This is a genomic window from Mycolicibacterium iranicum, from assembly GCF_002101705.1.
Taxonomy (GTDB): domain Bacteria; phylum Actinomycetota; class Actinomycetes; order Mycobacteriales; family Mycobacteriaceae; genus Mycobacterium; species Mycobacterium iranicum.
This window is the reverse complement of sequence record NZ_LQPC01000039.1, coordinates 57,119-102,753: the sequence shown is the minus strand read 5'-3', so window position 1 is coordinate 102,753 and position 45,635 is coordinate 57,119. Positions and strand designations below refer to the sequence as shown.

The window sequence follows — 45,635 nt, the reverse complement described above, 5'->3', positions numbered from 1 at the left end:
CACCCCCGCAGGCCCGCGCCACCTCCGCCCCCGCAGCGCAGGCCCGCACCACCTCCGCCGTCCCAGCGCAGGCCCGTTGCACCCCCGCCCCCACCACAGCCAGCTCCGATCGCGAAGAAGAAGCCGCGCCGAGTGCGCCGCTGGTTCCGGATCGCACTCGTCTTCCTCCTGCTGCTGTTCGTCGGGGGTGTCGCACTCGGCGCGTGGGTCGACTCGTCGCTGACCCGCATTCCGGCGCTGACCGACTACTCCGACCGCCCGGCCCAAGGACGCGGAACGACGTGGCTGCTCGTCGGCTCCGACGGCCGCGAGGGTCTGACCCCCGAACAGCAGGCCGAGCTCACCACGGGCGGCGATCTGGGCGCCAGCCGCACCGACACGATCCTGCTGGTGCACCTGCCCGCCCTGGGTTCCGGCACCGCGGCCACCATGGTGTCGATCCCCCGCGACTCCTATGTCTCCATCCCGGAGTACGGAAACGACAAGATCAACGCCGCGTTCTCGGCCGGTGGTCCGGCACTGCTGGCCAGGACGGTCGAACTGGCCACCGGCATGCGTGTCGACCATTACGCCGAGGTCGGTTTCGGCGGCTTCGCCGGCCTCGTCGACGCTGTCGGAGGAGTGACGATGTGCCCGACCGAGCCGATCAACGATCCGCTCGCCGGGATCGATCTGCCCGCAGGCTGCCAGGAACTCGACGGCCGCAACGCACTGGGATTCGTGCGCTCCCGGGCCACGCCGCGCGCCGACCTCGACCGCATGGTCAACCAGCGCCAGTTCATGTCCGCGCTCGTGGAGCGTGCCTCCAGCCCGTCGGTGCTGCTCAACCCGCTGCGGTGGTACCCGATGGCCAGCGCCGCCAAGGACACCGTGACGGTCAACGAGGGCGATCACCTGTGGGACCTGGCCAGGCTGGGTTGGGCGTTGCGCGGCGACCTCACCACCCTCACCGTGCCGATCGGCGACTTCGCCGAGAACGGCTCAGGGTCGATCGTCGAGTGGGACAGCGACACCGCAGGACGACTGTTCACGGCGCTGAACTCCGACTCGCCGATCCCCCAGGACGTCCTCGACGCCGCCAACCGGTAGGTTCAGCAAACGTTGTAGCGCGCATCACACGCGGCTTGTCAAGTAAGGTTAAGCTCGCCTGCCTTAGGTTCACCTTCGATGATAATGGCCTCTGAGCTGCGATATCTTGGCCGCATGACTACGCATGACGCCATCGATACCAAGTTCCACAACCTGCTCAGCGACCAGGTGCGCAGCGAACTCGGAGCGTCGCAGCAGTATCTCGCCATCGCGGTGTATTTCGACAGCGCCGACCTTCCTCAGCTGGCCTCGTTCTTCTACCGCCAGTCGGTCGAGGAGCGCAATCACGCGATGATGCTCGTGCGTTACCTCATCGATCGCGACGTCACCACGGAGATCCCTGCCGTGGATCCGGTGCGGAACAGCTTCGACACGCCCCGCGACGCCATTGCTCTCGCCCTGGATCTCGAGCGCTCGGTGACCGATCAGATCAGCCGCCTTGCGGCCACCGCCCGGGATGAGGGCGACTACCTGGGCGAGCAGTTCATGCAGTGGTTCCTCAAAGAGCAGGTCGAAGAGGTGGCCCAGATGACCACACTGGTGCGGATCGCCGAGCGTGCGGGGGCCGACCTGTTCCACCTCGAAGACTTCGTGGCGCGCGAGATCTCTGCATCGTCGGCTGACCTGTCGGCTCCCAAGGCGGCGGGCGGCGCCCTTTAACCAGGGAGCTCCTGCTAGTCGCGTCCCGCACCGGTCAGGCCGTTCTGCAGCCAGGCCTTGGTGCGGCCCGGATGGTTCGTCGCGATCCAGGCCACACCAAGATCTCTGCAGTACTGCACGTCCTCGTAGTGGTCGACCGTCCAGCAATACAGTGCACGCCCCTGCGCAGCCGCCCGATCCACCAACTCGGGGTGTTCGCGCAGCGTCGCGATCGACGGTCCGACCGCAGTCGCACCGACAGTGGTCGCGGCACTGCCGCCCAGGTACCGCGACGTCTCTCCGAGCAGCACCGTAGGCAGCATCGGAGCGGCCCTACGGATCCGCCAGACGGCGGCCGCCGAAAACGACATCACGACCGCCCGCGACATGTCCGCCGACGCCGGCGAGGCGATGCCGTACCGGTGCAGCAGCGCCAGAACTTTGCTTTCCACCAGGGCGCCGTACCGGACGGGGTGCTTGGTCTCGATGAACATCTTCACCGGTTTGTTCCAGTCCAGGACGAGCGCGACCAGATCATCGAGGGTGAGCAGTCCGGTCTCGCCGTGGCTGCCGTCGTCGCGCCAACTCGGATGCCAGGAGCCGTAATCGAGTTCGCGCAGCTGCGCCAGTGTCATCTCGCTGACCAGGCCCGTTCCGGTCGATGTGCGATCGAGCTTGCGGTCGTGCACGCACACGAGGTGACCGTCCCTGGTCAGCCTGACGTCGCATTCGACGGCGTCGGCACCCTCTTCGAGGGCGCGTTCGTAGGCCGCTCGAGTGTGCTCGGGCAGGTCAGCTGACGCACCTCGGTGGGCGACCACGAAAGGATGGCCGCCGAACGTCTCGCCGGAGCTCATAGGGCTATGCTGCCGGGTTCTCCCCGTTTGGCTCAACTGCACGCGCGGGTTCGTCGGAATTGCCGTCGACAGCCGCGACCATCACCCAGCGCCGCGAAGGCCGTTCGACAGGCTGGCGTTCGAATCCCTGGAACACCTGCGAAGCGAGCAGCACCGCTGCGGCCCCGAAGAGGTAGGCCACTATCGTCGCGACGGTGTTGTTGGCGATTCCCTGCGGATCGACGGTGAAGCTCGTGGCGATCGAGAACACCGACAGCGCGGTGCTTGCCACCCAGACCACCCACCACACCATGATTGGCCGGTGCAGCCAACGCTGCCGCCCCTCGGTGTCGGCGAGCTCGATGACATAGACCGGCGCCAGCAGCAGGTTCAACAGCGGGGTCAGTGCGCCGACCCGCAATTCCCACGCCGATCTCGGATCGGTTCCGCCCTGATGGGCGAAGGCCGCCGCGCGACGGGCGATGAGCCAGTTGGTCAGCACCAGCGCGCTAGCCACCACCATGAACACCGCGACCACGCTGACCGCCACGCCACCCCAGGTCGCGATGGCGGCCACCCACGGGTTGAGCAGGACGGTGCGGTTGATGATCAGCAGGATGTAGCGCACCACGTGCACGAACGCTGCGGCGCCGAGCGCGGCTACGGTCAGCGTCAGAATCGTCCGAACCGCCTTCGGCGACGGCCCTTGGCGTGGTGCGCTCTGCTCCGCGGGGCCCTCGAAATGTTCGACCAGACCCCATCGCGGGACGCTCAGGTAGTGCGGCGTCGGGCCGAGGTCCCGCGGCCCGCGTCGTGGATTAGGCGGGGCACCCGGGCGGACGGCGACCCAGCGGTAGCCCGAGGGAATCGGTGGACCCTGACGGCCGCCCTGCTGCGGGGGTGGCATCTGCCGCTGATCCCAACCCTGCCCGGGCGCGTGGCCAGACGGCGCGAGCAGCGTGCCACGGCAGCGAGGGCACCACACCCGCTGCCGGTCGCGCACGTTCCACCGCGTCCCGCACTGGGAACACACTTGGATCATCGGACCAGCCTCACGAGAACAGGGTAGGTCAGACCGTCCCCGGGCCTCCGTCTTCGGTCACGACGGGACGCCCCGCTCCCGCCCAGGCCAGCATTCCGCCGCTCACGTTCACCGGCTCGTATCCGTTGCGGGCCAGATATTGCGCGACGCGCTGCGACCGCCCACCTGCGTGACACACGACAAACAACTGCGCCTCGGTGTCAATCTCCGCCATCCGCGCCGGCACGTCACCCATCGGTATGTGCTGAGCGCCCGGTGCGTGGCCCCGCTGCCACTCATCGTCTTCACGGACATCGAGCAAGACGGTGGTTCCGTCGCCGGCCTCGCCAAAGTTCGTCGGAACCTCGCCGATCGCCGCCTGCGGCACGTCGGTGTCATCCATGACCACATGCTGACACGCTCCGGCGACGACACACCAGCAGCAATATCGACGACTTCCCACCGCTATCCACAGTTTCCACAGGTTCATCCACAGGCGGCGCCGCGACCGTCGACCGCTACGGTCCAGTCAGTAGCGGTGAACACCCGTCAACGTTGTGGATAACCGCGCTCGACGACGCCGCGGCGATCAACAAGCCCGCATCCGCTCAGAGCGAAATCTCTCGCTGTTCTAAGCTTTTCGATCCCCGCAGCTCAGGTTTGCGCCCGATTTCTCAGCGGCGGCCAAGACGCGTTATGATCGCCGTCACATGGGTCTTGTGTGACTGATGTCACTCGACTCAGCGGAGCATTTGCCATTCGGGGGAGGTATCAGAGCGTGCAGGTGAGGAGCATCTGATGGCATCGTCGTCTATGGGGTCGGGATCCGCGTTTCCGCCGTCCGAATGGCAGTCTTCGGGGCGCGTCTACACCCGCAGTCAGCTGATGGCATTCCTTCGGGCCGGTCTCATCGCTCTGGTTCTGCTGGGCATCCTCGCCCTCATCGTCCTCTACTGACGGTCCACACGACTCGGTACGACCCCGCCGCAGGCACCCAGCCGAATTCCCGCGAATCGGTCACCCCTGGTGCGCCGGCGTTGTCGGACAATGCCTCAAATGTTGTGCCCGAAGAGGTTTTACGCACGCCGCCCACTCGCTTGATCAGGTACCGCGTCGAAAGCAGTGGGTCCGGAAAGATCCGCAGCTGGCCTTGTTTCGGCGTGCCTCCCCGCACCGCAAGCAGCCCGTCTCCGGGCGTCAGCGCCGGGCGCATCGAATCCTCGACGACGACGAAACGGCGCACCAATCCGCCGCCGAGCCACCGGGACGGCCCATGGTTACGCCGCATGGCCTAAGGGTAAGTTAGGGCACATGCTGCATCGACTGTTCGACTCCGTCTTTTCCGAAGCCACTCCCGCCCACGCTCACTGCGATCTGTACTGCGGCGTCTACGATCCCGCGCAAGCCAAGATCGAGGCGCTGTCCTGCCTCAAGACGCTGCAGAAGTATCACGATTCCGACGACGAGCATTTCAAGACCCGCGCGATCATCATCAAGGAGCGTCAGGCCGAAGAGGTCAAGCACCACCTGATGGTCCTGTGGGCCGATTTCTTCACCAAGGATCACTTCGAGCAGTTCCCGAACCTGCATCAGCTGTTCTGGGACGGCATCCACGGGGCGGGCGATGTGAAGAAGTCGCTCGACGTGGCCGTCGCCGAGAAGCTCCTCAAGACGATTGACGAGATCTCCGACATCTTCTGGCAGACCGACAAGGGCAAGCAGATGGGCGTCTACCCGCCAGCCTGACGACCCCGTCGTCGGTACGAACTCATTCCCGGCTCGGTCCTCGCGACCGAGCCGGGTTTCGTTTTCCTGCCCGCCGGCAACGGTGCCGCTTGCCTCACCTGCCCGCAACGGTGCCCTTTTTGTTACCTGCCGGCAACGGTGTCCTGTTGCGCGCCAACGGGTTCCTGTCGCATTCTGAGACATGGATTTCGGGTCCGGTCGGGCGATCGAGATCGCCCCGTTTCATTCGCATGGGTCATTGAAGGGTTTCGTGGTGTCCGGCAGGTGGCCGGATTCCACGAAAGAGTGGGCGCAACTGCTCATGGTCGCCGTCCGTGTCGCATCCCTGCCGGGTCTGCTGTCGACCACGACCATTTTCGGCGCCCGGGAAGAACTGCCGGATGAGCCGGCGCCCGGAACGGTCGGCCTTGTGGTGGCCGAAGGGACGGTCGTGGGTGACGCCGCGGTGCCGCCCGGACATTTCGCCGAGCACCAGCCCCCCGCGCTGATGATGCTGCATCCGCCGTCGGAGACGATGCCGTCGCTTCCTGAGTGCACTGGCGCCGCGTCCGGCTGCGTTCTTCTTCCGGGCCTGCCACACCTGGGTCTTGAGCACCGCGCGGCCTGGGTGGAAGCCGAATCAGACGGCACCGTGACGTCCATGGTGAGCCGGGTGGGCGTCGATCCGATCAGTCATCCCGACACCGCCATCCTGGCCATGCTCCTGGCCGCCTGAGCGCGACACATCCCGTCCTGCCACTGGCTACTGACAGTTTCATCGGCTGTCCTCTTCGGCCCGCTTGCTCGAGTTTGCGGTCCTACATGGCGCGGAGCGCGGCTGCCAACGTTCTGGGCACCGGCTGACAAGCTGCTGCCAGCAAACCCGAGGGGACTTGCGGAAGCAAAGACTTCAGCGTTGCCCGAGATGAGGAGAGGTACTCCTGCGGCTGCGGCCTCCAAAGAGGCGTGATTACCGTTACTACGGTGCCGTTATTATTTGCTTAACCGCACCGTACTATGGCGGTGTTAGGTGCGGAAACACATCGCTTCCAGGTCGGCGGCAGAGCACTGCAACGTGGTCCCAGTTGACTTTTACGCGGTTTGCACTTGGTTGTGGCCACAACTGTCGCTACGATGATCAGCAAATACGCCGCCCTATGAACCCGCTCGCCTGTATGTGGAGGTCAATCCGATGAGCAACACGTTTGCCGCTCGCCTCAATCGACTGTTCGACACCGTCTACCCGCCCGGACGTGGGCCGCATACCTCCGCGGAGGTGATTGCAGCGCTCAAGGCAGAGGGTGTCACCATGTCGGCGCCCTATCTGTCTCAGCTGCGCTCCGGCAACCGTACCAATCCGTCTGTGGCAACGATGGCCGCGCTTGCCAACTTCTTCCGCATCAAGCCCGCTTACTTCACCGACGACGAGTACTACGAGAAGCTCGACAAGGAGCTGACGCTGCTCGCCGGTATGCGGGATGAGGGCGTTCGCCGCATTGCGGCGCGGACGGTCGGGTTGTCGGCGGAGGCCAAGCAGGACATCGTCCAGAAGGTCGATGAACTGCGTCGCCGCGAAAACCTCGACGATTAGCCCGGTGCTGGTGCCGGCGAATGAACCGGCAACGTAGCTGCCGACGTCGCGCTCAGGGACGGGTGTCAAACCCCGCTGAGCTGTCGGTATTGGCGCGAGATCTCGAGAATCCATTCCCGGTCCGAGTACGTGGGTGGCTGGCGCAGCCAAGCCAGCCCCGGGAACTTCTCCCGTCCGTCCCCTGCCGAGCGCTCGTGGCCCTCGTAGATCCACGCGGCGATCGCAGCGGCCTGCTCGGTCGGTGACACGTCAGGCGACTCGAGCTCGGCGCGCTCGACCAGTTCGTCGAGATCACTGAAATCGGCTCCGGCGGTGTCGACGGGGCGTAAGGCCCCGTCGGCGGCGGTGGCTTCGAGAAACAGCGCGTCGGAGATCAACGACATCCGTTCGGCGACGCGGAACACCAGCGGACCGCGCGGCCGCACACCGATCCCGACGTCGGGGTGGCGGCGCCCCAACTCCTCCAGCAGCGGCTCGATGGTGCGCAATTCCTTACGCGCGCCGAACCAGTCCTCCAGGCTCGGCAGCAGCGATCCCGCGGCGACGATCAGCATCGCGCAGCCCAAGAGGGTCGCGGCCGCCCCGACACCGACCAGGCCCGTCGTTCCGGCAGCCCTCAGCAGGATGAACGCGAGCGCCAGCACGATCAACACGATGCCGACGGTGAAGACGAACAGCGCCCGGCCACGACGAGTCCGGTTCGAGTGCCGCAGGCCGGCCCAGGCGACGAGGCTCAATGCCATGAGTACGTAAAGCAGCGGGATCAGCCATGGAAGGGTATTGCCGCCGGAGGTGAGGTTGCGCCGCAGATACTCTTCGGGCGACATCTCCGGCTGCTGGCCGGCCATCAGAAAAATCGCCATGCTGATGCCCGCGATCACCGCCGCGACGCCGTATTGGGCAAGGGCGATCCTGCGCACAGTGGCAGGGGCCCGGATCGACGAGACGGTCGTGATCATCACGCAGCTGCCTGCCGCACAGGCGATCAGCGCCACCTGACTCAGCCCCATCGAGATGTTGGGCCAGCGCAGCAAGGTGTCGATGAGCAGGGTCAGCGGTTCCCAATTGAGGGCTGCGACGACGCCGAGACTGCCCAGCGCGAGGATCATGGCGGTGCTCACCAGCGACTGCTTGTTGACCAAAGCCCAGCCGATACGCAGGCCGGTGGCCAATCCGAGAAGACCGGCGATCACCCAGATGATCAACCAAATGCCTCTCCGAGACGGACCTGCACGATCGACGAGCGATCCGACGGCAGACGCCCCAGACGGTAGATCAGCAGCGCCGCGAAGTCCTCGGCTTCCTGCTCGGCGTCCTCACCGCTGGGACCCATACATCCGGTGCGCTGGTTGAGCATGTAACCGATCAGCTCCGAGCTGGCGAGCTCGGTGCTATCGATGGCCGCCTGGACGACGGGAATTCCGTCGTGACCGAGCACAAGGTGGCCCAGTTCATGGGCGAGCGTGCGGTCCCAGGCAGGTAGGCCCTGCTGGATCAGGAAGACGTCGCGATCGGCGTACTGCCGCCACTGCCCACACACACCCGGCGGCAGTTCTGCAGTCGTGAGTTCGATGGCTCGGCCGCGGCTCTCGCCGACGGCTTCGACCAGGCGGGGCAGCGAGACCTCACCCCGTCGCGGGGCCAGATCGAGCACCTCGCTGACCGCGCGTGTGACGTTGCGGCTCGCTGGCATGGTTCCCCCTCTCGATATCAACAACTATGCGCTGCTCCCCCGCTGTGGGCGAGCGGTTCCGCTACTTCATGAATCGCGCTATTCCACTGCTGCGTACCCCATGTCCCGCTTTGGCCTGGCGATATCCCAACAGCCCGCCCGCTCCTGTCAGGACAAGGATTCCGGCAAGCCCGGGCAGAGCCAGAGCGGCGATCTGTGCGAGTCCCGCCGAGCGCAGGTATTCGCCGTAGCCGACGCGGGCGCCCGGCACCGGCGCGCCGGTGCCGCTGCCGACGGACGCGGGCAACGGCTCACGTGCCTGCGGCGGTGGCGTGGCGACCTGACGCGGTGCAGCAGGTGCCCCGGCGGGGGTGCCCACCGCAGGCCCGCCGCCGACGGCAGGTGCGGCGCCCGGCCCGGCTGCCGAGACGGCCACAGGTCCGGCACCGACCGGCGCGGGGACGAACACCGGCACACTGACCGGCGCGGTGCGGACGTCCGTCGACGCGACCTCGATTCCCGGGAGGATGTCCAGCACGTCCGGGCTCGCCGGGCCTCCAATCGCTGGTGCGCCCGGAAGGTTCGGGGGGACACCCACCGGCGGTCGATCGCTGTCGTCATCCTCCGATGCCGGCGGCTCCACGGGAGCATCCGGCCATGGCCAGAGCCAGCAGTCTTCGTCGCCCTTCTCGCAACAGGGCGGCCAGGGTTGATCCTCCGGGTCGTCGACCGGGTCCTCGGCCTTACCGGGTGGATCGCCGTCGCCGGGCGTCGAGGTGGGATCGTCACCGCCGGGCGGGGTCCCGTCCGGTCGGCCGGGGTCGGAAGCATTGTCGACCCTCCGCGGCGGGAGGTCTCGCTTGCCGGTGTGCCTGTTTTCGCTGGGTGCGCTGTCCTCGCGGGTGGTCGATTCTGGGTCGGCGTAGGCCGTCGCGGAGCCGAGCCCCCCGACCAGCAGTCCGGAGGCCACCAGGCAGGACGCTGTGGCGATGCGCGAACGCGAACCCACGTCGTCACCACCCTTCGACGACCCCGCCGCCGTCTCACCCCGATGTCGGTGACGATTCTCGCACAATCCTCGTTCGCGGTTTGCTGACAAGCCCAAACGGACAGCTCTGCAGGGAGCGGGACCGCCCCGGTGAGCGGCTAACGATAGGGTTGGAGACCGTCACCGCCGGTTACCTGGCGGGCTGTGCTCAATGAGACGAACCGGGAGGCCACAGGGATGGGTCTGTTCAAACGACGCAAATCCCGTGCGACCCGCAGGGCCGAGGCCCGCGCCATCAAGGCCAAGGCCAAGCTCGAAGCCAAACTGTCGGCCAAGAACGAGGTCCGCCGGTTCAAGGCGGAGCAGAAAGCCCAGACGCGTGCCCTCAAGTCGCAGTTGCGCGCGCAGCGCGAGAGTGACCGCGCGGCGCTCAAGGTTGCTGAAACGCAGCTCAAAGCCGTCCGCGAGGGCAAGTTGTTCTCCCCCACGAAGGTTCGCAGGGTGCTCACCGTAACTCGTTTGCTGGCCCCGGTGGCTGTGCCGCTGGTGTACCGGGCGTCGATCGCAGCGCGCGGGTTGATCGACGAGCGCCGCGCCGACCGGCTCGGGGTGCCGCTGACCCAGCTCGGCCAGTTCTCGGGGCATGGCGCGGAGCTGTCCGCGCGCATCTCGGGCGCCGAGCAGTCGTTGCGCCTGTTGACCGACAAGCGGCCCAAGGACGCCGAGACCAAACAGTTCGTCAACGCGATGAACGAGCGTCTCAACGACCTCGCCGCCGCGGTCGCCGCGGCCGAGAACATGCCGTCGACGCGCCGCAAACCCGCGCACGCAGCCATCAGCGAGCAACTCGACGGCATCGACGCCGACCTGATGGCACGTCTCGGCGTGGTCTGACCCCTTTGTCGAAAGCCCCTGCGCGACTGCGCGGTACGGCGGTGGGCCTGCTGACGGCAGCGCTCACACTGGCCGCGCACAGCCTCGGCGGCGGCCATCTCCCGTTCGGGGCCACCGTGCTCCAGCTTGTCGTCATCGCAGGCATCGTCGGCGGTCTGGCCGCATCAGTGTCAGGTGACGTCCGCGGGCTGGCAGCGCTTCTTGCTCTCGGCCAGACGGCGGGGCACGCGGTCCTGGCCGCGCACGGAGATCACCCGGGCACCGGTGCGCCCACGTGGGTGATGATCGCGGCGCACAGCGCTGCGACCGTCCTCGCCGCGTCGCTGATCAGCGTCGGCGACCATCTGTGCCGGACGTTGTCCCGGGCTGTTCGGGGCTCGGCGCCGTGCCCGCCGGCGCCGGTGTCCGCGGCTCAGACCGTAGCCCTCTGGGCGGCAGATCAACCGTTGCGCGCCGCGCTGCTGCTGGCGTCGTCGATATCGCATCGAGGTCCTCCGGTCACCACCAGCCGCTGACCGAAACCTCCGATCGACCGAGAAAGCAACAATCGAATGACCGCAATTCAGCGTGCGCTGCACGCATTCTTCGTGGCGGCGGTGACTCTCGTCCTGACCTGCGGCGCACTCGGCGCCGCAGGCGCGGCCTGGGCCCATGCCGCCCTCATCGCCAGTGATCCCGCAGATGCTGCGACCCTGCAGCAGCAGCCGGCCAGGGTCAGCGCGACCTTCAACGAACCCATGCAACCGCAGTTCGCGGCCATGACCGTCGTCGGCCCCGACGGCGCGCAGTGGGGTGACGGCGAACCTGCCGTCGATGGCACCGACATCAGCGTGGCGGTAAAACCCGGTTCCCCCGCCGGTGAGTACACCGTGAACTACCGCGCCACCTCCGCCGACGGCCACGTCGTGACCGGTTCGTGGACATACGAGGTGCTTCAGGCGGGCCCGCAGCCGGTGACGACGGCTGCGACGCCCGCGCCTGAGACCACGACGGCGGCTGCGCCCGCCGACACCACCCCGTCGGATGGGCTGCCTGTGTGGCCGTTCGTCGCCGGCGTCACCGTGATCGTGGCGGGCGGCGCCATCTGGGCGGTTCGGCGCAGGACGTGACGCAGGGCCGAGCGGTCGCGGGTGCTGCGCTCGTCACCGCTGCCGCATGCGTCCTGGCGTGGGCCTTGGCGTATCCGACAAGTTCGCTGGGGCCGGCGCTGGTGCGAGGCGTGGCCGACGTCGCCGCTGTCGCGACGGTGGGGCTGGCGGTCGTGCCGATGCTCGACGGGCCCCGGTACCGCGACGAACTCGCCCGCCGCGCCACCGCACCGTTGGTGTCGGCGTCGGTGGTCTGGCTGGTGGCCGAGCTGATCCGCCTGGTGTTGGCGGGTGCGGAGGCTGCGGGGACCGCGGTCACCGACCTCGGCGTGGTCACTGCGTGGGAGTTCGCCGTGCACACCGCAGTGGGACGCGCGGGTCTGCTGACGATCGCCGCCGCCGCCGTGTGTGCAGCAGCGGCTCTGGCCCGTCGCTCCGGACCGGTGTCGGTGATCGTGGCGGGAAGCGCAGGGATCGGCGTCATGGGACATCCGCTGACCGGGCACCTGTCCGAGAGTTCCTTCGGTGGCGTCGCCATCGCCGTACACGCCCTGGCCGCGGCGCTGTGGTGCGGCGTATTGGCCGCGTTGGTGCTGACCGTCGATCATCGGGGCCAGTGGGCGCGAGTGCTACCCAGGTTCTCCCAGCTCTCGCTCGGATGTGTGGCCGCCCTGCTCGCCGGGGGCGCAGTGGGCGGTGTCGTAGTGGTGGGCTCGCCCGCCGAACTGCTCACCACGGGGTACGGGCGGGTGTTGACCGCAAAGATCGTGCTCACGGCGGTTCTCATCGTGCTGGCCTGGCGGAACCGAGAGATCTGGTTGCCTTCGGCGCGTGCGCACCGCACCACCGCGGCGGTGTCCCGGACCCGCGCCTACACCGAGCTGACCCTCATGGCCGCTGCGCTGGCCGCCGCGGCCACCCTTTCGGTGACGGGCTGACACCACAAGGTCGGCCGGCGTCCACCTGGCATGATGGGGCCCATGGCAGACGAGCCGGATCGGCCTGACGAAAGTCCCGACAGCGCAACCCCGCCGACGCCGCCGCCGGCCCCGCCGGTAAAGAAGGCCGCGGCGAAGAAGGTTGCCCCCGCCAAGAAAGCGGCGCCCGCAAAGAAAACCCCGGCCAAAAAGGCTCCCGCCAAGAAAGCGCCTGCGAAGAAGGCCGCCGCGAGCAAGGCCGCCCCCGCCAAGAAAGCGGCGCCCGCCAAAGCGACCCCGCGGCCTGCCACCGACGCCGACCTCGCGTCGGCTGCGAAAGAGGCTGCAGCACACGCTAAGACGACTGTGGCTACCGCGAGCAACGCCGTGTCATCGCCGGCGCCGGTATCGATCGCCTCACCTGAGGCATCCCGACTGCCGCTCGTGGCAGCCGTCGTCACCGGGCTCCTGGCGATCGTCGTCGTCCTGCTCGTCGCTCGACGCAACAGTGGCGACTGACGTGACGATCTCACCTCGCCCCACCGCAGACCTGGTCGACGAGATAGGTCCCGACGTTCGTAGCTGCGACCTGCAGCTGCGGCAGTTCGGCGGCCGGTCCGAATTCGCCGGACCCATCACCACCGTGCGGTGCTTCCAGGACAACGCGCTGCTGAAGTCGGTGCTTTCCGAACCGGGCAACGGCGGAGTCCTGGTTATCGACGGCGACGGTTCGGTGCACACCGCCCTCGTCGGCGATGTGATCGCCGAACTGGGCCGCACGAACGGCTGGTCCGGCCTGATCGTCAACGGCGCGGTTCGGGACGCGTCCACGCTGCGCACCCTGGACATCGGCATCAAGGCGCTTGGCACAAATCCGCGGAAAAGCACCAAGACCGGCGAGGGTGTGCGGGACGAGGCCGTGGAATTCGGCGGTGTCGTCTTCACCCCGGGCGACATCGCCTACAGCGACGACGACGGAATCGTCGTCGTCGCCGCAGACTGAGCTGTACGGAGGCTAAACCGCCACCGGCGTACGCGCCTTGGTGAACTCAAGCGCCTCGTCGTCGATCTTGCCGTTGCGGATGACCCGCAGATCGACGAGGTAGTTCTGCTTCAACCGCCACGGCGCCTTGGAGCCTGACTTCGGCAGCCGGTCCAGTGCCCGCTTGATGTATCCAGACGTCAGGTCGACGAACGGGAGCCGCTCGACGTCGCCGCCGGGTTCGCGGGGCACCACGGTGTCGTAGCCGCGTTCGGCCATGTAGCTGAGCAGCCGGCTCACGTACTCAGATGTCAAGTCCGCCTTCAACGTCCACGACGCGTTGGTGTACCCGAAGGTGAAGGCCATGTTCGGCACGTTGGACAGCATCATGCCCTTGTACGCGACGGAATCGGCGAGGTCCTGCGGGACGCCGTTGCGAAGCACCTTCGCTCCGCCGAAGAACTGGACGTTCAAACCCGTTGCAGTGACGATGATGTCGGCATCCAATGTCTCACCCGAGGTGAGCAGAATGCCATCGGCGGTGAAGCGCTCGATGGTGTCGGTGACGACGTCGGCTTTGCCCTTACGGATCGCCTTGAAGATGTCGCCGTTGGGTGCCAGACACACGCGCTGGTCCCAGGGCTTGTAATCCGGCGCGAAGTGCCGGTCGTAGTCGAAGCCTTCGGGCAGTCGCCGTTCAGCCATGGTGCGCAATGCTTTTCGGAATACGTTCGGCAGAGCGCGGGCGAGCTGGTACTGCGCGGTGGCCGCCAGGATCGCCTTCCAGCGCACCGCGGTGTATGCCGTCTTCTCAGGCAGGAGGCGGTAGGCGCGTGCCGCGAACGGATCCTTGTCCGGCAGCGATCCGATGTAGGTGGGGGTGCGTTGAAGCATCGTCACATGACCTGCGCCGCTGTCGATAAGCGCAGGGATGAGCGTGATCGCGGTGGCCCCACTGCCGATCACGACGATCTTCTTGCCCTGGTAATCCAGGTCTTCGGGCCAGTGCTGGGGGTGCACGATGGTGCCGGCGAAGTCGGCGGCACCGGGGAATTCTGGTGAGAATCCCTCGTCGTAGTTGTAGTAGCCGCTGCAGGCCCATAGGAAGCCGGCGTTGAGCTGGATTTCTTCGCCGCCGCGGTCGATCGTGAGCTCCCACCGCCGGTCTTCGTCCGACCAGTTGGCCGCGACGACCTTCTGCCCGTAGCGGATGTGCTTGTCGATCCCGTTCTCGGTGACGGCCTCGTTCAGGTAATTCCAGATGGAAGGTCCATCGGCGATCATCTGGTCGGTCGCCCACGGCTTGAAGTGGAATCCGAGGGTGTACATGTCGGAATCCGAGCGGATGCCCGGGTATTTGAAGAGATCCCAGGTGCCGCCCAGCTTGTCGCGGCGCTCCAGGATCGCGTACTTCATACCTGGGCGCTGCTGCTGGAGATGCCAGGCTGCACTGATGCCGGAGATGCCGGCTCCGACGATGACAACGTCGACAAATTCGGTCATGGCGTAAAGCTATCAACAGCGTGTTGAATGAGTCAACACCCTGTTGAAAGTTTCGACACCGTGTAAAGTCAGCAGCGTGACATCCGTGAGCCCAGCCCGCCCGACAGGTGGACGTCGGTCGGCCCGACCGTCCGGGGACGACCGTGAGCTGGCCATCCTTGAGACGGCCGAGCGGCTGCTCGAGGAACGGCCGCTGGCCGAGATCTCCGTCGACGACCTCGCCAAAGGCGCTGGAATTTCCCGCCCCACGTTCTACTTCTACTTCTCCTCCAAGGATGCCGTCCTGCACAGCCTGCTCGGCAGGGTCATCGCCGACGCGGACGCCGCGCTGCTGGACCTGATCGCCCATCCGCCCGAGGATCGGCGCAAGATCTGGCGGCGCGGGATCAATGTGTTCGTCGAGACGTTCGGCGCCCACCGCGCCGTCTGTGCGGCCGCAACGGCGGCCAAGGCCACCAATACCGAATCGCGCGATCTGTGGGCCACGTCGATGCAGCGGTGGATCGACCACATCACCGATGTCATCGAGGCCGAACGCGCTCGCGGAGCGGCACCTGCGACGATTCCCGCCCGCGAGCTCGCCACGACGCTGAACCTGATGAACGAGGCGGTCATGGTCTCCTCTTTCATCGGGCATGAGCCCGCCCTTCCCGACGACCGGGTTCTGGACAACCTGGTGCATGTCTGGGTCACCAGCATCTACGGCGAGGCCGCCTGATCTGTCGGTGACCGATGCGAACATATGTTCGTGTCCGGCGCGACAATCCTCCACGCTGATCTCGACTCGTTCTACGCCTCGGTCGAGCAGCGCGATGATCCGTCCCTTCGGGGCAAGCCGGTTCTGGTTGGCGGCGGTGTCGTGCTGGCCGCGAGCTACGAGGCCAAGGCATACGGCGTGCGCACGGCGATGGGCGGTCGCCAGGCCCGCGCCCTTTGCCCCCAGGCGATCGTGGTCCCACCCCGCATGACCGCGTACTCGGAGGCCAGCGATGCGGTGTTCGAGGTGTTTCGCGATACGACGCCGATAGTCGAGCCGCTGTCCGTCGACGAGGCCTTCTTGGACGTGTCGGGTCTGAGGCGGGTCTCGGGGACACCGATCCAGATCGCCGCGCGACTCCGCGACCGGGTGCGCGAGGAGGTGGGGCTGCCGATCACAGTGGGGATTGCACGGACGAAGTTCCTTGCCAAGGTCGCCAGCCAGGAGGCCAAGCCTGACGGGCTCCTGCTGGTGCCTCCCGACCGCGAGGTGGCGTTCCTGCATCCCCTGCCCGTGCGCCGACTGTGGGGCGTCGGCGCCAAGACCGCCGACAAGCTGCGTGTGCACGGCATCGAGACGGTCGCCGACGTCGCAGAGCTGAGCGAGGCGACGCTCGGTTCGCTGGTGGGCGGGGCGATGGGTCGGCAGCTTTTTGCGTTGTCGCACAACGTGGATCGGCGTCGGGTGGTGACGGGCCACCGGCGGCGTTCGGTCGGCGCCCAGCGCGCCTTGGGCCGCTCGGGCAATGCGATGACCGCCGACGAGATCGATGCGGTCGTCGTCAATCTGATCGACCGCATCACCCGACGGATGCGCACGGCTGACCGGACCGGCCGAACTGTGGTGCTGCGGTTGAGGTTCGATGACTTCTGCCGCGTGACCCGGTCTCACACGATGCCTAGGGCCACGGCATCGACCGACGTGATACTCGATGCAGCGCGGCGGTTGGTCGCCGCGGCTCAGCCTTTGATCGCCGCGCGTGGCGTGACGCTGATCGGCTTCGCGGTATGCAACATCGACCGCGAGGGCGCTCAGCAATTGGAGCTGCCCTTCGTCGGCCCGGATGCCAAAGACTCCCTGACGATCGACGTCGCGATCGACAAGGTGCGGGGACGTTACGGCAACGCCGCCCTGACGCGGGGCGTGCTGGTTGGACGCGATCCGGGATTGGAGATGCCGATGCTTCCCGATTGATGCGGTTGACCTCAACGTCAGTTGAGGTTCTACCGTGGGCTCATGTCTCGAATTACACTGGGCCGCTACGGTTTCTCGATCGACGTCCGGGACGACGAAAATCATCTCGCCACCGCGTTGACCGTGGAGGGGTTGGGGTTCGGCACCCTGTGGATCAATGGCGGGCAGCTCGACAGTCTGGACCGGCTGACGGAGCTTCTCGGTGCCACCAATACCGCCACGGTCGGGTCGTCGATCATCGCGCCCGACAGGTTCACCGCCACGGACGTTGCGCAGGTCTTCACGCAGGCCGAGAAGGTAGCGGCGGGGCGGTTGGTCGTCGGCCTGGGATCCTCACACCGCTCCGGGGCGCTTACCCATCTCAATGGCTACCTCGAAGATCTCAGCGGTGTGCCGCAGGAGCGAAGGTTGTTGGCGGCGTTGGGCCCTCGTGCTATGACGCTGGCGCGTGCACGGTTCGCCGGGGCGATGCCGATGTTGTTCACCGAAGCGCAGACGGCGTCCGCGCGGCAGGCGCTCGGTCCGGATCGGCTGCTGTCGGTGGGCCTGTACGTCGTGCTCGACGAGCAACCGGACGGGGCGAGAACCGCTGCACGACGGCCCCTGAAGTTTCTGACGACGCTGACCGGTTACCGCAAATCATTGATTCGACAAGGCTTTACGGAGCACGATATCGATTCGCAGAGCAACCACCTCGTCGATTCGCTAGTTGCCTGGGGCTGCCCAGCGGAGGTCGTCGAACGGGCCCGGCGCCTCCACGAAGCGGGCGCCGACCATGTGCACCTGACGGTTCTCGGCGAGGGCAGCCAGCCGACAGGCGCGAACGCAGCGCGACTGCTCGCGGCGGAATTCGGCTAACCCGTTCGCGTCCAGTCGAGCAACGTGTCGGCGGACCAGGTGTTGACGATGCGTTCGGGTTCGAGTCCCGCGTCGAGGGCCCGCTGGGCGCCATAGCCGAGGAATTCCAGCTGTCCCGGGGCGTGGGCGTCGGTGTCGATGGAGAACACGCAGCCGATCTCCATGGCGAGTTCGAGCAGACGGGTGGGCGGGTCGCGGCGCTCGGGACGCGAGTTCATCTCGACCGCGGTGCCGGCATCGCGGCAGAGCCCGAACACCCTCTCGGCGTCGAACTTTGATTCTGGGCGCACTCCCCTGCCGCCGGTCACGAGCCGGCCGGTGCAGTGGCCGAGGACATCTGTGTGCGGGTTGGCAACCGCGGTGAGCATGCGGCGGGTCATTGCAGGCGCGTCCATGGCCAGTTTGGAGTGGACACTGGCAACGACGATGTCCAGACGTTCGAGCAGATCGTCGTCCTGGTCGAGAGAGCCGTCTTCGAGGATGTCGACCTCGATACCGGTCAGAATTCGCATGGGAGCAACCTTTTCGCGAATCTCGTCGATGACGTCGAGTTGTTTGCGCAGTCGTTCCGGGGAGAGACCGTTGGCAACCCGTAGACGCGGCGAGTGGTCCGTCAGCGCGCAGTACTCGTGCCCGAGGTCGCGGGCGGCCATCATCATCTCGTCGATCGGCGCGGATCCGTCGGACCAGTTGGAGTGCACGTGCAGATCGCCGCGCAGCGCGGCGCGGATATCTCCGCCACCGAGGTCCTGCGCAGACTCGCGCAGCTCGACGAGCGCGTCAGGCTCGCGGCCGGCCCACGCCTGCGCGATGACCTTCGCTGTCTTGGGTCCGACCTTGGGCAACATCTGCCAACTGTTGGCAGCGCCGTGCTTCTCGCGCTGGGCGTCGGTCAGAGCTTCGACGACGTCGGCGGCGTTCCGGTAGGCCATCACGCGGCGGGGATCTTCGCGCGCGCGGTCCTTGTAGTAGGCGATCTGACGCAGCGCGATGACCGGGTCCATCCCACCAGTGTGCCCCGATTCCACGCCAACATTTGGTGCAGGGACCCCCTCCGCGGCGTTGATAGGGTCGCCCACGGGAGGGTTCTGTCGTGAGTGTGTGGGAAGACGTCACCGACGTCGGCGGCGGTCTCGCTGGACTGCTGACGGACGTGCCGAGCCTTATCGGGAATGTCGCCGAAGGTGACGTCCACGGCATCATCACCGACGGTCGGAACGTCATCGGCAACGTGGCCGACATGCTGGGCGGTATGGAGGGTCTCGGCGTCACCCTCGGTGAAGTTCCGAAGCGATACCTCGGCAACATCGCCAAGATCGCGGACTCCAAGATCCTCGCAGCGGCGCAGTTGGCCATCGACGGTCAGAAGCAGCTCACCGGGGACGGTCAACCGGAGGACGGCAGTCTCTATCGGGAATCAGCGACACGACTCGAGGGGGCGTTGAACGAGACAATCGACGCCAATCGAAGCGATGACCGCTGGAACGGCGCAGCTGCCCGCGCCTATGAGACAACCAACGACGAACACCGCAAACGGATCTCGGCCACGTCGGTAGCTGACGCGGATATTGCGTCCATCCTTGCGACCGAGGCTGGGCAGGTCGCGAAGGCACGAAACACGCTGGACGACACGTCGCAAGCGCTGTACGACTTCGGTTTGGCCACCGCGTGGATGAACTTTGTTCCCCCTCTTATCCCCGCCAAGACAACCGCCGATGCGACGGCCGCGGCCGCTGCGATGGCCACCACTTTGAGCACCATGGCAGTACTTGCCCACGATGTGATGGAAAATGCCGTCCGCATCCGGGCCTTGAACGGGCGTTACGACTACGCCGCGGGGGACAGTTCCGGTGGAGACCCCGGGTGCGGCGACGGCATCGTTTCACAAGAGACTGACCTGGCTGAACGACCCACCAGAATCTCCGATCCAGGCGAGTACACGGTGCCCGATTTCGATCCCGAGTACGGTCCGCCAGCGACCCCCTACGACGTACCCAGCCAGGCGCCCGGGGCGCTCCACACCGTCCCACCGCAACCCACGCCAAACCCGTCCAAGCCTGCTCCCCGGGGATCTGTGACGTCACCACCACCGGTCCCCAAATCCATTCCTCACCCAGCATCGCCAGCCCCCGCAGCGGCAGGCGCCGGGTCGCGGGCCAACGAACGAGCGCCGATAGCCACGGACAAACAACGATCACAGACAGCGAGTACTCGTGACCAGAATTGAAGACCTCAACCTCAAAGTTGTGACCGAGCACATCGAGCGACTGGCTGGGCACCACGAAGCCGCCGCCGATAAGGTTCTGGGCGCAAATCGATCCGTTCAGGGCGTCGCCGCAAGAGTCGAGAGCACGCACGGATTGATTTGTTACGCAACGAGTTCCGCGTTGGCGGTTGCCGAGTCGAGTAGGTCGTCTGCAGGCCAAGCATTGCACCGTGTGGCTGCAGACTTGGCAGAAAAGCTACGGAACACTTCCGCCAATTACCAGAACGCCGATTACATGAACCATCAGAAGCTCAGCGCCGAATGTCGGACATAGGCGAGACCCCGGACAGTGTCGCCAGCGATCTCGACGCACTTGACGTCTCTTCGTACGACATGGACCCGGATCCCATCGACGTCTTTGATGACTTGGGGCTTCGGCCGGCGAACAGCGACGACGGAACAATCGAGACGCTGCTGTTCACCGCCACGAACCCCGGCGGCACCGTCTCGGTGACGGCACTGATGGGCGGTCAGGTTCTTCGTGTCAGTTTGTCCCCGACCGTTACATCGTTGACCGAATCTGCCCTCGCTGATGAGATTCTCTTGCTGGCATCCATATCTCGACTCCAGGCATTGGCTGGCCAGCATGCGATCATCGCTGCGCTGATGGGTCGGCTTGGTCGCGACCCGGCCGCTACCCTCAGCTTCCTTGAACGCGATTTAGGGCTTCCCTCTCCCCAGTCCGTGACTGAGGTGCGTGCCGAAGTTTTCGCGAACCGTTACTACAGCGATTCCGCATGACGTACGAACACCACAAACGAATTCAGCGGCGCGTGGCACTGTGGATACTGACTTTCGGAGTGCTATGCGTCGTCATCCTTCTCGTCTTCTTCGGGGTTTCATCGTGCATACAATCCGCTCAGTTCTCCGATGACCGTCGCCCTCCCGAATACCCTCGTGCCGATCATTGGGACCCGCCGAAGCAGACTGCGCTGCAGTCGTCCATGCGCGTCAAGCCCGTACCAGGCTGGGTAGCCTCGAACGAGGATCTGGGATTGGCACCCGGTACCCGAATCGCCACCGACCCAATGCCAATACATTCCCAGCCACTGATCGGCAACATCGGTGATCGCGCGTTCTTTCTCGTATCCAATGGCGAAGATCTTGGAGTTGTCTGGTCGCTTGTTGGCTTGAACGTCGATACGGGGCAGCGACTGTTTCCTCCCGTCCAGCTGAAGAGGGGTGGCAAACCATATTGCTATCTCAACGGACCCGACGCTTTGCTCTGCATCACCACCGATATCGACAACCGCACGGCCTGGGTCATCGATTCGCGCTCTGGGGTGGTCACCTACCTCGGCCCCACCGAACTGGCTATGAGGCCCAACGATCTCAACGTTCAGCAGGTCGGCATCTACGCCGTCGCGGAATCAGTTGACGAGGGCGTCTACGGGATCGGTTCGCGCGCTGAACCTACGTGGTTTGTTCCGGGCGCGGGTAACACCTCGCCGGTATACGTGAACGGGCTCGACATCGATCAACCGCCGTTGGCGTTTCAAACAGTGCCGGGAATCAACGCCCTGGGTAAAACCCTCTTCTCAGTCACCGACGGTCGTGTGATCGAGCCTGAGACTCCTGATGGATCCGAGATAATGAACATTCAGTTGTTTCCGGGCGGTTTTGCCGCTGAAGTTCGACCCCGTGATCAGCCCTTTGGGCCCGTGATGTTGTTCGACGACAACGGAAAAAGGATGACGGATGTCGACCTTGGTCCGTTCGGGCTCCCTATCGAGCCCGCCGTCTTCGAGGCTCCTGTTTTCAACGATCAGGGATGGTGGCTCTTCACTCCAGATGGTGAACTCGTCGTAAAGACCGCCGAACCACCTGTTCGAATGGTGGGATCTCGACTCATCGTCGACGCCAATGAGTTTTCGACCCGCAGTTGGGACCAGTACGACATCCACACCGGGGCGAGGGGCAAGCGATGCGCCAACCTCGACATGGCAGGTGGCTACATAGGGCACGAAAAAACAAGCATCGTGGTCACATCCGACGGAAACCCAACAATCGGACTCGACACCGAAGCAACAGATTTGAACACCTGCGAACGACTGTGGACCATCAGCTCTCTGCCTGGATCGTCACGTTACGTCTGGCGCATCAACACCACCCTCGTCCAATTGTCCGATGACGGAACGGAATTGATGTCGCTCGTGGCGCCTAGCTAGTCCAGGCCGGATCTCGGCCCGTGAGTGCGACGACGCGGTCCATCAGCGGCGCATCGTCGGGCATCGGCACAGCGGCGCCGAACAATCCGTCGATCGGCTCTCCACCGGAGAACGAGGCCACATGATCTCGCACGGCAGCCAGGGTCTCGTCCGGCACGTCGTAGTTCAAACCCGCCGACGCCGCGACGTCCCAGCCGTGTATGACGACCTCGGTGAGCGCGATCATTCCTCCGACGTCGGCGGGAAAATCCACCCCGCCGGCCCGCGACATGCCCTCCCATGCTGCCGGATCTCGCCATGCCTGCGCGAGGCGCGCGAGATACAGGGGGTAGGACGTCCGCCAGTCGGCCTCCGGTCGGTCGCCCATCTCCGGCGGCGTGTCGGTGAGTTCGCCGAAATCCTTGCGGGCCGCCGCGTCGAACGCCAGCGACAGACCGCCGATGTGCGCGATCACCGCGCCCAGGTTCATCGCGTCACACGGAGTGGCCGCAGCCAACTGATCGTCGCGCACCTGTCCCAGCAGTTCGGCCGTGCCTTCGCACGCCGCCGTCATATCGATCATGCCCGTGTAGACCAGTGCGCCGCGCCGAACTCATCGCGCGCTTTCAGGAATCGGGACTAGCCTCGGTATACGTGCGATTCGCCTTCAAAACTTCCCCGCAGAACACCACGTGGTCCGACATGCTCGCCATCTGGAAGACGGCCGACCAGATCGACGTCTTCGAATCGGGCTGGACCTTCGACCACTTCTATCCGATTTTCTCTGATTCGAAGGGCCCCTGCCTCGAAGGCTGGATCACCCTGACCGCGCTTGCTCAGGCCACCACGCGCCTGCGGGTCGGCGTGCTCGTCACGGGTATCCACTATCGCCATCCCGCAGTGCTCGCCAACATGGCCTCAGCACTGGACATTGTCTCCAACGGTCGGCTCGAGTTGGGTATCGGCGCCGGCTGGAACGAGGAGGAGTCCGGCGCCTACGGCATCGAGTTGGGCAGCATCAAGGAGCGGTTCGATCGGTTCGAGGAGGCGTGCCAGGTTCTCAAGGGCCTGCTCAGCGAGGAGACCACGACGTTCGACGGCGAGTTCTATCAGCTCAAGGACGCCCGCAACGAGCCCAAGGGGCCCCAGCAGCCGCACCCTCCGATCTGCATCGGCGGCAGCGGTGAGAAGCGAACGCTGCGCATCACCGCGCAGTACGCCGATCATTGGAACTTCGTGGGTGGCACCCCCGAAGAGTTCGCCCGCAAGCGTGACGTCCTGGCCGCGCATTGCGCAGACATCGGCCGCGATCCGAAGGAGATCATGCTCTCCGCCCATGTCCGGCTGGGAGAGGACCGGGACTACGACAAGGTCATTGCGGAGGCCGCCGGGCTGGGCGCCGAAGGCCTCGACTTGGCGATCATCTATCTGCCGCCGCCGTACGACCCCGCGGTGCTGGAACCGTTGGCCGACAAGATCAGGGCCTCAGGACTGCTCGCCAGCAAAGTCCACTAACGATCACGAAACGATAACGATCAAGCAAACATACGATCACACGCCGGCGGAACGGCGCCCTCGACCGCGTCGGAGTTCGCTAGACGCCGTAGCGAAGGAGTTCGTCGGCGGTGATCAGCCGCTCTGCCTTCGCGGGAAACTCACGGCTCTTGACCGGGTGACGGAACAACGTCCAGGCGATTCGACCCACCCGTGACCGGGTAATCGGGTTGAGATACATGGCGATTACTCCTGCGGTGTGCAATAGCTGAACCGGGGAGCTACGTTACCCCAGCTTCCTCACCAAGTCATTAGATACCGGCCTCCCGGCAAACTCGCGGAGGCACGCCGATTAAAGATCGGATGTTTTTATTGTGACTGGAGTGACCAATGTGACTCGACGAGATCTTCTCGTGATATCAAGATCACTCCATGTCCAACCGCCATTGTGGGATCAGCACAACGCGCCACCGCGGGTGAATTTTTGGTCACAATGCCCGCGACGAGCACTCGTCGCGAGCTACCGCTGCGGCACCGCGGTGGGCTTGATGGGTGCCGGCAATGCCGAATGGCCCATCAGATATTTGTCCACCGCCGCCGCCGCTGCACGACCCTCGGCAATCGCCCACACGATCAGCGACTGACCGCGGCCCATGTCGCCGGCCACGTACACACCGGGCACCGACGTCGCGAACGCGGAGTCACGCCCGACGTTGCCGCGTTCGTTGAACTCCACCCCGAGATCGGTCAACAGCCCCTCGCGCTCCGGCCCGGTGAAGCCCATCGCGAGGAGCACCAGGTCGGCTTCCATCTCGAAGTCCGAACCGTCGACCTTCTCGAACTTGCCCGCCTTCATCACGACCTCGTGGGCCTTCAGCCCTGTGACGCGACCGTTCTCACCGACGAACTGCTCGGTGTTGACCGAGTAGACGCGCTCGCCGCCCTCCTCATGCGCCGAGGAGACGCGGAACATCAGCGGGTAGGTCGGCCACGGAGTGGAGTCGGCACGCGTCTCCGGCGGCCGCGGCATGATCTCGAACTGGTGCACGCTGACCGCGCCCTGGCGGTGCGACGTGCCCAGGCAGTCGGCACCGGTGTCGCCGCCGCCGATGATGATGACCTTTTTGTCCCTGGCGGTAATCGGCGGTTGGCCGTTCTCGTCGATTACGGGGTCGCCAAGCTGCACCCGGTTGGCCCACGGGAGAAACTCCATCGCCTGGTGGATGCCGTCGAGCTCCCGGCCCGGGATGGGGAGATCGCGGCGCGCAGTCGCCCCGCCGGCCAGCACCACGGCGTCGAACTCCGAGCGCAGCTGCGCGGCCGTGATGTCCACACCGACGTTGACATCGGTGCGGAACTCGGTGCCCTCAGCGCGCATCTGGTCGAGGCGCCGGTCGATGTGGCGCTTCTCCATCTTGAACTCCGGGATGCCGTAGCGCAGCAGACCGCCGATGCGGTCGTCGCGCTCGAACACCGTCACCTTGTGGCCGGCACGCGTGAGTTGTTGCGCCGCAGCCAGTCCGGCGGGTCCGGAACCGACGACGGCGACGGACTTGCCGGTCAGTTTCGTCGGGGGCAGCGGGACGACCCAGCCCTCGGCGAAGGCGTTGTCGATGATCTCGACCTCGACCTGCTTGATGGTCACCGGATCCTGGTTGATACCGAGTACGCACGAGCCTTCGCACGGGGCCGGGCACAGCCTGCCGGTGAACTCCGGGAAGTTGTTGGTCGCGTGCAGCCGCTCGATGGCCTCACGCCAGCGGTCGGTGCGCACCAGGTCGTTCCACTCGGGGATCAGATTGCCCAGTGGACAACCGTTGTGGCAGAACGGGATACCGCAGTCCATACAGCGGCTGGCCTGCGCCTTGAGGGTGTCGTGGGGGAAGTCTTCGTAGACCTCCCGCCAGTCTTTCAAGCGAAGGTCGACCGGACGACGCTGGGGCGTCTCACGATGCGTGTTCTTGAGAAATCCGCGGGGGTCAGCCATTTGCGGCCGCCATGATCGCCTCGGCAACGCCGTCCTCGTCGGCACCGCGCTCTTGCGCTTCGGCGATCGCCTGCAGCACACGCTTGTAGTCGCGCGGCATGACCTTCTTGAAGTTGGACATCTCGGTGCTCCAGTCAGCCAGGATGTGTTGCCCCACCGGCGAATCGGTGGCGTCAACGTGCGCCTGGATCATGTCGTGGACGAACACGGCGTCTTCGGACTCGACTCCGTCGAGGTTCTCGAGCTCGACCATTTCCGGGTTGAGGTTGTCGGCGAGGGCGTTGTTCGGGTCGTAGACGTACCCGATGCCACCGGACATGCCCGCGGCGAAGTTCCGTCCGGTCGGGCCGAGGATGACGACCCGTCCGCCGGTCATGTATTCGCAGCCGTGGTCGCCCACGCCTTCCACCACCGCGTGCGCGCCCGAGTTACGAACGGCGAACCGCTCTCCGACCTGGCCTCGCAGGAACATCTGTCCGCTGGTGGCGCCGAACAGCACCACGTTGCCCGCGATGATGTTGTCCTCGGCGGCGTAGTCTTCAGGCGCGTCGTCCGGCGGTCGCACCACGATTCGTCCGCCGGACAGGCCCTTACCCACGTAGTCGTTGGCGTCACCGTAGACCCTCAGCGTGATGCCCTTGGGGACGAACGCACCGAAGCTGTTGCCCGCCGAGCCGTCGAACGTGATGTCGATCGTCCCGTCCGGGAGTCCTTGACCACCATAGGCTTTGGTGACCTCGTGGCCGAGCATGGTGCCGACGGTGCGGTTGACATTCGCGATCGACGTCTTGAAGCGCACCGGGGTGCTGTGATCGATCGCCTCGCGGCATTGGGTGATCAGCTGCTGGTCGAGGGCCTTGTCCAGACCGTGGTCCTGGCGCGAACTGCAGTACAGGTCCTGATTCATGAACGCCGACTCGGGCTCGTGCAGCACCGGCGTCAGGTCCAGCTTGTGGGCCTTCCAATGCTCGGCTGCCCGGGTGGTGTCCAGCGCGGAAACCTGTCCGACCATTTCGTTGACGGTGCGGAAACCCAACTGCGCCATCAATTCCCGAACCTCCTCGGCGACGAAGAGGAAGAAGTTCTCCACGAACTCAGGCTTGCCGTTGAAGCGCTGGCGTAGCAGCGGGTTCTGCGTGGCCACGCCCACGGGACAGGTGTCGAGGTGGCAGACGCGCATCATGATGCAGCCGGCGACCACCAGCGGCGCGGTGGCGAAGCCGAACTCCTCGGCGCCCAGCAGCGCGGCGATCACGACGTCGCGACCGGTCTTGAGCTGGCCGTCCACCTGCACGACGATGCGGTCGCGAAGGCCGTTGAGCAGCAACGTCTGCTGGGTCTCGGCCAGGCCCAGCTCCCACGGTGCGCCTGCGTGCTTCATCGACGTCAGCGGGGTGGCCCCGGTACCGCCGTCGTGCCCGGAGATCAGTACCACATCGGCGTGCGCCTTCGAGACACCGGCGGCCACTGTGCCGACACCGTTCTCTGACACCAGCTTCACGTGCACGCGAGCCTGTGGGTTGGCGTTCTTCAGGTCGTGGATCAGCTGCGCGAGATCCTCGATCGAATAGATGTCGTGGTGCGGCGGCGGCGAGATCAGGCCGACGCCGGGGGTCGAGTGACGCACTTCGGCCACCCACGGGTACACCTTGTGACCCGGAAGCTGGCCTCCCTCACCGGGTTTGGCGCCCTGAGCCATCTTGATCTGGATGTCGGTGCAGTTGGTGAGGTAGTGCGACGTCACACCGAAGCGGCCGGATGCCACCTGCTTGATGGCACTGCGGCGCCAGTCGCCGTTCTCGTCGCGGTCGAATCGCGCGACAGATTCACCGCCCTCCCCCGAATTCGACCGTCCGCCGAGTCGGTTCATCGCGATCGCGAGCGTCTCGTGGGCCTCGGCCGAGATCGAGCCGTAGCTCATCGCGCCCGTCGAGAAACGCTTCACGATCTCGCTGGCGGGTTCGACTTCCTCCAGCGGAACCGGCGGGCGCTCGCCGTCGCGGAACTTCAGCAGGCCGCGCAGCGACGCCATGCGCTCGCTCTGGTCGTCGACCAGCTGGGTGTACTCCTTGAAGATGTTGTACTGCCCGGTGCGGGTGGAGTGCTGCAGCTTGAACACGGTGTCGGGGTTGAACAGGTGGTATTCGCCCTCGCGGCGCCACTGGTATTCACCCCCGACCTCCAGCTCGCGGTGCGCCCACTCGTCGGGCCGGTCCAGGTAGGCCAGCGCGTGCCGGGTGGAGACGTCATCGGCGATGTCGTCGAGGTCGATGCCCCCGACCGGGCAGGTGAGCCCGGTGAAGTACTCGTCGAGCACCTTCTGGCTGATGCCGATGGCCTGGAACAGCTGCGCACCGGTGTAGGAGGCCAGCGTGGAGATGCCCATCTTGGACATCACCTTGAGCACACCCTTGCCGGCGGCCTTCACATAGTTGGCCTTGGCCTGGTCGCTACTGATCCCGGTGATGACGCCGCGGTCGACCATGTCCTCGATGGACTCGAACGCCATGTACGGGTTGATCGCGGCCGCGCCGAAACCGACGAGGGCCGCCATGTGGTGCACCTCGCGGGCATCGCCCGCCTCGACGACGAGGCCGACCTGCGTGCGCGTGCGGTCCCGAACGAGGTGGTGGTGCACCGCCGAGACAGACAGCAGCGACGGGATCGGTGCCATCGACTCGTCGGACTCCCGGTCGGAGAGCACGATGATGCGGGCGCCGTCGCGGATCGCGGACGACACTTTGGCGCGGACGTTGTCCAGCGCCTCCTTGAGACCCTGGCCTCCCCGGTTGACGGGGTACAGGCAGCGGATGACGGCGGCGCGCAGACCGTGCTTGTGACCCCGGATCTCGTGGTCGGGGTCGACGCACATCAGCTTGGACAGTTCGGCGTTGCGCAGGATCGGGTTGGACAGCACGATCTGGCGACACGAGTCGGCGTTCGGGTTGAGCAGGTCGCCCTCGGGCCCGACGGTGCCGGCGAGGCTGGTGACGACCTCTTCCCGGATCGCGTCCAGCGGCGGGTTGGTGACCTGTGCGAACAGCTGCTGGAAGTAGTCGTAGAGCATCCGCGGGCGCGCCGACAGGACGGCGATCGGGGTGTCGGTGCCCATGGAGCCCAGCGCCTCGGCGCCGGTACGCGCCATCGGGGCGACCAGCAGGTTGAGTTCCTCGTAGGTGTAGCCGAAGATCTGCTGGCGCAGCACCACGCGGTGATGCGGCATCCGCTTGTAGTCGCCCGGGGGCAGCTCGTCGAGCTGGAAGAGGCCCTTGTCGAGCCACTCCTGGTAGGGATGCTCGGCGGCGAGTTGGGCCTTGATCTCCTCGTCGGAGACGATCCGGCCCTGCGCGGTGTCGACGAGGAACATGCGGCCGGGCTGCAGGCGCAGCTTCTGGACGACGGTGCTGGGGTCGAGGTCGAGGACCCCGGCCTCCGACGCCATCACGACGAGGCCGTCGCTGGTGACCCAGATCCGCGAGGGACGCAGGCCGTTGCGGTCCAGGACCGCGCCGATCACCGTGCCGTCGGTGAAGCACACCGACGCCGGGCCGTCCCACGGCTCCATCAGCGATGAGTGGTACTGGTAGAACGCCCGGCGCGCGGGGTCCATCGACTCGAGACGTTCCCAGGCCTCCGGGATCATCATGAGCACGGCGTGCGGCAGGCTGCGCCCACCCAGATGCAGGAGCTCGAGCACCTCGTCGAAGCGCGCCGTATCCGAGGCTCCGGGGGTACAGACGGGCACGATCTTGTCGAGGTCTTTTCCTGCACCGAACACATCGGTCTTGATGAGCGCCTCGCGGGCCCGCATCCAGTTCTCGTTGCCGTTGACGGTGTTGATCTCACCGTTGTGCGCGACGCGCCGGAACGGGTGCGCCAGTGGCCAGGACGGGAAGGTGTTGGTCGAGAAGCGCGAGTGGACGATCCCCAGTGCGCTGGTGAGCCGGTCGTCCTGCAGGTCGAGATAGAAGGCCCGCAACTGCGGGGTTGTGAGCATGCCCTTGTAGACGAACGTCTGCCCGGACAGGCTGGGGAAGTACACCGTCTCGCGGCCCGGGCCGTCCTGACCGGGGCCTTTGGTGCCGAGTTCGTGCTCGGCGCGTTTGCGGACGACGTAGGCGCGTCGCTCGAGTTCCATGTCGGACGCGCCGGCGAGGAACACCTGACGGAACGTCGGCATCGCGTCGCGTGCCAGGGCGCCGAGCGACGAATCGTCGGTCGGAACGTCGCGCCAGCCGAGCACCTGCAGACCCTCGGCCTCGGCGATCTTGCCGACCGACTCGCACGCGATGGCGGCGTCCTTGGACGACTGCGGCAGGAATGCGATGCCCGTGGCGTAACTGCCAGGCTCGGGCAGGTCGAAGTCGACAACGGCCCGGAAGAACTCGTCGGGAACCTGCAGCAGGATGCCCGCACCGTCGCCGGTGTTGGGCTCCGCACCCTGGGCGCCGCGGTGCTCGAGGTTCAGCAGCGCCGTGATCGCCTTGTCGACGATGTCCCGGCTTCGACGGCCGTGGATATCGGCGACCATCGCGACACCGCACGAGTCGTGCTCGAACGCGGGGTTGTAAAGGCCCTGACGACTGGGCGCCATTCCCACCTACCTCTGAGAGCACACATCTCGACGCGAATTTTCGGATGGCAATCGTTGCCGAGAGTGTTAGCCGGTCTGGCGGTGGAGGGCCCTCCGTGCAGCACTGAACGACGGCCCTTTTTCCACGCGCCACAAGTGGACAAAACGATATGACAAAAGGCCCCTGACATGCCAACTTAGCCCGACCTAAGTTAGTTCGCTGATCAACCGGCAACTGCAAACGCCCATGCGCCGCATAACGGGTGAATAACGTTGCCGCTGACCCCTTTCCAGCTACACCCGGTATCCGAGCCGCAGATGAGGCATGCGTCACACCTTCCGGCGACTCGCAGAAAAAGTTTGCTACTGCTCCGGCACCTGGCCCCTGGGCTGCATTGACGACGTCGCTACGATTTGCGCAAAGACTTTCCGGATTCTTAGAGAACGCTCCTGCGACCCTGATCTTGAACGGTCGGACGTACCGTACCGGTGTCGCCTGTGTAAAGCTCTGTGGCGCAGTCGTTTTGCTTGTCCATGCCGGGTCCGCGTGCCGCACCCGCAGCGCCTTCATGGCAGGCTGCAGGGGTGCCGTACCCGTTGAATACGCCGCTGGGCCGCTTCGGAATCGAGACCGTCGAGGAAGGGCTCGACGGTTGCGTCGCGACCATCCCTTCCGCCGGACTGCTCAATCCACTGACCGGACACCCGACGGTGGCCCCCTGGCCATGCTCGTCGACCACATCGGTGGGCTGATCAACCATGCCCGCAGGGGGCCTCAAGAATGGACTGTATCCAGCGAACTGTCCCTGGAGGTGGCGCCCGGCGCTGCCGAGGCGGTCGCCTCGGCGGCGAGTGAACCGATTCGGGGCATTGCGCGTCCGCTCGGCCGCAAGGGTCAGGCTGCCCTGGGGCTGTGCGAGTTGAGTATCGGCGGCGAGGTCCTGGCCACCGCGACCGTGCGCTCGTTCTACATCGTCGTGCCCGACTCGCTGGCGCCGTGGCCGGAGGAGCCGGGGGGCTCATTGCCCGGCACGCGGCTTGACCAGTTGATGGCGGTGGAAGTCGGTGAAACAGGCGGTGCTGGTGCGGTTTTGGTTCAGCGCGACGATGCGGTGCTGAACAACCTGGTCGGCACCGTCCACGGTGGGGTGTCGTCCATGGGACTGGAGTTGGTGGGCTCGGCGGCCCTCAACACGGACACCGCGGTCGAGCCCTACAACACGGCGTCGCTACGGGTGAATTTCTTGCGACCGTTCCATGGCGGCGCGGACGCCCACTACCGGGCGAAGTCAATCCATGCCGGCCGCAGTAGCGGGGTCGCCGAAGCAGAAGCCGTCGGCGCCGACGGGCGCGTCGCGCTGCTCGCCCGCGTGACTGCCTACCGATAGAACCGCCGGAGAGCGCGCCGACCACCCGGTGAGGCACGACGCGTTCCCCGGCGGCAGTCCGTCAGGACTCCTTGGCCTTCTTGGCGGCGGCTTTTTCCGACGTCGCACCCTCGTTGACGAGCTCGCCGCCGGAGTTCTCCAGGTGGGCGCGGACGAACCACTGGAACTTCTCCAGCTCGCCGGCATGCCCGATCAGCATGTCCTGCGAAACCAGGTCCAGCTCCTCGAGGCGCTCGATGCTCTTACGGGTGTCTTCGATGACACCCGTGTACACCAGATCGAGCGCGGCCAGGTGGGCCTGCACGGTGTCGCGATTGACCGAGTAGTCATCCCAGGTGCGGTCGCTGATGATCGCACCAGGAGTGCCCATCGGAGACTTGCCGAGCGCGGCGATGCGCTCGGCGACCTCGTCGGCATATCCGCGCACAAGATCGACCTGGGGGTCGATCATCTCGTGCACGCCGATGAAGTTGGGACCCACAACATTCCAGTGCACATGCTTAAGCGTCAGATGGAGATCGTTGTACCTGCTGAGCGCCTTCTGCAGCAGCTCGGCAACTTCGGCTCCCTGCGTGTCGGAAAGGCCGGGAACTGTGAACGCAGTCATTGCTTGCTCCTTCGCACGGTCGACTGTCCCGCGACGTGTACCCGGGTGTGTCGGCAGGTAATCACCCGTGACGTCGAGGTCACAGATCGGCCAAATTAGGTATGGAAAGCCTTGGTCCGAAGCGCGGATTCACCATTCTCCCAGTGACTTCCAGCAACCTCACGGCTCGATACCGATGGGGCCGCAGCGGTTCGAGCAGCTCCACCATCGCCGGGTCGTCGATCGGATGCCCCAGCAGCGTCCAGCCCACCATCTTGGCGAGGTGATAGTCGCCGACCGACAACGCGTCGGCGTCGCCGAACGCCCGCTGGGCGACCTCTGCCGCAGTCCAGATCCCGATCCCGGGAAGCGTCATCAGCGCCGCACGCGCCGACTCCGGGGGCCTGTCGACCAGGCGCTCCAGGGATTCTGCTCGCTGGACGCACCCGACGATCGTTCGTGCCCGCCCGGGGTCGACGTTGGCGAGATGGAACTCCCATGACGGGATGCGCCGCCAGGCGTCAGCCGTGGGGAAGACCCTCAGCTCGGTGGGTGCCGGGCCCGGGGCGGGAGCGCCGTACTTGGTGACGAGCTTGCGCCACGCGCGGCGGGCGTCCTTGCCGACGACACGTTGCTCCAGAATCGCGGGCACCAACGCCTCGAGCACCCGGCCGGTCCGCCCCAGCCGCAGGTGGGGAGCCCTGCGGTGGGCGGCCGCCACGGTCGGCTCCTCAGGGGCGAACCCCGTGGCGTCGTCGTCCGCGCCGAGCTGGGCGGGCAGCGTCTCGGCGAACTCCACGGCGCCGGGACCCCAGGCTTCGCAGCCGACGGTGCCGACTGCGCTGCGGGTGATGCGCGCGGTGACGGGCCCGCTGCGCATCAGGCTGGTCCGCCAGATCGCGCCGTCGGCGGCGTCGTGATAGCACGGGTCGGCCCGGCCCCGGCGTAGTGGCGACAACGTCCACGCCGGGCTCGCCGGCCCCGCGAACTCGACGCTGGCCGTGCTGCGCATCAGGTCAGCCTAGGTGCCCACGACGACATCGGCCTTGTCCGGATAGAAGGCGACGTGACCCGCGATCTGTGCGACGGCCGGGTACGGCTGACGATACGTCCAGATCGCGTCGGAGACGGTGACGCCGTCGACGACGACGTCGAAGTAAGTCGCGTCACCCTTGTACGGGCAGTACGTCTCGGTGTCGCTGGGACGGAGCAGGTCAGCGGTTACGTCGGCGAGCGGAACGTACTGCACCGCAGGATAACTGGACTCCTGCAACGTCAGTGCGGCGTCGGTTTCGGCAACGATCTGACCGTTCACACGCACGACGACGTGACTGCCGGTCGGGAGCACGGTGATGGGGTGCGACGGCGTGGGCTCAAGGACTTGTCGATTGGTCATCTCACCATTGAACGCCGGACGTCAGTGCGGACGTCCCGCGATCTTGTCGGCGATGACGGCTATCGGCGACGTTCGTTTCGTCCCGCGCGCCTCGTGCCAGTCCGCGGCCTTGTAGGCCAGGTACATTCCGCGGACGCCGATCCAGCGCAGCGGTTCCGGCTCCCAGGTCTTGGATTCGTGCCCCACCCAGGGCAACCGGGTCAGGTCGGAGTCGCGTTTGAGCACCAGGTCGGTCAGGGTGCGTCCCGCGAGGTTGGTCGCGGTCACGCCGTGCCCGACGTATCCGCCCGCCCAGCCGAGCCCGGTGGCCTGGTCGAAGTCGACGGTCGCCTCCCAGTCGCGCGGCACGGCGAGCACCCCGCACCAGCCGTGCGCGACAGGTATGCCGGACACCTGCGGCAGGACGCTGTGCAGGGTGGCGGTGAGGTTTTTGATGGTGCGGTCGGGAACCCGCCCGTCGCGGTCGATGCGTGAGCCGTAGCGGTAGGGGACGCTGCGCCCGCCGATCGCGATGCGGTCGTCGACGGTGCGTTGGGCATAGAAGAAGCCGTGTGCGGTGTCCCCCAGCGTTTCCCGACCCTCCCAGCCGATACGGTCCCACACCTCCACGGGGACGGGATCCGTGGCGATCATCGAGCTGTTCATCGGCAGCCATCGACGTTTGAGGCCGGGCAGCGCCGCGGTGAAACCCTCGGTGGCCCGAAGCACGACGGGCGCGCTCACGGTGCCCCACGGTGTCCGCGCCCCGCCCGCCGCGATCTCGGTGACGGGGGTTCTCTCGTAGATGACGACGCCCAGTCGGTCGACGGCGTCGGCGAGGCCACGGGCCAGGCGGGCCGGCTGGATGCGGGCGCAGTGCGGATTGTGGTAGGCGGCGACCACACCGTCGAGTTGAATGCGTTGCGCGGCGGCGTCTTTGGTGAGCCATTCGACGCCGTCGACGTGCCAGTTGCGCTCGGCCTGCATCGCCGCGGCGAGCCGCTTGGCCTGTGCGGCGTTGCGGGCGACCTCCAGCGTCCCGCCCTTGACGATTCCGGCGTCGATACCTTCGCGGGCGGCCACGTCGATCACTTCGTCGACGGCCTCGTTGAGCGCACGCTGCCAGGCGACCACGCCGTCACGGCTGTACTGGCGTGCCATGCGCTCACGGTCGCCGGGAACGAGGCCGGACAGCCACCCCCCGTTGCGGCCGGAGGCACCGTATCCGGCGAAGCGTGCTTCGAGCACCACGATGCGCAGCGACGGATCGGCACGCTTGAGGTAGTACGCGGTCCACAGTCCGGTGTAGCCGGCGCCGACGATGCACACGTCGGCGTCACGGCTGCCGGGCAGCGGGCCCCGGCTGATCGGCAGTCCGTCGAACCAGTGGGAAACGTGGCCGTTGACGGGCGATCGAGTGAGCACGATGCGATTGTCTCAGCTGTGAGGAGGTGTCGGTGCCGAGGTGCACCCTGACGGCCGCCTGACGCTAGCTCTTGGCAGCCCGCTTGGCGTCGCGCAGGCTCACCCAGAACTTGGCGGCTTCGCGGATGGATTCTTCGACAGGTCTTGGCTGCCAACCGAGTTCGCGTTTGGCTTTTTCACAATCGACGGGCGCCTCGGCCCGCATCAGGCGCAGCGAGCCCAACGACAGGCGTTCGTCGGTGCCCGTGAGTTTCGCCTTGGCGCTGCCCAGCGCGGCCATCGCGTAGGCCAGCGGGAGCGGGATCTTCTTCGTCGGCGCCGGGACTCCCGCGGCGTCGGCGGCGATTCGCACCACGTCGGCGTTGGAGATCATCCGTTCCGAGATCAGGTACCGCTCTCCTGGCCTGCCCTTCTCGGCGGCCAGGATCAGCGCACGCGCCGCGTCGTCGATCCCGACGGCTTCGAGCTCGATGCCGCCCATCACGAACGGCAGCTTGCCGAATGCGGCGCCCGCGATGATCGCCCCGTGCGGGGTGCGGCCCCAGTCGCGGCCGCCGTAGGTGGTCGAGACGCACATCGCGACGGCGGGCAATCCCCGCTCGCGTGCGTACTCCAGGACCAGGTTCTCGGCCTGCACACGCGAACGGACGTACGGTGTCAGCCCGCGATCGACGATGACGTCGCCCTCGGTGGCCACTCGACCGCGTTTGCGACCGACGGTGACGTAGCTGCTGGTGAACACGAACTTCTTCAGCCCGGCGGCCACCTCGGGCTCGACGGCGATGTCGAGCACGTTGCGGGTGCCCTCGACGTTGGTGCGGAACAGCGGCGCCGGGTCGCGCAGCCATCCGCGGGTGTCGACGACGCAGTAGTAGACGACGGCGCAGCCGGTCATCGCCGCCCGGAGCACATCGTTGTTCCAGATGTCGCCGACGTACCGCGTCACCGCCAGATCGTCGATGCCGATGGTGTTGGCGCCCTCGCGCACCATCACCCGCACGTCGTGACCGTCGGCGACCAGCTGACGCGTGACGTGGCTGCCGAGGTAGCCGTTGGCGCCGATGACTAAGACCGGGGCGAGCGAAGCGTCGGGAGACGATTCCGTCACTTGCGGGGCCCGTACTTGGCCATCCACTGCGCCGCCTCGTCGGGCAGCGTGCCCAGCTCCTCGGCCTTCTTGCACCACTTCACCGTCGCCGAGACGAACCGCAAGGGGTTGTAGATGTCCTCCTGCTGCTTCCACTTCCCGTCGCCGGCGTAGGTGACGATCGAGATGTTGGTGGCGCTGATAATGGTGCCGTCGCCGGGATCGCGCATCGGGTTGTCGAGCTCGCAGATGATGCGGCCCGTACTCTCGTCGATCACGCTCCACAACGACGGGAATGACGTCATGTAGCTGCCGGGGAACGTCTCCATGGTCTGCCAGATCCAGGGCCGCACCTCGTCGCGGCCGCGCATCGTCCCAGCGGCGTGCTCGATGTAGAGAATGTCGTCGCTGTACTGGTCAACCCAGGGGTCCCAGTCGCGCGTGCGGGCCGCCCGGTCGACCGTCCTCTCGAATTCGGCGAACGCCTCGGCCAGCTCCTCACGAGTGAATGTATTGCCCGTCACAGCTCAAAATAGAACACGTTCTACCCGAGCTTGTCGAGCATGGTTCAGGTCGCGCTGAGCACCGGCCGGTCGCTGAGCGGGTAGTGCAGCGGCACATCCAGTCCGCCCGACAGCGCGATCATGATGCAGGCCCGGTCGACGGCGGTGGGCAGCGTGCCCGTTTTCAGATCGACGACGACGTGGTCCTCGGTCTCCGAGGTGGCCACGGTGACGCCGTAGCAGTCCGGGGTGCCGATGGTGAAGTGCAGGCGCACCGAGCGGTCACCCGGAAGCCTGCTCCACGCTTGGGGTCGGGTCGGGTACGCGTTCACGATTGCGGGGTCGTCGACGAACATGGTGACGGGCGTCCCCGCCGGAGTTTCGGGAATCGGGACCGGTGCGGGCGGCTGCGCGGCGGCCGGAGTCGCCCCCATCGAAAGCGCAACGACAGCAACGACAGCGACGCAGGCCCGCATGCCCGAAGCCTACCTACGCAGCGCCGCGCGAGGGATTAAACGCGCTGCCCACGGGGTTATATGGGCGCTATGACACGCGAATACAACAAGAATCCCGCCGCTGTGAACGCGCTGTCTCCCGAGCAGTACCACGTCACTCAGGAGAACGGCACCGAGCGGCCCTTCACCGGCGAATATTGGGACAATCACGAGCCGGGCATCTATGTCGACGTCGTCTCGGGCGAGCCGTTGTTCGCCTCGGTCGACAAGTTCGAGAGCGGATCGGGGTGGCCGAGCTTCACCCGCCCGATCGACTCCGCGAATGTCATCGAGAAGCGCGATTTCTCGCATCTGATGATCCGCACCGAGGTGCGATCGTCGGCCGGGGACAGCCACCTGGGCCATGTCTTCAAGGACGGCCCGCGCGATCGGGGCGGTCTGCGTTACTGCATCAACTCCGCGGCGTTGCGCTTCATCCACCTCGACGACCTCGAGGCCGAGGGTTACGGGCAGTACCGTGGATTGTTCAGTGCTTCTGAGAAAGCCACCGAGAAGGAGCAAGCGTGAGCGACTACAAGCGAGCAGTGCTGGCAGGCGGATGCTTCTGGGGCATGCAGGATCTGATCCGCAAGCAGCCCGGGGTGGTATCCACCCGGGTGGGCTACACCGGCGGCCAGAACGATCACCCCACCTATCGCAACCATCCCGGCCACGCCGAGGCGATCGAGATCACCTACGACCCGGCGCAGACGGACTATCGCACGCTGCTGGAATTCTTCTTCCAGATCCACGACCCGACGACGAAGAACCGGCAGGGCAACGACGTCGGGACAAGCTACCGGTCGGAGATCTTCTACGTCGACGACGATCAGCGCCAGGTGGCGCTGGACACCATCGCCGACGTGGATGCCTCAGGGCTGTGGCCCGGCAAGGTCGTCACCGAAGTCAGCCCGGCACCGGACTTCTGGGAGGCCGAGCCGGAGCACCAGGATTACCTGGAGCGCTACCCGAACGGGTACACCTGCCACTTCCCCCGCGCGGGCTGGAAGCTCCCGAGACGGAGTGAAGTCAGCTAGCGCCGGTGCATGATGACGCGACCGCCGTCGGCGGGGGTGTAGGCCACTCCGCGTGAGTGCATCTTCTCCCCCGGCGCGGCGGTCGTCTCGATTGTCATGTGCCGCAACACCGTCCGCAGCACCACATCCATTTCGACGTTGGCGAACGCGGCGCCGACGCAGCGCCGGGTACCGCCGCCGAACGGGATGTGCGAGAAGTTCGTCGGGCGTTGCCCCACGAAGCGCTGCGGGTCGAAACGCTCCGGATCGGCGTACTCAGCCACTCGCTGATGCACCTCGTTGATCGCGACGACGATCGAATAGCCCTGCGGAATAACCCAATCGCCGAGTTCGAACGTCGGCGCGTAGACGTGGCGGCCCGCGAAATCGATGACGGTGCGCGCCCGCTGGATCTCCAGGATGGTGGCCTGCCGGTATTCGTTGTCGTCGGTGTCGGCCTCTGCCACCAGCTCGGCCAGCACCTCGGGATGACGGCTGATCCGCTCGAATGCCCAGCCCAGCGTCGCCCCGGTGGTCTCGTGGCCCGCGGCCAGAAGCGTGAGGAGTTCGTCGCCGATGTCCTGACGCGACATCGTGGAGCCGTCCTCGTAGGTGCTGCGCAGGAGCAGCGCAAGGACGTCGTCCCGGCTCTCGAACTCGGGATCGGACGCGACGGAGTCGATCAGCCGGCCGATGACGTCGTCGTAGTGGCGCCGATAGGTCGCCAGGCGGCCCCACGGGCTGAACCGACCATAGGTGCGCCGTGGGGTGGGCAGCACCGCCAGTCGCGACCCGAGCGTGACCCAGGGCGGGATGATCCGCCGCAACTCGTCCAGATGTGCGCCGTCGGCGCCGAACACCGCGCGCAGGATGGAGTTCAGCGTGATCCGCATCATCGGTTCGAGAGTCTCGAACGGTCGCCCCTCGGGCCAGCCCGCCATCTCCCGCAGGGTCTCCTCTTCGAAGATCCGCTCGTAGTTCTTGATGCTCTTGCCGTGGAACGGCGGCGTCAGGAGCTTGCGCCGGCGGCGGTGGTCGGTTCCGTCGAGCGCGAACACCGAACCTGAGCCCAGCACTCGGGACAGGTTGGGCTGGATGTTGCCGACGTCGTCGGTGTTGGCCATGAACAACTGCTTGGCCAGTGCCGGGTCGGTCACCATGATCGTCGGACCGAAGACGGGAAGCTTCATCGCGAAAATGTCGCCGTGACGCCGCGCGATCTGGCGCACGGTCCACTTCCGCGACACCGAGAACCCGACCGCCTGCAGCACGCGCGGGATGCGCGGCGCGGGTGGTAGCCGAACCTCGGACGGCACTGCCGATGCGCTGGGGCGTTGCTTGGTACTTCCGTGTACCGCTGTCATGTCGGGTACGGTACCGGTTGGTACCAGCAGGACGCAAGGGGTTGGAGGTGGTTCCAGTGACGACGATCGAGGCAGCGGCCGCACGGCCTTCCTCAACGGCCGATCGGTTGCTCGACGGCCTTGCCGCCTCCATCGCCGACCGCGGTTACCGCGAGACCACCGTCGCCGATGTCGTGCGGCACGCAAAGACGTCCAAGCGCACGTTCTACGAGCAGTTCGCCAGCAAGGAGGAATGCCTGATCGAGCTGCTGCGCAGGAACAACGCCGACCTGATCGCGAGCATCAACGCCACCGTCGACGCCGACGGCGACTGGAGATCTCAGATCCGCCAGGCGGTGGGCGCCTACGTCGACCACATCAGCGCCCGGCCGGCGATCACGCTGTGCTGGATCCGCGAGGCACCGGCGCTGGGTGCGGTGGCTCGCCCACTGCACCGGCGGGTGATGCAGGACCTCACCGACATGCTCGTGGCGTTGACCAGCGGCGAGGGCTTCCGCCGCGCCGGGCTCGGCCCGATCACCCCGCCCATCGCCCTGATCCTGCTCGGTGGCTTACGGGAATTGACAGCACTTTTCGTCGAAGACGGCCGTGACATCCGCGGCATCGCCGAGCCGGCGGCCACTGCAGCGACGGCGCTGCTCGGGCCGCGCTGAGCCGGGACGACTCAACCGAGTATCAGCCGGGCGGACCTCTCCAGCTTCGCGGCGATCTCCTGATACGACGCGTACCCCATGCCGGCGCGCACCAGGGCTCCCGAATAGAGCATCTCCAGGGCGTCGATGACTCCGGGGTCGGTGTCGGGACCGAGCGCCGTGGAGAGCCGGTCACGGATGTCGCGTCCGATGCGCTGACGAAGCACCTCCACGTCAGGATCCTTACCCAGCAGGGCGGTGGTCACCGCGCCCGCGAATTCGGGTTCGTCGGCGACCAGCAGCGAGATGTGCGCAAGTACCTCGGTGACCCGGGTCGCCTGATCGGCCGACGCATGCTCAACACACGGCGAGGACGTCAACCGCCGCCAGAAAACCTCGGCGACGAGGTGCTCTTTCGACGAGAAGTACGTGTAGGCGGTCGCGGCTCCGACGCCGGCCTCCGCGGCCACCCGTCGCACCGTCAGGCCGGCGAAACCGTCGCGTCTGAGCAGTTCGAGCGCGGCGCGGCCGAGCCGGTCCACGGTGTCGGCCTGTCGGGCCGTCAGGCGGCGCCGAGTCGACTCCAGCGTCGGATCGGACACATGTCCGGACGCTACTACACCTATTCGGGAACCACTAGGGTCGCCAGCGGCTCAGCAACGGTAAGTTGGGCGCGATGGACGACACCCAGACTGCCCTTCCGCCCGCGGCAGCGGCCCTGTTCGAGCTGGCCGAGCGAGTCACCGGCTTCATGCCCGCCGACGAAGGGCGCACGCTCTACAACACCGCTGTGCGCTATCTGGGCGACGGTGTGGGCGTCGAGATCGGCACCTACTGCGGCAAGTCCACGGTGATGCTCGGAGCCGCCGCGCAGCAGACCGGCGGCCTGGTCTACACCGTCGACCACCACCACGGTTCCGAAGAGCATCAGCCCGGGTGGGAGTACCACGATTCGTCGATGGTCGACGCGGTGACGGGGTTGTTCGACACGCTGCCCACGCTGCGCCACACCTTGGACGCCGCCGCGCTCGACGACCACGTCGTCGCCATCGTCGGACGCTCGCCCGTGGTGGCTCGCGGTTGGCGAACTCCGTTGCGGCTCTTGTTCATCGACGGTGGCCACACCGAGGAGGCCGCCAACCGCGACTTCGACGGCTGGGCCCGGTGGGTCGACGTCGGTGGCGCGCTGATCATCCACGACGTCTTCCCCGACCCGGCCGACGGAGGCCAGGCTCCGTTCCTGATCTACCGGCGCGCACTGGACACCGGCGCATTCCGCGAAGTTCTGGCGACCGGCTCGATGCGGGTCTTGGAGCGCGTGTCGGGTGCGGCGGGAGAGCTCTAGCGGTCGCTGGTCGCGCACTCGCAATCGTATTCGCCCTCAAGGCCTCTCGGCAGCTCCGACCCTCGGAAGATGCCACTTCCCGGAGTGGTTCCCGACAGGGCATCGGCGGCCAGGATGACTGCTCCGCCCGTCCACGTGGTGCGCTCGACGGGCCAGCGCTTGCCGTCGTCGTAGACCAGGCCGGTCCAGTAGGACCCGTCTTCCTCGCGAAGGTGGTGCATGGCCGCGAACTGTTCGTGGGCCCGTGACCGCTGCCCCAGCGCCTCCAAAGCCATGACCAATTCACAGGTTTCGGCTCCGGTGACCCACGGGCGGTCGTCCACGCACCGAATCCCCAGGCCGGGAACCACGAAATCGTCCCAGCGCTCGTCGATGCGTGCGTGCGCCCTGGACCCGCGCAGTGCGCCGCCCAGAATCGGGTAGTACCACTCCATCGCCCACCGGTCCTTGGTGACGAACGCATCGGGGTGGTGGGCGATCGCGTGTCCGAGCCTGCCTACCGCGACCTCCCATTCGGGCCGGGGGTCGTCGACGTAGTCGGCCAGCGCGAGTGCGCACCGGATGCTGTGGTGGATGCTCGCGCACCCCGTCAGCAGCGCCTCGTCGGCGTCCCCACCCGCACCGCGCGCCCATGCGATTTCGCCTGTGCTGGACTGCAATTCGAGAACGAAGTCGATCGCCTTGGCCACCACCGGCCACATGGTCAGCGCGAAGCCGCGGTCGCCGGTGACGAGGACATGGTGCCAGACGCCGGTTGCGATGTAGGCGCAGAAATTGGTGTCACTGTTGGCGTCCTCGACGACGCCGTCCCGCAGCTGGATCGGCCAGGTACCGTCCGGGCGCTGCGTCGTGCGCGACCACTCGAACGCGGCGCGGGCCGGTTCGATGAAACCCGCCGCGGTCAGCGCCATGGCACTCTCGACGTGGTCCCACGGATCCGTATGTCCGCCCACCGACCACGGAATCGCGCCGCTGGACTCCTGGGTCGCGGCAATGGATTCGGCTGTCTGCCGGCATTGCGCCGGCGTGAACACGCCCGGCACGCCGGGAATGTCATGCATCAGCAGTGGGCGGCTTTCTGAAGTAGAGCGCGACGCTCTTGCCGATCAGCGGGTTGAGCGCAGCTTCTGCGGTGCGCGTCAGCCACGGCCGACTCATCATGTCCCACACCAGCAGCTTGTGGTAGGCGGTCACCGCCGGGTGGTTGTTCTTCTCCGTTCCCACAGCACATTTGAGCCACCAGAACGGCGAGTGCAGGGCGTGGGCGTGGTGGGTGTGCGTCAGGGTCAAGCCGTGCGCCAGCACCTTGTCGCGCAGTTCATCGGCCCGGTAGATGCGGATATGGCCACCCTCGTTGGCGTGATACTCGTCGGAGAGCACCCAGCAGATCTTCTCGGGCAGCCACCGGGGCACGGTGATCGCCAGCGCGCCACCAGGTTTGAGAACACGGACGAGCTCGGAGATGGCCTTCTCGTCGGCGGGAATGTGCTCCAGAATCTCCGAGGCGATGACGCAGTCGAACGTGCCGTCGGCGTACGGGAGGTCGAGGGCGTCGCCTTTGACGGCCTCACCCTTGGCCGACGCGGGCGCCTCACCCTGTTCCTTCATCGCCTGCAGGATCTCATCGACATCGTTGAGATCCGAGACATTCTGGTCGAATCCGATGACGTCGGCGCCCCGCCGGAATGCCTCGAAGGTATGGCGTCCGGCGCCGCATCCGACGTCGATCACCTTCGTCCCGGCGCCGACGCCGAGCAGGTCATAGTCCACGGTCAGCATGTCGCGACCCTCTCACAGGCCCTCTCGTACACCGCGACGGTCTGCGCGGCTACAGATTCCCAACTGAACACCTCGAGTGCGCGGCGCCTGCCGTTGTCACCGAGTCTGCGCAATTCCCTTGGGGAATCCAGCAGTTCGCCGAGCACCGCGGTCAGCTCGGCCACGTCGGCCGGTTTGACCAGCCGGGCACACTCACCGTCGGCTCCGACGACCTCGGGCAGCGCACCGGCCCGGCTCGCCACGATCGGCGTGCCGCTGGCCATCGCTTCCACCGCGGGCAGCGAGAAACCTTCGTACAGCGAAGGGATGCAGGCGACTTCGGCCGACGACAGCAGCTCGGCCAGCTCCGAGTCGGACAGCCCGCTCGAGCTGTGCACGATGTCGGAGATCCCGAGCTCGGCGATCAGTTTCTCTGTCGGCCCGTTGGGTTCGAGCTTCGCCACGAGCTGCAGTTCCAGATCACGCTCGACGCGCAGGCGCGCGACGGCGTGCAGCAGGTGGCTCACACCCTTGAGTGGTACATCGGCGCTGGCGATCGCGATGATGCGGTTGCGCACCCGCTGCTCGGAAGGCTGGAACAACTCGGTGTCCACACCCAGGGGCACGACGTGCAGCTGGTCGGGGTTGACGGCGAAATCATCGGCGATGTCCGCCGCCGAGGTGGACGATACGGTCACCAGTTCGGGAATCTGGCGCGCGACTTCCTTCTGCATCTCAGCAAACCCGTACCAACGGCGCACCAGCGGTTTGCGCCACCACTTGGCCGCGGCCACCTCGAGCACCCGGTCCCTGGTGATCGGATGATGCACGGTGGCCACCACGGGCATGCCCGACGCCGCGATCTCCAGCAGGCCCGTGCCCAGGCACTGGTTGTCGTGCACGACGTCGAACTCGTCGCGGCGAGCGGCGAGCAGCCGCGCGGCGCGCATGCTGAACGTCTTCGGCTCGGGGAAGCCCGCCGTCCAGGTGGTCAGCAGTTCTTCGAGATCGATGCTCGTCTTGATCTCGCTCGGCCGCGGGATGCGGAAGGGGTCCGGCTCTCGGTAGAGGTCGAGACTGGGCACCTCCGTCAGACGCACCCGGGGATCCAGAATCTCGGGGTAGGGCGGACCGGAGAAGACCTCGACGTCGTGACCAAGCTCGACGAGTCCGCGGCTCAGATGCCGAACGTAGACCCCCTGGCCACCGCAGTGGGTCTTGCTTCGATACGACAGCAAGGCGATGCGCATACTCAGCTCACAGATCCCGGAGAGCGGCCCTGAGCTGGCCGAATTGTGTGCAGCAAGAAATCCGAACCCTCCTGGACATGTGTCCAGACTATAGTTTGACGTGCTAGCTGACGCAATGTGTCTGCTAGCTCTGACTATCACAGACGACGCGGGGCGTCCTGTTCAGCCTCCCGGCCGTGGCCCCGTTACGAGGGCGGAAAGCCTCCCGTCGCGACCGGGCCCCACCGCTGCGGACTGAGCCTGATCAGGCACTTCCCTTGGTCCCGCATCGCCCGCCGATACTCGTCCCAGTCCGGATGCTCACCTGCGATGGACCGGAAGTAATCGACGAGCGGTTCGACCGCCTCGGGAAGCTCGACAACTTCCGCGGGCCCGTCGATCTGCACATAGGGACCGTCGAACTCGTCGGACAACACGACAACGCTCGCGCGAGGCCTGCGGCGGATGTTCGCAGACTTGGCGCGTTGGGGGTAGCTCGCGACGACGATCCGCCCCTGCGCGTCGACGCCGCCGCTGACCGGTGAGCTCTGCAGAGACCCGTCCGAGCGGAATGTGGTGAGCACCATCCGGTGCCGAGGCCGGACGAAGTCGAGGAGTTCGGACAGCGTGACGGTATCGGCTGTGGCGAGTTTTCTGGCCATGTCGCCAGCGTATCGACGTGTCGGACCCCGCCCATACTCTGTCGAACATGAGTTCGAAGAAAGAAGTGATGTCCGCGCTCGACGCCGTAGACCGCGCACACCGGGCGCTGGCCGCCCTCCCGTTTCAGTCGCTGCAACCTGCCGATCAGCGTGCACTCTTGGTGCGGCTGGACGCCGTGACGAAGCAGCTGTCCGTACTGCAGAAGCGACTACTCGGTCAGATGGTTGCCGCTCCTCCGCCCGTCGAGTTCGCCGGGGCACCGTGGGCCGATGTGCTCGCCCGGCGCCTACGCATCTCGGTCGGCGAGGCGCAACGTCGGATCGCCGAGGCCAGCGCCGGGTAGATGGGCGATCAGGCCGTCGCCGAACGGGTCGAGAACCTGGGCAACACGAACGCGAAGGGGCGCGGATAGCCCACATTCTTCAGACGCCCGAACCGCACGGCGTCGAGGTCGACCACGCGGAACTCTCCGGACGACGGCTCGTAGCACTCGAGCATCTCGCCCGCGACGCCGACGAGCAGCACCCAGTGTCTCGGAATCACGCGGCC

Annotated in this window: 52 protein-coding genes and 1 pseudogene (1 of these 53 cut by a window edge); 26 read left to right on the top strand and 27 right to left on the bottom strand. The window is 66.3% G+C overall.

Translation table 11 applies throughout. The features are described from left to right. Both AWC12_RS19375 and AWC12_RS19370 read left to right on the top strand, forming a co-directional pair. Positions 1 to 1,089 (top strand): LCP family protein (locus AWC12_RS19375; RefSeq protein ID WP_234814098.1); only part of this gene is annotated, 1,089 nt, incomplete at its 5' end. A gap of 114 nt (positions 1,090 to 1,203) precedes the next feature. Then, on the top strand, positions 1,204 to 1,749 hold the full coding sequence (locus AWC12_RS19370; RefSeq protein ID WP_085176375.1) for a ferritin: 546 nt from the start codon (positions 1,204 to 1,206) through the stop codon (positions 1,747 to 1,749). Positions 1,750 to 1,763: 14 nt separating this feature from the next. Here AWC12_RS19370 and AWC12_RS19365 read toward each other — a convergent pair whose 3' ends face one another. From AWC12_RS19365 to AWC12_RS19355, 3 genes are read right to left on the bottom strand one after another with little or no spacing between them, the layout of a single operon-like run. Further along, a complete protein-coding gene (locus AWC12_RS19365) occupies positions 1,764 to 2,585 on the bottom strand; it encodes a glycerophosphodiester phosphodiesterase (protein WP_024444117.1) in 822 nt (273 codons plus the stop codon). Positions 2,586 to 2,589: 4 nt separating this feature from the next. Continuing rightward, complete coding sequence (locus AWC12_RS19360; protein WP_024444118.1) at positions 2,590 to 3,606, bottom strand: DUF4328 domain-containing protein; 1,017 nt, start codon at positions 3,604 to 3,606, stop codon at positions 2,590 to 2,592. A gap of 28 nt (positions 3,607 to 3,634) precedes the next feature. After that, on the bottom strand, positions 3,635 to 3,988 hold the full coding sequence (locus tag AWC12_RS19355) for a rhodanese-like domain-containing protein (protein WP_024444119.1): 354 nt from the start codon (positions 3,986 to 3,988) through the stop codon (positions 3,635 to 3,637). A 395-nt stretch (positions 3,989 to 4,383) separates the two neighbouring features. Here AWC12_RS19355 and AWC12_RS31140 point away from each other — a divergent pair, with 395 nt between their 5' ends. Then, the gene (locus AWC12_RS31140; protein ID WP_162834968.1) at positions 4,384 to 4,542 is read left to right on the top strand and encodes a hypothetical protein; all 159 of its coding nucleotides are present in this window, start codon (positions 4,384 to 4,386) and stop codon (positions 4,540 to 4,542) included. Here the strand turns inward: AWC12_RS31140 and AWC12_RS19350 are convergent. Continuing rightward, positions 4,526 to 4,873 carry a S26 family signal peptidase gene (locus tag AWC12_RS19350; protein ID WP_327084516.1) on the bottom strand — a complete coding sequence of 116 codons (348 nt, stop codon included), beginning with the start codon at positions 4,871 to 4,873 and terminating at the stop codon, positions 4,526 to 4,528. The genes AWC12_RS31140 and AWC12_RS19350 overlap by 17 nt on opposite strands. Before the next feature lie 23 nt (positions 4,874 to 4,896). On the opposite strand from AWC12_RS19350, the gene sodN reads away from it, so the two are divergent. The 3 genes from sodN (at position 4,897) to AWC12_RS19335 (ending at position 6,901) form a co-directional block, all read left to right on the top strand. Further along, positions 4,897 to 5,331, top strand: coding sequence for a superoxide dismutase, Ni (gene sodN, locus AWC12_RS19345; RefSeq protein WP_024444121.1), 435 nt, complete (start codon positions 4,897 to 4,899; stop codon positions 5,329 to 5,331). Positions 5,332 to 5,512: 181 nt separating this feature from the next. After that, on the top strand, positions 5,513 to 6,046 hold the full coding sequence (locus AWC12_RS19340; RefSeq protein WP_024444122.1) for a hypothetical protein: 534 nt from the start codon (positions 5,513 to 5,515) through the stop codon (positions 6,044 to 6,046). A gap of 456 nt (positions 6,047 to 6,502) precedes the next feature. After that, a complete protein-coding gene (locus AWC12_RS19335) occupies positions 6,503 to 6,901 on the top strand; it encodes a helix-turn-helix domain-containing protein (protein WP_011782790.1) in 399 nt (132 codons plus the stop codon). A gap of 65 nt (positions 6,902 to 6,966) precedes the next feature. On the opposite strand, the gene AWC12_RS19330 is transcribed toward AWC12_RS19335, so the two are convergent. The 3 genes from AWC12_RS19330 to AWC12_RS19320 form a co-directional block, all read right to left on the bottom strand. After that, complete coding sequence (locus tag AWC12_RS19330) at positions 6,967 to 8,106, bottom strand: hypothetical protein (RefSeq protein ID WP_024444123.1); 1,140 nt, start codon at positions 8,104 to 8,106, stop codon at positions 6,967 to 6,969. Then, positions 8,103 to 8,594 carry an ImmA/IrrE family metallo-endopeptidase gene (locus AWC12_RS19325; protein WP_024444124.1) on the bottom strand — a complete coding sequence of 164 codons (492 nt, stop codon included), beginning with the start codon at positions 8,592 to 8,594 and terminating at the stop codon, positions 8,103 to 8,105. Before AWC12_RS19325 ends, AWC12_RS19330 begins: the two co-directional genes overlap by 4 nt. A 61-nt stretch (positions 8,595 to 8,655) precedes the next feature. Next, a complete protein-coding gene (locus tag AWC12_RS19320; RefSeq protein WP_085176373.1) occupies positions 8,656 to 9,582 on the bottom strand; it encodes a hypothetical protein in 927 nt (308 codons plus the stop codon). Between the two features lie 216 nt (positions 9,583 to 9,798). Between AWC12_RS19320 and AWC12_RS19315 the strand changes: the two genes are divergently transcribed. Genes AWC12_RS19315 through rraA form a run of 6 tightly spaced genes read left to right on the top strand, consistent with a single transcriptional unit; the run spans position 9,799 to position 13,463 of the window. Then, positions 9,799 to 10,455 (top strand): DUF6474 family protein, encoded by a 657-nt coding sequence (locus AWC12_RS19315; protein WP_024444126.1) that lies wholly within the window; start codon positions 9,799 to 9,801, stop codon positions 10,453 to 10,455. A 5-nt stretch (positions 10,456 to 10,460) separates the two neighbouring features. After that, positions 10,461 to 10,970, top strand: coding sequence for a hypothetical protein (locus tag AWC12_RS19310; RefSeq protein ID WP_234814097.1), 510 nt, complete (start codon positions 10,461 to 10,463; stop codon positions 10,968 to 10,970). Between the two features lie 36 nt (positions 10,971 to 11,006). Then, on the top strand, positions 11,007 to 11,564 hold the full coding sequence (locus AWC12_RS19305) for a copper resistance CopC family protein (RefSeq protein WP_085176371.1): 558 nt from the start codon (positions 11,007 to 11,009) through the stop codon (positions 11,562 to 11,564). Then, complete coding sequence (locus AWC12_RS19300) at positions 11,561 to 12,481, top strand: CopD family protein (RefSeq protein ID WP_024444129.1); 921 nt, start codon at positions 11,561 to 11,563, stop codon at positions 12,479 to 12,481. Before AWC12_RS19305 ends, AWC12_RS19300 begins: the two co-directional genes overlap by 4 nt. A gap of 42 nt (positions 12,482 to 12,523) precedes the next feature. Continuing rightward, on the top strand, positions 12,524 to 12,979 hold the full coding sequence (locus tag AWC12_RS30850; protein WP_024444130.1) for an Rv3852 family protein: 456 nt from the start codon (positions 12,524 to 12,526) through the stop codon (positions 12,977 to 12,979). Between the two features lies 1 nt (position 12,980). After that, positions 12,981 to 13,463, top strand: coding sequence for a ribonuclease E activity regulator RraA (gene rraA, locus AWC12_RS19290; protein WP_024444131.1), 483 nt, complete (start codon positions 12,981 to 12,983; stop codon positions 13,461 to 13,463). Positions 13,464 to 13,475: 12 nt separating this feature from the next. Here the strand turns inward: rraA and AWC12_RS19285 are convergent, their stop codons facing one another. Next, the gene (locus AWC12_RS19285; protein ID WP_024444132.1) at positions 13,476 to 14,945 is read right to left on the bottom strand and encodes a flavin-containing monooxygenase; all 1,470 of its coding nucleotides are present in this window, start codon (positions 14,943 to 14,945) and stop codon (positions 13,476 to 13,478) included. Between the two features lie 76 nt (positions 14,946 to 15,021). Here AWC12_RS19285 and AWC12_RS19280 point away from each other — a divergent pair, with 76 nt between their 5' ends. Genes AWC12_RS19280 through AWC12_RS19270 form a run of 3 tightly spaced genes read left to right on the top strand, consistent with a single transcriptional unit; the run spans position 15,022 to position 17,754 of the window. Next, entirely contained in the window at positions 15,022 to 15,663 is a 642-nt protein-coding gene (locus AWC12_RS19280) for a TetR/AcrR family transcriptional regulator (protein WP_024444133.1), read from the top strand. A gap of 24 nt (positions 15,664 to 15,687) precedes the next feature. Next, positions 15,688 to 16,896 carry a DNA polymerase IV gene (gene dinB / locus AWC12_RS19275; RefSeq protein ID WP_085176369.1) on the top strand — a complete coding sequence of 403 codons (1,209 nt, stop codon included), beginning with the start codon at positions 15,688 to 15,690 and terminating at the stop codon, positions 16,894 to 16,896. Positions 16,897 to 16,938: 42 nt separating this feature from the next. Continuing rightward, positions 16,939 to 17,754 (top strand): TIGR03620 family F420-dependent LLM class oxidoreductase, encoded by an 816-nt coding sequence (locus tag AWC12_RS19270; RefSeq protein ID WP_085176367.1) that lies wholly within the window; start codon positions 16,939 to 16,941, stop codon positions 17,752 to 17,754. Here the strand turns inward: AWC12_RS19270 and AWC12_RS19265 are convergent. Next, positions 17,751 to 18,758 carry a PHP domain-containing protein gene (locus AWC12_RS19265; RefSeq protein WP_085176365.1) on the bottom strand — a complete coding sequence of 336 codons (1,008 nt, stop codon included), beginning with the start codon at positions 18,756 to 18,758 and terminating at the stop codon, positions 17,751 to 17,753. The genes AWC12_RS19270 and AWC12_RS19265 overlap by 4 nt on opposite strands. A gap of 89 nt (positions 18,759 to 18,847) precedes the next feature. Between AWC12_RS19265 and AWC12_RS19260 the strand changes: the two genes are divergently transcribed. From AWC12_RS19260 to AWC12_RS19245, 4 genes are read left to right on the top strand one after another with little or no spacing between them, the layout of a single operon-like run. Then, positions 18,848 to 19,981 carry an EspA/EspE family type VII secretion system effector gene (locus tag AWC12_RS19260; RefSeq protein ID WP_133057358.1) on the top strand — a complete coding sequence of 378 codons (1,134 nt, stop codon included), beginning with the start codon at positions 18,848 to 18,850 and terminating at the stop codon, positions 19,979 to 19,981. Further along, positions 19,968 to 20,294: an ESX-1 secretion-associated protein gene (locus AWC12_RS32055; RefSeq protein WP_085176361.1), complete on the top strand. Its 327-nt coding sequence runs from the start codon at positions 19,968 to 19,970 to the stop codon at positions 20,292 to 20,294. The genes AWC12_RS19260 and AWC12_RS32055 overlap by 14 nt, the downstream gene beginning before the upstream one ends. Then, a complete protein-coding gene (locus tag AWC12_RS31670; RefSeq protein WP_234814096.1) occupies positions 20,282 to 20,761 on the top strand; it encodes a DUF2694 domain-containing protein in 480 nt (159 codons plus the stop codon). The genes AWC12_RS32055 and AWC12_RS31670 overlap by 13 nt, the downstream gene beginning before the upstream one ends. Continuing rightward, positions 20,758 to 22,188 (top strand): 9-bladed beta-propeller domain-containing protein, encoded by a 1,431-nt coding sequence (locus tag AWC12_RS19245; protein WP_085176359.1) that lies wholly within the window; start codon positions 20,758 to 20,760, stop codon positions 22,186 to 22,188. Before AWC12_RS31670 ends, AWC12_RS19245 begins: the two co-directional genes overlap by 4 nt. Here AWC12_RS19245 and AWC12_RS19240 read toward each other — a convergent pair. Further along, positions 22,181 to 22,750, bottom strand: a complete 570-nt coding sequence (locus AWC12_RS19240) for a TIGR03086 family metal-binding protein (RefSeq protein WP_085176357.1) — start codon at positions 22,748 to 22,750, stop codon at positions 22,181 to 22,183. The two genes, AWC12_RS19245 and AWC12_RS19240, sit on opposite strands and share 8 nt — an antisense overlap. Positions 22,751 to 22,821: 71 nt before the next feature. On the opposite strand from AWC12_RS19240, the gene AWC12_RS19235 reads away from it, so the two are divergent. Then, the gene (locus AWC12_RS19235) at positions 22,822 to 23,682 is read left to right on the top strand and encodes an LLM class F420-dependent oxidoreductase (protein WP_024444142.1); all 861 of its coding nucleotides are present in this window, start codon (positions 22,822 to 22,824) and stop codon (positions 23,680 to 23,682) included. Between the two features lie 79 nt (positions 23,683 to 23,761). On the opposite strand, the gene AWC12_RS30655 is transcribed toward AWC12_RS19235, so the two are convergent. From AWC12_RS30655 to gltB, 3 genes are all read right to left on the bottom strand, one after another. Next, positions 23,762 to 23,902 carry a hypothetical protein gene (locus tag AWC12_RS30655; RefSeq protein WP_110808691.1) on the bottom strand — a complete coding sequence of 47 codons (141 nt, stop codon included), beginning with the start codon at positions 23,900 to 23,902 and terminating at the stop codon, positions 23,762 to 23,764. 279 nt (positions 23,903 to 24,181) lie between these two features. Continuing rightward, positions 24,182 to 25,648 (bottom strand): glutamate synthase subunit beta, encoded by a 1,467-nt coding sequence (locus AWC12_RS19230; RefSeq protein ID WP_085176355.1) that lies wholly within the window; start codon positions 25,646 to 25,648, stop codon positions 24,182 to 24,184. Further along, positions 25,641 to 30,242, bottom strand: a complete 4,602-nt coding sequence (gene gltB / locus AWC12_RS19225) for a glutamate synthase large subunit (protein WP_085176353.1) — start codon at positions 30,240 to 30,242, stop codon at positions 25,641 to 25,643. The genes AWC12_RS19230 and gltB overlap by 8 nt, the downstream gene beginning before the upstream one ends. A 564-nt stretch (positions 30,243 to 30,806) precedes the next feature. Between gltB and AWC12_RS19220 the strand changes: the two are divergent. Further along, a pseudogene (locus AWC12_RS19220) lies at positions 30,807 to 31,609 on the top strand (PaaI family thioesterase). Positions 31,610 to 31,670: 61 nt separating this feature from the next. On the opposite strand, the gene AWC12_RS19215 reads toward AWC12_RS19220, so the two are convergent. From AWC12_RS19215 to AWC12_RS19185, 7 genes are all read right to left on the bottom strand, one after another. Continuing rightward, positions 31,671 to 32,216: a Dps family protein gene (locus AWC12_RS19215; RefSeq protein ID WP_024444146.1), complete on the bottom strand. Its 546-nt coding sequence runs from the start codon at positions 32,214 to 32,216 to the stop codon at positions 31,671 to 31,673. Positions 32,217 to 32,295: 79 nt separating this feature from the next. After that, the gene (locus AWC12_RS19210; protein WP_085176352.1) at positions 32,296 to 33,207 is read right to left on the bottom strand and encodes a DNA-3-methyladenine glycosylase family protein; all 912 of its coding nucleotides are present in this window, start codon (positions 33,205 to 33,207) and stop codon (positions 32,296 to 32,298) included. Positions 33,208 to 33,216: 9 nt separating this feature from the next. After that, positions 33,217 to 33,591, bottom strand: coding sequence for a DUF427 domain-containing protein (locus tag AWC12_RS19205; protein WP_085176350.1), 375 nt, complete (start codon positions 33,589 to 33,591; stop codon positions 33,217 to 33,219). A gap of 21 nt (positions 33,592 to 33,612) precedes the next feature. Next, positions 33,613 to 34,995 (bottom strand): NAD(P)/FAD-dependent oxidoreductase, encoded by a 1,383-nt coding sequence (locus AWC12_RS19200; protein WP_085176348.1) that lies wholly within the window; start codon positions 34,993 to 34,995, stop codon positions 33,613 to 33,615. A 64-nt stretch (positions 34,996 to 35,059) separates the two neighbouring features. Then, positions 35,060 to 36,103, bottom strand: a complete 1,044-nt coding sequence (locus AWC12_RS19195) for an NAD-dependent epimerase/dehydratase family protein (protein ID WP_085176346.1) — start codon at positions 36,101 to 36,103, stop codon at positions 35,060 to 35,062. Next, positions 36,100 to 36,606, bottom strand: a complete 507-nt coding sequence (locus tag AWC12_RS19190) for a nuclear transport factor 2 family protein (RefSeq protein WP_085176344.1) — start codon at positions 36,604 to 36,606, stop codon at positions 36,100 to 36,102. The genes AWC12_RS19195 and AWC12_RS19190 overlap by 4 nt, the downstream gene beginning before the upstream one ends. 44 nt (positions 36,607 to 36,650) lie before the next feature. Further along, entirely contained in the window at positions 36,651 to 37,061 is a 411-nt protein-coding gene (locus AWC12_RS19185) for a hypothetical protein (protein ID WP_085176342.1), read from the bottom strand. Positions 37,062 to 37,130: 69 nt separating this feature from the next. Here AWC12_RS19185 and msrB point away from each other — a divergent pair, with 69 nt between their 5' ends. Beyond that, positions 37,131 to 37,607, top strand: a complete 477-nt coding sequence (gene msrB, locus AWC12_RS19180; protein WP_024444153.1) for a peptide-methionine (R)-S-oxide reductase MsrB — start codon at positions 37,131 to 37,133, stop codon at positions 37,605 to 37,607. Then, the gene (gene msrA, locus AWC12_RS19175; protein ID WP_024444154.1) at positions 37,604 to 38,116 is read left to right on the top strand and encodes a peptide-methionine (S)-S-oxide reductase MsrA; all 513 of its coding nucleotides are present in this window, start codon (positions 37,604 to 37,606) and stop codon (positions 38,114 to 38,116) included. Before msrB ends, msrA begins: the two co-directional genes overlap by 4 nt. On the opposite strand, the gene AWC12_RS19170 is transcribed toward msrA, so the two are convergent. Beyond that, on the bottom strand, positions 38,113 to 39,459 hold the full coding sequence (locus AWC12_RS19170; RefSeq protein WP_085176340.1) for a cytochrome P450: 1,347 nt from the start codon (positions 39,457 to 39,459) through the stop codon (positions 38,113 to 38,115). The two genes, msrA and AWC12_RS19170, sit on opposite strands and share 4 nt — an antisense overlap. A gap of 56 nt (positions 39,460 to 39,515) precedes the next feature. Between AWC12_RS19170 and AWC12_RS19165 the strand changes: the two genes are divergently transcribed. Further along, a complete protein-coding gene (locus AWC12_RS19165; protein WP_085176338.1) occupies positions 39,516 to 40,112 on the top strand; it encodes a TetR/AcrR family transcriptional regulator in 597 nt (198 codons plus the stop codon). 11 nt (positions 40,113 to 40,123) lie between these two features. Here the strand turns inward: AWC12_RS19165 and AWC12_RS19160 are convergent, their stop codons facing one another. Further along, complete coding sequence (locus tag AWC12_RS19160; protein ID WP_085176336.1) at positions 40,124 to 40,693, bottom strand: TetR/AcrR family transcriptional regulator; 570 nt, start codon at positions 40,691 to 40,693, stop codon at positions 40,124 to 40,126. A gap of 74 nt (positions 40,694 to 40,767) precedes the next feature. Between AWC12_RS19160 and AWC12_RS19155 the strand changes: the two genes are divergently transcribed. After that, positions 40,768 to 41,436 (top strand): class I SAM-dependent methyltransferase, encoded by a 669-nt coding sequence (locus tag AWC12_RS19155; protein ID WP_085176334.1) that lies wholly within the window; start codon positions 40,768 to 40,770, stop codon positions 41,434 to 41,436. Here the strand turns inward: AWC12_RS19155 and AWC12_RS19150 are convergent. The 4 genes from AWC12_RS19150 to AWC12_RS19135 all read right to left on the bottom strand — a co-directional run bounded on the left by AWC12_RS19150 (position 41,433) and on the right by AWC12_RS19135 (position 45,085). Further along, a complete protein-coding gene (locus tag AWC12_RS19150; RefSeq protein ID WP_085176332.1) occupies positions 41,433 to 42,497 on the bottom strand; it encodes an MMP endo-(1,4)-3-O-methyl-alpha-D-mannosidase in 1,065 nt (354 codons plus the stop codon). The genes AWC12_RS19155 and AWC12_RS19150 overlap by 4 nt on opposite strands. Continuing rightward, the gene (locus AWC12_RS19145; protein WP_085176330.1) at positions 42,490 to 43,215 is read right to left on the bottom strand and encodes a class I SAM-dependent methyltransferase; all 726 of its coding nucleotides are present in this window, start codon (positions 43,213 to 43,215) and stop codon (positions 42,490 to 42,492) included. Before AWC12_RS19145 ends, AWC12_RS19150 begins: the two co-directional genes overlap by 8 nt. Further along, a complete protein-coding gene (locus tag AWC12_RS19140) occupies positions 43,209 to 44,444 on the bottom strand; it encodes an MMP alpha-(1->4)-mannosyltransferase (protein ID WP_085176328.1) in 1,236 nt (411 codons plus the stop codon). Before AWC12_RS19140 ends, AWC12_RS19145 begins: the two co-directional genes overlap by 7 nt. A 185-nt stretch (positions 44,445 to 44,629) precedes the next feature. Continuing rightward, positions 44,630 to 45,085: a PPOX class F420-dependent oxidoreductase gene (locus AWC12_RS19135; protein WP_085176326.1), complete on the bottom strand. Its 456-nt coding sequence runs from the start codon at positions 45,083 to 45,085 to the stop codon at positions 44,630 to 44,632. Positions 45,086 to 45,132: 47 nt separating this feature from the next. On the opposite strand from AWC12_RS19135, the gene AWC12_RS19130 reads away from it, so the two are divergent. Beyond that, positions 45,133 to 45,429 (top strand): DUF222 domain-containing protein, encoded by a 297-nt coding sequence (locus AWC12_RS19130; RefSeq protein ID WP_024444163.1) that lies wholly within the window; start codon positions 45,133 to 45,135, stop codon positions 45,427 to 45,429. An 8-nt stretch (positions 45,430 to 45,437) separates the two neighbouring features. On the opposite strand, the gene AWC12_RS19125 is transcribed toward AWC12_RS19130, so the two are convergent. Further along, on the bottom strand, positions 45,438 to 45,635 hold the 3' portion of the coding sequence (locus tag AWC12_RS19125) for a cysteine peptidase family C39 domain-containing protein (RefSeq protein ID WP_085176387.1). Its footprint extends 324 nt past the window's final position; the window shows 198 of its 522 coding nt (coding positions 325-522); its start codon lies off the right edge, out of view; the stop codon is at positions 45,438 to 45,440.

What these genes read in the sequence shown, in the direction of transcription:
- AWC12_RS19370 (WP_085176375.1), top strand. Translation starts at nt 1,204, where the DNA reads ATGACTACGCATGACGCCATCGATACCAAGTTCCACAACCTGCTCAGC.
- AWC12_RS19365 (WP_024444117.1), bottom strand. Translation starts at nt 2,585, where the DNA reads ATGAGCTCCGGCGAGACGTTCGGCGGCCATCCTTTCGTGGTCGCCCAC.
- AWC12_RS19360 (WP_024444118.1), bottom strand. Translation starts at nt 3,606, where the DNA reads ATGATCCAAGTGTGTTCCCAGTGCGGGACGCGGTGGAACGTGCGCGAC.
- AWC12_RS19355 (WP_024444119.1), bottom strand. Translation starts at nt 3,988, where the DNA reads ATGGATGACACCGACGTGCCGCAGGCGGCGATCGGCGAGGTTCCGACG.
- AWC12_RS31140 (WP_162834968.1), top strand. Translation starts at nt 4,384, where the DNA reads ATGGCATCGTCGTCTATGGGGTCGGGATCCGCGTTTCCGCCGTCCGAA.
- AWC12_RS19350 (WP_327084516.1), bottom strand. Translation starts at nt 4,873, where the DNA reads ATGCGGCGTAACCATGGGCCGTCCCGGTGGCTCGGCGGCGGATTGGTG.
- sodN (WP_024444121.1), top strand. Translation starts at nt 4,897, where the DNA reads ATGCTGCATCGACTGTTCGACTCCGTCTTTTCCGAAGCCACTCCCGCC.
- AWC12_RS19340 (WP_024444122.1), top strand. Translation starts at nt 5,513, where the DNA reads ATGGATTTCGGGTCCGGTCGGGCGATCGAGATCGCCCCGTTTCATTCG.
- AWC12_RS19335 (WP_011782790.1), top strand. Translation starts at nt 6,503, where the DNA reads ATGAGCAACACGTTTGCCGCTCGCCTCAATCGACTGTTCGACACCGTC.
- AWC12_RS19325 (WP_024444124.1), bottom strand. Translation starts at nt 8,594, where the DNA reads ATGCCAGCGAGCCGCAACGTCACACGCGCGGTCAGCGAGGTGCTCGAT.
- AWC12_RS19315 (WP_024444126.1), top strand. Translation starts at nt 9,799, where the DNA reads ATGGGTCTGTTCAAACGACGCAAATCCCGTGCGACCCGCAGGGCCGAG.
- AWC12_RS19305 (WP_085176371.1), top strand. Translation starts at nt 11,007, where the DNA reads ATGACCGCAATTCAGCGTGCGCTGCACGCATTCTTCGTGGCGGCGGTG.
- AWC12_RS30850 (WP_024444130.1), top strand. Translation starts at nt 12,524, where the DNA reads ATGGCAGACGAGCCGGATCGGCCTGACGAAAGTCCCGACAGCGCAACC.
- AWC12_RS19285 (WP_024444132.1), bottom strand. Translation starts at nt 14,945, where the DNA reads ATGACCGAATTTGTCGACGTTGTCATCGTCGGAGCCGGCATCTCCGGC.
- dinB (WP_085176369.1), top strand. Translation starts at nt 15,688, where the DNA reads ATGTTCGTGTCCGGCGCGACAATCCTCCACGCTGATCTCGACTCGTTC.
- AWC12_RS19270 (WP_085176367.1), top strand. Translation starts at nt 16,939, where the DNA reads ATGTCTCGAATTACACTGGGCCGCTACGGTTTCTCGATCGACGTCCGG.
- AWC12_RS19265 (WP_085176365.1), bottom strand. Translation starts at nt 18,758, where the DNA reads ATGGACCCGGTCATCGCGCTGCGTCAGATCGCCTACTACAAGGACCGC.
- AWC12_RS31670 (WP_234814096.1), top strand. Translation starts at nt 20,282, where the DNA reads ATGTCGGACATAGGCGAGACCCCGGACAGTGTCGCCAGCGATCTCGAC.
- AWC12_RS19245 (WP_085176359.1), top strand. Translation starts at nt 20,758, where the DNA reads ATGACGTACGAACACCACAAACGAATTCAGCGGCGCGTGGCACTGTGG.
- AWC12_RS19240 (WP_085176357.1), bottom strand. Translation starts at nt 22,750, where the DNA reads ATGATCGATATGACGGCGGCGTGCGAAGGCACGGCCGAACTGCTGGGA.
- AWC12_RS30655 (WP_110808691.1), bottom strand. Translation starts at nt 23,902, where the DNA reads ATGTATCTCAACCCGATTACCCGGTCACGGGTGGGTCGAATCGCCTGG.
- AWC12_RS19230 (WP_085176355.1), bottom strand. Translation starts at nt 25,648, where the DNA reads ATGGCTGACCCCCGCGGATTTCTCAAGAACACGCATCGTGAGACGCCC.
- gltB (WP_085176353.1), bottom strand. Translation starts at nt 30,242, where the DNA reads ATGGCGCCCAGTCGTCAGGGCCTTTACAACCCCGCGTTCGAGCACGAC.
- AWC12_RS19215 (WP_024444146.1), bottom strand. Translation starts at nt 32,216, where the DNA reads ATGACTGCGTTCACAGTTCCCGGCCTTTCCGACACGCAGGGAGCCGAA.
- AWC12_RS19210 (WP_085176352.1), bottom strand. Translation starts at nt 33,207, where the DNA reads ATGCGCAGCACGGCCAGCGTCGAGTTCGCGGGGCCGGCGAGCCCGGCG.
- AWC12_RS19205 (WP_085176350.1), bottom strand. Translation starts at nt 33,591, where the DNA reads ATGACCAATCGACAAGTCCTTGAGCCCACGCCGTCGCACCCCATCACC.
- AWC12_RS19185 (WP_085176342.1), bottom strand. Translation starts at nt 37,061, where the DNA reads ATGCGGGCCTGCGTCGCTGTCGTTGCTGTCGTTGCGCTTTCGATGGGG.
- msrB (WP_024444153.1), top strand. Translation starts at nt 37,131, where the DNA reads ATGACACGCGAATACAACAAGAATCCCGCCGCTGTGAACGCGCTGTCT.
- AWC12_RS19170 (WP_085176340.1), bottom strand. Translation starts at nt 39,459, where the DNA reads ATGACAGCGGTACACGGAAGTACCAAGCAACGCCCCAGCGCATCGGCA.
- AWC12_RS19155 (WP_085176334.1), top strand. Translation starts at nt 40,768, where the DNA reads ATGGACGACACCCAGACTGCCCTTCCGCCCGCGGCAGCGGCCCTGTTC.
- AWC12_RS19150 (WP_085176332.1), bottom strand. Translation starts at nt 42,497, where the DNA reads ATGCATGACATTCCCGGCGTGCCGGGCGTGTTCACGCCGGCGCAATGC.
- AWC12_RS19145 (WP_085176330.1), bottom strand. Translation starts at nt 43,215, where the DNA reads ATGCTGACCGTGGACTATGACCTGCTCGGCGTCGGCGCCGGGACGAAG.
- AWC12_RS19140 (WP_085176328.1), bottom strand. Translation starts at nt 44,444, where the DNA reads ATGCGCATCGCCTTGCTGTCGTATCGAAGCAAGACCCACTGCGGTGGC.
- AWC12_RS19135 (WP_085176326.1), bottom strand. Translation starts at nt 45,085, where the DNA reads ATGGCCAGAAAACTCGCCACAGCCGATACCGTCACGCTGTCCGAACTC.
- AWC12_RS19130 (WP_024444163.1), top strand. Translation starts at nt 45,133, where the DNA reads ATGAGTTCGAAGAAAGAAGTGATGTCCGCGCTCGACGCCGTAGACCGC.